The sequence below is a fragment of the Myxosarcina sp. GI1(2024) genome, from assembly GCF_053543375.1.
The window spans coordinates 355,943-413,613 of the sequence record NZ_JBKGTY010000001.1; the positions used below are offsets into that span (position 1 = coordinate 355,943).

Here is a 57,671-nt window from a genome sequence, read left to right on the forward strand (position 1 = left end):
TTTGAAGATGCTGAAGATATTGACTACTTACTCACAAATGTTGAGGGAGAAATAGTAACCGAGCAATGGATAGTTCAAACTTATGCTCAGAGAAACTGGATAGAAGTTTTCTATCGAGAAGCCAAGGGATGGTTAGGATTAAAAGAGTATCAAGTTAGAGATAAGAAGAGTTTGGAAAGACATTTTATTCTAGTTTTTTGTGCCTATACTTTTATCCTTTGGCATAAGCTTACTGGAGGTTTAAGAAGACGTTGGGCGAACAAACCTTTGGAGACATTTCCTGAAGCATTAGAAGCTTTTCGTACAGGTATATCTTATCGTTTTGTCCAATGGTTGAACCAAAATCGCGACGTATTCGTAGCTTATAAAGCTAGTTTGGGCTTTGTTTGGGCTTGATTTTTGTTTAAGTACCGTTAAATGAATGATTGAAAAACCCAAATTGATAACTTATCTACAGCAGGTTTTATCTTTAATCTTAATCATTTGTAGTCTAGTTCTAACCTTTAGCGATGCAGCGACGGCAGCAACTCCAACGGATAAAAATTACTTAACCTTAGAAATCTTGCAAGAAAAACTGAACAATCCGATTCAGCAAGATGGCAGAGATGTTATCGAGTTAAATAATTATATTATCGATTTAACTCAACAAGATAGCGAGTTCGAAGAACAATTTTATCGAGAAATTTATCGTAAAATTAGTCGTAGTAATAATCATATTTCTCTGGATTTAAGCAATAGTATCATTCAAGGAGATTTCGATTTTAGTCGCCTGGGTATTGCCACCCCTCTAGTAGAAGGTGCCTTATCTTCTCTGCTATCTCCCGCAGAACGAGAACAGATTAAGAGCTATCTTTTACCGCTCGAGCGACCGAGAGAACAGAATCCCAAGATTAAAGTATTTCGTGGTAATTTAAAGCTCGATCGCGCTGTATTTACCGCCAAAGCAAATTTTTCCGACCTAGTATTTTTGCAAGAACTAGCGGCTGTAGAAACTAATTTTCAGCAGGAAGTTAACTTTACTAGCAGTATATTCGGTAGAGCAGTAAATTTTAGTAATGTAACTTTTGATAGCGATCTTCAATTTGACAGCACCCATTTTTTCGCTCGCGCTAACTTTAAAAGCATAAAATTCCAAGGTATGACTAATTTTAGCGGTAGTTATTTCGAACGAGAAGTAAACTTTAGCAATGCGGCTTTTTTGGAAATAGCTGACTTTACCAAAAGCATTTTTTCCCTTCCTGCTGACTTTAGTAAAACCATTTGGCGCGATCGCGCAATCTTTTCTAAAAGTAAATTTTTAGACTCTTTAAATTTAACTAATGCCACATTTGAAGAAAATCTGGCTTTTCGAGACGTATATATTAGTTCTGAGATTAAATTACAAGATGTCAGTTTGTTAGACAGAATAGATTTTAGCAACGCTTTTTTTACCTACCAGGCTAAAATATCGATGACGGGTTTGGCTTTTGATTCTGAAGCAGCCAAAATTATAGGTGAAAGTGACACCATAGGTAAGGTGATTACCATCGATGGTTATGAAGGTAATGAGACAGTTTTTCGTAATTTAATTTACAATTTTCGCAATTTAGAGCAATTTAATGATGCTAATCAAATTGAATATCAACGAGAACGTCTGAGACTAAAACAATTAGGCGAGGGCATAATTAAAACTTCTTGGCGAAAAATACTTAGCTTTGATTGGATAAGTAAAATCTTACAGTGGTTGGGATTGAGTTTATTATTGCTTTTGGGCAATTATGGCACTAACTTTAACCTAATACTTAGTGTGGGTATTATCGCGATCGCTTTTTTCAGTCTTCTGTTTTGGTTTATCGATCGCTTTCGACCCCAGGTTTTTCCACCTATAACTCCCACTCGTTACGAAACTATCTGTATGTTGGGAAGTTATCTGGTTTTGACTGGCTTGGGGATAGTTAATACCTTTGTGGCTACCGACAAACCCTGGTTGACCTTGGCTTGTGTGGCGATAATTTTATTACCCATTCCCACCGCATTTTTAATTAGATTTTATTGTCTCAACCAAACCGATAAACTTTTTGACCTTACTTATTTCGTCGAGAATGGAGAAATGCGACAATTTCGGCTCATGTTAGGGCGGCTGCCAATTATACCTCGGTTTGGCTTCTTTCGCGATCGCTATCTACCAATTTTATGGAACAAACGTTGGAATTGGCTAAATTATTACGACCTTAGTTTGAATAATGTTTTTAAACTGGGCTTTAATGATATTCGTTTACGGGACGAACATTTACCGAGTGTTATTGCAATTTTAGTTTGGTATCAATGGTGTTTGGGAGTAATATATACTATTGTATTGCTCTGGACTTTTTCCCGTACCATACCAGGCTTGAATCTCTTACTTTATTTTTAAAACCAAGTTCTCTATCATATTGTTATCTATTGTTTTTGGCTATTCAAGATGAAAAAATCGGCAGCTAGATTGGGAATAGGAGGACCCGTCGGCAGTGGTAAAACCGCTTTACTAGAGGGATTAATTCCCAGATTAATCGCTAAAAACCTAGAAATTGCCGTAGTAACCAACGATTTGTTGACTACCGAAGATGCCGATCGCCTCAAGAAAAAAGGGATTTTGGCAAGCGATCATATCGTAGGAGTAGAAACCGGTAGCTGTCCCCATACTGCCATTAGAGAAGACCCGACGATGAATCTGCTGGCGGTTCAAGATTTAGAATTACTCTATCCCCAACTAGACTTAATTTTTATTGAAAGCGGCGGCGATAATTTGGCTTCTACCTTTAGCTACGATTTGGTCGATGCCTATATTTTTGCGATTGATGTTGCGGCGGGAGATGATATTCCGCGCAAACATGGACCTGGTTTCGTACAGGCAGATTTAGTAGTGGTCAATAAAATCGATCTCGCTCCTTATGTCGGTGCCAACCTGGATTTAATTCGTCAAGAAGCACCACTCCATCGTCAGGGAAAGCCTTTAATTTATACTAACTGTCGAACTGGAGAAGGTTTAGATGAAGTGGTTAATTTTATTTTAAAAACAGTCTTGTTCGATGAATTATCAAAAATTGGACATAAATTTTAGAGTTTCCTTAAGCCAAACTTTTACTAATCCTTACCGCTGATTTTCTAAACTAAAACTAGAGTTTAAATTATCGACAGTACAGTATTGGAAATTATGACCGAGATCGCCCGTAAATATTTGGGTAACATTAATGAAAATAGTAGCTTAAAATCTGAGGTTGATACAGCCCTCAAGCTGCATCAGTGTTGGGAAATCGAACTTGCCTCAAACGATCGCGCCAAAGGGAGAATCTTTACTCATTCTACTTCGGGGGTAGCAATTGGAATTATTAAAACTCGTGATTCTCGATTAAATACGGGAGATGTTTTTGAAACTGAATCGGGAAGATTGATTTTAATTCGCTTACAAACCCAAAAGTTGATGGTGTTGAGTTTTACTCAACCTCTAAAGGACAGAACGATCGATTTAGTTCATCTCGGACATATTTTGGGCAATCATCATTATCCCATCTTCATCGAGTCGGGTAAAATTTATATTCGGCTAGTCACCGAACCCAAAGCGATCGAACAAATTATCGCAGAATTCGACTTGCCTGGGTTAAAAATCGAGTATGAAGGGCGAGCACTAGAGGAACTTATTTTTTCTCATCACGGTCATTAAACCTCAGCTATATAGCAATTCTCATATTGGTGAGGTACAAAGTTTTTTAGTTTTGAGGCAGGAGGCAGAAGAGAAATGTCGATCGGTTATGTTCTATTCAGTCGATCGGTTATGTTCTATTCAACTGAAAAGTGCAGTAAATTTGATAGTTGAAATCGGCTAGTAGGAGCGGAGGAAACAGCTGTCTTTTGCGATAAAAGAGCTCGTTTGCGGTAGATTCGGCTGGCTCGAGCGATAATTACCAACAGCAGAATTAATCGGTCGTCTAGATGTTTTTCAAGCGTTTTAATCTTTCTCGTCTGGCAATTTATCATTCTCGTCTGACCATTGGTATCTGGTTAGCTGTAGCGGTAGCAGGAATATTTGCCCTAAGTTCTCTAAAGTATGCTTTATTTCCCGAAGTTAATTTTCCCGTAGTCATAGTTCGCGCTCAGGCTAATTTAGAGAATGTTTTAGAGACAGAAGCTAGATTGACAGTACCATTAGAAACCGCTTTACAGCCTCTATCGGGACTGCAACAATTAACTTCATACACATATTCGGGACAAACCGCAGTTAATTTATTGCTCGATACCACCATAGAGATCGAAGACGCGACTGCAGCGGTGGAAGGGGCGATCGCGGGAGTATCTCTTCCTGCCACTACAGATATCGAGGTAATTCCCTTTAGTCTCAATGAGTCTACTGCGGTCAGCTACGTACTGGTTAGCGAGCGATATAACTTGAGAGAACTAGAGGAAATCGCTCGCACCAATATCGTTCCGATTGTTAACAATATACCGGGAGTAGGGCGAGTAAATCTTCTCGGTAACTCCAATCCCATTGATAGAAAATCTCTACTTACTAACAATAATACTAATACTAGCCTGGTTCATTTCAACGGCAAAAAGGCGATCGCGCTTCAGGTAATCAAACAAGCAGATGCCAACACATTAGAGGTAGTCGAGGGAGCAGCAACTGCGATCGAGCGCTCGAACGGTCAATTAGCAGATATCGACATAGTTCTAGCAGAAACCCAAGCCGACTTTATTCGCCAAGCAACCCAAGCTACGCTCGAAGCTTTATTAGGTGCGGTTGTGTTGGCAATAGTAGTAATTTATCCTTTTTTGCGCAATCTACGGGCGACTTTAATTGCAGCGATCGCCATTCCCGTCTCGTTGTTGGGCACATTTATCGTGATGGCGTTGGCTGGTTTTAACTTAGAAACTCTAACCTTACTAGCTTTGGCGTTGATAATTGGCATTATTATCGATGATGCGATCGTCGAAATTGAAAACATCATGCGCCATCTAGAAAATGGTAATAGTCTTAGAGAGGCAGCACTCTTAGCGACTGAAGAAATTGGCTTGACGGTATCGGTTTCTACTTTAACCATCGTGGCAGTATTTCTGCCGATCGCCTTGATGGTGGGAACTTTAGGGCAATTTTTTCGCCCTTTCGGTTTGACGATTTCAGCGGCAGTGTTAACTTCCCTGTTAGTCGCTCGTACACTTTCGCCAGTTTTGGCGATTTATTGGCTTAAAGCAACTCCTCTGACTCAAAGCAAACCAGCCAATAATCGGATAGTTTTAGCTTATCGCCATTTATTGGGCTGGTCGTTAAACCATCGGCGGCAGGTAATTGCAATGGCGATCGCCGTTTCGATAGCGGGAATTGCGTTAATTCCTCTCATCCCCCAGGGATTTTTACCAGAATTAGACCGCGGAGAATTTAATATTTTTTATACTACTCCCTTACCTAAATTAGTCAATCGGATCGATACCGACATACCCCAATCTCAGCCAGAACCTCAATCCTCTCAGTTTAGTTGGCTGACCAGCGTAGCGCGATCGCCCGAAAGGATTTTGCTTAGAAAGACGATGGCGGTGGGAGAACGATTGGAAACCGTAGCCTTAAATCATCCCGAGGTCGAATCCGTTTATACTATTGCGGGAATAAGAGGAGAACCCAATCGAGGAAAACTCTACATCAAGCTCAAAGACGAGCGCAGTTTAACTACCGCCGGAGTACAGGAAACTCTTCGCACTGCTTTACCGCAAATTGCCAATGTCACCATTAGCATCGAAGATCTCGAATTCGTGGAAACGGGAGAAGATAGCGCGGTCAAAATTGCCTTAGTAGGAGAGGATCTAGAGCAGCTTAGAGCCAGCGCGATCGCCCTTAAAAATCGAGTCCAGCAGCTTTCGGGATTTGTAGACGTGCGCGTCACCAATGAAAACTCACAGCTAACCACAATTATCCATCAAGACGGCAAACGAGTTGTCTATCTCAATGCCAATTTAAGTAGTGACAAGGCAATTGGGGATGCCACTCAAGAAGTAAGCGCGATCGCCAAAACTATTTTGCCTCCCGGCATCAGTCTCGATTTAGAAGGAGAATCAGCTAGAACCAGAAAGATACTGGGAGAATTTGCCGTTACGCTAGTTTTATCAATAATTTGTATGCTGCTGGTTCTTTATTTTCCTTTTCGTCGCTGGTTGGAGCCGATGGTAATTGGTTTATCTCTTCCTTTGGCAATTGTAGGTGCGATGTTAGCTCTGTTGGTTACTCAGAGTGATTTTGGGATGATTTCTCTAATTGGCTTGATTTTTTTGCTCGGTTTGTTAGACAAAAATGCGATTTTACTTTTGGATTACATCAATCGCCTGCGTAAAACTGGTAAAAAGCGCACCTCAGCTATCTTAGAAACAGGAGTAGTACGTCTGCGCCCCATCTTTATGACCACCATCTCGACAATTTTAGGAATGTTACCCATCGCTCTCGGATGGGGAGCAGGTTCGCAATTAAGACAGCCAATGGCAGTAGCAATTATTGGCGGATTGATAACTTCTTCCGTACTCAGTTTAATTGTGGTTCCCGTACTTTACACTCTTCTAGAAGATTGGCAAGCAGATAAGAGAGAGAAGAAGAATTAGTAGAATTTGTTGATTCGGCGATCGCCATATTACAGCAGTGTGTAAACTAATAAAGTCAAAGAGCTAAAATAAATCCCGACGATACCACATCTTCTCGCATCGAACTGTTAAGGCGAATCAATATTGGCAAGTGTACTAGGATTTACCTTAACATTAAGTAATCTTGCTTAAGATATTAAATTAAACTAATATTTCCTAATTAATCGTGCAGCCGAATAACTTTTTCTTATTGGAGCAGATAATCGATCGCCAACCATTGACTGTAGCTCCTGAAATCCCCTTAGCCCAAGTTATTAACTTAATGCAAGAGTGGGGCAATAGCTGTAATCTGACTGTTAACGCCGCAGCTTTAACAGCAGACGCAAGTATCTATTCCAATAATAGTTGTGTCTTAGTCGAACAAAATTCACGGCTTTTAGGGATCTTTACCGAGCGGGATTTGGTCAAGCTGATTGCTAGAGGAGTGAATCCAAAAGGTCTAACTGTCGCAGAAGTAATGAGTCGGAATGTGGTGACATTAACCGTAACCGGTCGTGAAGATCTATTTAGTGCTTTGAGTGTGTTGCGCCAGCATCACATTCGCCATCTGCCCGTGTTAGACGAACGCCGTAATTTACTAGGATTAGTTACGGCTAAAAATTTGCGTCAAAAGCTGCAACCAATTAACTTAATGCAGTGGCGCAAAGTCTCAGAAGTCATGAACACTGAGGTAATTCATGCAGCTCTCAATGATTCAGTAAGGCATGTAGCTAGATTGATGGCAGATAGTGAAATTAGTTGCGTGGCGATCGCTGAAACTATGTCACTTCCCAAGAGCGCCGCAACGAAATTAAAGCACAAAACCAACAGTTGTTTAGTTCGTCCCGTGGGAATTATTACCGAGCGAGACATCGTTCAGTTTCAAAACCTCAACTTAGATTTGGAACAGCCAGCTCGCAACTTAATGAGTGCGCCCCTGTTTTTAGTCAGTCCTGAAGATACTCTGTGGTCGGTGCATCAGCAAATGCAGCAGCGTCGAGTAAGACGTTTGTTAGTAGAAGGTGCCCGAGGCGAACTTAGAGGTATTATCACCCAAACTAGTTTGCTGGAGATCTTCGACCCCACCGAAATGTATGGGGTAATTGAAGTATTACAGCGAGAGGTTTGTCATTTGGAGCTAGAAAGAACTCAATTACTAGAAAATCGTCAAGCAGAATTAGAAACCCAGGTAAGAGAACAGACGAATAGTTTAGAAATCGCCAATCAACGGTTGCAACTCGAGGTGAACCTGCGCCAACAAAGCGAACACAGATTTGATAGTATTCTCAGTTACCTAGAAGATGTAGTTTATTCTGTCGATCCCAATACTTCTGAGAGATTTTACATAAATTTGGCAGCAGAAAAAATTTATGCTTATCAGGTGGCGGAATTTTATCACAATCCCGATCTATGGCTGGAAGTAGTGCATCCAGAAGATCGCCAGCGCGCGAGTGATTTTGCTCTAAATGTCATTAAAACAGGAGCTGGCGAAATTGAATATCGTATTATTCGTGCCGATGGCGAGGTGCGCTGGCTTTATGACCGCGCTCGATTAATTCGTGATGCTGACGAGCGATCGATTCGTTTGGATGGAATTGCCACAGATATCAGCGATCGCAAACGGCGAGAAAACATTCTCAGAGATATTGCCTCTGGGTTGTCAGTTGAAGTAGGAGAAAATTTTCTTCAATCTTTAGTAGAGTATCTCAGCAAGACGCTGAAAGTAGATCGTGCTTTTATTGGCAAACTAGTTCAGCCCAATGGAGATAGTATAGAAACCCTCGCAGTTTATGCTAAAGGGAAAATTATCGACAATTTTGCATATTTGATGGCTGGCACTCCCTGTGAAAAGATTATCGAACGAAAATTATGTATTTATCCAGAAGCAATCCAGCAATTATTTCCTCACGACCGCATGTTGCCAGCAATGGAGGCCGAAAGTTATGCAGGAATACCTATATTTGACTCTAGGGGAGCGGCTTTAGGTTTAATTGCAATCCTAGATAGCAAACCTTTGGTGGATCTTTCCTTAATTGAAGAAGTATTGAAGATTTTTGCCTCTCGGGTCATAGCTGAATTAGAACGCAAACAGGCTGAAAAAAAAATTAGAGAACAAGCTGCCCTACTAGATATTGCCACAGATGCAATTATGGTTCGTGGATTAGATAACAAAATTTTATTCTGGAATCGGGGAGCGGAAAAAATCTACGGTTGGACAAAAGCAGAGGCAGTCAAGAGAAATGCTAATGAGCTTTTATATCGGGGATCTCTAGCAGAATTAAACCAAATTCAACAAACGGTAATCAAACGAGGTGAATGGCAAGGAGAACTCAATCAAATAACCCAAGAAGGTAGAGAAATTGTGGTCAAAAGTCGCTGGACTCTAATCGAGGATGAAGCCGGACATCGAGAGTCGATTTTAGTCGTCAATACCGATATTACCGAGCAAAAACAACTAGAAGCTGAATTTCTGCGCACTCAACGCCTAGAAAGCTTGGGAACCCTGGCAAGTGGAATCGCTCACGATCTCAATAACATTCTTTCTCCCATTTTAGGTTTTTCTCGACTAATTCCTCTCAAGCTACCCAATCTAGATGACCAAACCAAAGAATTTTTCAAAATTATCGAAACCAACGCTCAGCGGGGTTCTGCTTTAGTCAAACAAATTTTAACCTTTGCGCGGGGTTTAGAAGGCGATCGCGGCATAGTCCAAATTCGCCATTTAATTTCGGAGATCGACCAAATAGTTAGAGAAACTTTTTCTAAAACTATCGATTTCGAAATAAATATGCCGAAAAATCTCTGGACGGTGAATGGCGATGTCAATCAACTGCATCAAGTTTTAATGAACCTGGCGGTTAATGCTAGAGATGCGATGCCTGAAGGCGGCAAGTTAACTATAACCGCTGAAAATTTTATAGTAGATGGTAATTTTGCGCGACTGCATTTAGATGCCGTTGAAGGTAGTTATGTTCTAATTACCGTTGCCGATACTGGCGTGGGTATTCCTCCCGAAATCCTCGATCGCATTTTCGAACCGTTTTTTACTACTAAAGAAATTGGTCGCGGTACGGGTTTGGGTTTATCGACTGTGATTGGCATCGTTAAAAGTCATGGTGGTTTTGTCGATGTTACCAGCCACACTACAAAACAGGAAACTAGGGGAACTCAGCTCAAAGTGTTTTTACCAGCTTCCGAGACAGCAGCAATGGTAACTCAAGAGAGGGAAGAAATACCACGGGGTAATGGCGAACTAATTTTAGTTGTCGATGACGAAAATTCCATGCTCGAAGTTACCAAAGCTACATTAGAAACCTTTAATTACCAAGTCTTAACTGCCAATAACGGTATCGACGCGATCGCCATTTATACTCAAAATATGCAGGCGATCGAGCTAGCACTGGTGGATATTATGATGCCCTCGATGAACGGTAAAATCGTCATTCGTACGCTCAAGAAAATTAATCCCGAACTACAAATCATTGCTTTTAGTGGCTTGATTTTCAGTCAAGAAATTATCGCTGAAATCAACGATCAGATCTCAACTTATATCGCCAAACCCTATAGCAATGAAGAATTATTAAAAAGTATTAGCAAAATTTTAACTCGCTAGGTTCTGTTGACGTAAAGAGGCAAAGATGAGAAAGTACCTGAAGTTGCTGATTTTAGTCAAAAAATTCTTCATGAAATCTCGTGTTAAGTTGGACGATTCTGCTTGGCAGCAAATTTTCGTTGTTCTGAGCCACCAACAAGACATCCGTATCAAAGACCCCAAAGCTTGTCGTCGTTTTCTGAATGCGGTTCTCTGGATTACTCGCACAGGTGCTCAATGGCGTGAATTACCCAAACGTTTTGGCAACTGGAACAGCCTCTACAAACGATATCGGCGTTGGTGTCAGAAGGGAGTTTGGCATCGTCTCTTGCAAGAAATGTCCCACTCTGCTGACTTAGAAAGTTTAATTCCCGATAGCACCATGATTCGTGCTCATCCCTGTGCAGCAGGAGCAAAAGGGGGTCAGAAAAACACTCTTTAGGAGGTTCTTGTGGCGGATTTAGTACCAAGTTACATGCTGTGGTAGATGCGTTGGGCAATCCGCTGCGGTTGCTTCTGACTCCAGGGCAAACCGCCGATATCAGTCAAGGAGAGGCATTGGTGGCTGGTTATCGAGCTCAACAGGTAATTGCCGATAAAGGCTATGATTGTGATGCTTTTGTGGTCTTGATTGAGGAAACTGGTGCTCAAGGCGTGATTCCGCCTCGTTCTGGTCGCCTCAACCCTAGAGATTACGATTCACATCTGTACAAGGAGCGACATCTAGTTGAGTGCTTTTTTAACAAACTTAAATACTATCGTCGCGTTTTCAGCCGTTTTGACAAAACTGACGAATGTTATTTGGGATTTGCCGAATTTGCTTCGGCTTTAATTTGGTTGCGTTAATTGTGTCAACAGAACCTAGTAGTTTACCACTAGTTTTTATTCTGGATCTCTATATCCAATTCATAGAAGTTATCTGGTTGAGGCTGGCCAATAGGCTTATTTTCCCGAATCTGTTCCTGTAGTTCTGGATCGATTTGCAAAATATCCCTAATTAAATACCGTTTTGGAGCAGCTAAAAAATCGGCTTCTCTTTCAAAATCTTTTCTTCCCGTTTCATAAAATCTTTGGGCTGCCGTCGGTGTAAACAAACCATTAAAACTAGAGTCTCGCACCCTAGAAAGATTGTCTTGTGCCTTAACAGTGGCGATCGCACCGACCAAAATTATGGCAGTTGCAATTCCTAAAGTTTCAAATAAATTCGTAACAAAATGTAGAGTATTACTTCTCACCTTGCCCTCCTCCAAAATAGGATGGCTTTTCTACTTCTATTATAGAAAATCTCTAGTGCTTCTAAACTAGCAGTTTGAAATCAACCACTAACTACTACCAAAAAAGAGCGATCTCGTAGCTAAATACCGACTAGATCGTAGTTCTTCACAATATTCTCAAACAATTGCTTTAATTTAAAACTAAATTATCCAGGAGAAAAGATGGTAGATTTATCAACGACCTATCTAGGATTAAAACTGCGATCGCCATTGGTAGTCGGTGCTGCTGCACCACTAACTGAAGATATCGATAATATCAAACGCATGGAAGATGCTGGTGCTGCTGCAGTAGTTTTACATTCCCTGTTTGAAGAACAGCTAGTCGAAGAACGCTACGCTCTATACCATCATCTCACTCACGGTACGGAAAGTTACCCCGAAGCTATTTCCTATTTTCCCGAACAGGAAATCTTTCATGTCGGTTCCGAAACATATCTCAATCAGATCCGTCGCGCTAAAGAGATGGTAGATATTCCCATTATTGCTAGTCTTAATAGTTCTAGCGTTGGTAGCTGGAGTGATTATGCCCGAAAAGTAGCACGAGCAGGTGCAGATGCTTTGGAACTAAATATCTATTACGTTCCCACCGATATAACCATGTCTGGCGAGCAAGTAGAACAAACCTATATCGATATCGTTCGCAACGTCACCACAGCCGTAAACCTTCCCGTAGCAGTAAAACTAAGTCCATTCTTTAGCAACATGGCAAACATGGCAAAACGCTTGAGCGATGCAGGAGCAAATGGCTTAGTATTATTCAATCGTTTTTATCAACCAGATATCGATTTAGAAACTCTAGAAATAGAACCTAACTTACTGCTAAGCAGTTCTCGGGAAATGCGTTTGCCAATGCGCTGGATTGCTATTTTGTATCGAACTATTCCCGTAGATTTTGCTGCTACTAGTGGGATTGGTAGCGCCCATGATGTTATCAAAATGATGATGGTAGGTGCTAACGTTACCATGTTAGTCAGCGTACTTCTAACTCATGGCATCGAACAGCTTCAGAAAATCGAACGGGATCTAGTCGAGTGGCTAGAAGTTAAAGAATACAATTCGATCGCTCAACTACAAGGCAGCATGAGCCAAATCAACTGTCCCGATCCTAGCGTTTTCGAACGAGTACAATATCTTAAAGCCATACAAACCTATCAACCTCATGGGCAATTGGCTGAAAGATTGGCTACCTAACAAAATTTATCTAGATGGTATGAGTAAAAAAAAAATCGGAATTCTAACTAGTGGTGGTGATTGTCCTGGCTTAAACGCCATCATTCGTGCTGTAGTTAAATGTGCCAGTCAGAAAGGATGGGAAGTATATGGCATTCCTTATGGTACCGATGGTTTTTTGAGACTAGAAAGAGGGAAATGGCGCTCGCACGATCTCAAGCTGAAAGAACACGGTTACGATCTACCAGGATTGTTACATGGAATCGATATTTTACAATTTCTCAGTGGCAGTATTTTAGGCTCGTTTAGTAAAGGCAATCCCAGCAGCGATACAGAAATCGCCCAAACGATTATTCAGGGTTATCGAGATTTAGACCTCGATGCCCTAATTGCAGTGGGAGGCGACGGCAGTTTAGAAATTATTTACGATCTAGCGCGGCAAGGTCAATGGAACCTGGTGGCGATCCCTAAAACGATCGATAATGACGTCCCCTTTACCGAGAGATCGGTGGGATTCGATACGGCAGTCGATAAGGTAACTTCTGCTCTCTACGATCTTACCTTCACTGCTGCCAGTCACGATCGCGTTATGGTAGTTCAAGTCATGGGACGCAATGCCGGTCATTTAGCTCTGCGTTCTGGTATTGCTGGTGGTGCCGATTTTATTTTGATTCCCGAACTCACACCTCAAATAAACGCCGACTTAATTAATAATATTTGTCTGCGGATTGCCCAGTTACGTCGCTCGGGACGTAAATTTGCTCTGATTGTGGTGGCAGAAGGAGTTAAAAATCAACTGGGAGCCAAAGAAAAATATATTGGGGACTATCTCGCTCAACAAATTGATGAGATCGCTCACCAACTGTGTTTGAGTGATCGCACTAAATTTTGCGAGCTAGAAGCGATGGAAACGCGAGCGACAGTTTTGGGTCATATTCAGCGTAGTGGCACTCCTTCTTCTTACGATCGCCTGCTAGCTGCTACTTTTGCCAAAAAAGCCATAGATTCGATCGCGGAAGAAAATTATAACCAGCTCGTAGTCAGGCAAAATGGAGAAATCCACACTCAGCCATTAGATAAAGTCGTAGCGCATATCAAACAAGCCCATCAGCTTGGGGGCTGTCCTAGTCCCGTCAATCCCAATGGTTTTTTAGTCCAGACGGCGCGATCGCTAGGGATTTATTTGGGATAAGTGGCATAGTCTATATTTTGAGTAAGACAATTATGAGAAGTGCTAATTATTAATGCTTAATTGTTGGATATTTTGGAGAGTTTTTTCTGCTTCTTGGCGGTCGAGGATGCTCAAGGCAAAGCCGACATGAACGATCGCATAATCGCCAATTTTAGCTTCGGGAACATAGGCAAGGCTGACTTGCTTAATTATTCCACCAAAGCTAACTCTGGCCATTCTCAGTGTAGTATCACTATTATCGATTGAGACAATTTTGCCAGGTACGGCTAAACACATAAACACTTCTCCATAACGACATAATATAAATAATGTCAGTTAAGCTCAATTAGTCAACTCAATCTTCCTGCCACTCTTCTTTGCACAACAAGTCGCAGATGCGATCGCGTAACAAATAGTCATTTCTTTCTAGTTCGCATTCGGCACAGATCCAATCTCTCGGTGGAATGAATTCACAAAGAATACAAATTGGCTGATAGCGATCGATAACTCCTCGTTCGACTAAATTACGAGCTTGTTGTCTGATTTCATCCATAGAATAATCAACTGTAGCTACCATGGCAAACCTCATTTGCTCTATTGCTCTCAGTTTTAAGATAAACAATTAGCTTGAGGAACTTGTGAGGAATGTCGAGCTGACGTTTCACAACTTAACTACTATCGGCAAAGTTTTTTAAACTCTCACAGTTTCTTCAAATTTTGCTTTTAACATTCGTGCTAGGTCAACTGAAAAGGAATCTACGAATCTAATTAAGGTCGATCTATAAAATTCGAGCTTGTCCGATCTCAGCCTTGTTTGTCTTGACAACCAGATAACTAATTTTCAGTAGTATCCCATAAATCAAGATTGGAAAACCTGAATAAGCAATTAGAGAGGTAAATAATATGCTTCAACAATCACCACCCGCTGAATTAAATCGCAGCATCAGAGGTAAGCTTATTTTACCAGATAGCGATGAATACGATGAGGCTCGACGGGTTTACAACGCAACGATCGATAAACATCCACAAGCGATCGTGCGTTGTGCCAATGTGACAGATGTGATAGCTACCGTGAAATTCGCTAGAGATAACGCTTCGTTGCTGGCGGTGCGAGGAGGCGGGCACAACGGAGCGGGTTTAGCAATGTGCGATGGCGGTATAGTTGCAGATCTTTCCGAGATGAGGAGGATTCACGTCGATCCAGTCTCCAAAACGGTTAGGGTTGAAGCAGGCTGTACTTGGGGGGATGTAGACCATGCTACTCATGCCTTTGGATTGGCGACAGTCAGCGGCATCATCTCGACTACTGGTGTTAGCGGACTTACTTTGGGCGGAGGACATGGTTATTTAACCCGTAAATATGGTCTTACTATTGACAACCTGCTAGCTGCCGAGCTGGTACTAGCGGATGGACGATTTATTACCGTCAGTGAGAATGAAAACGAGGATCTGTTCTGGGCAATTCGAGGCGGTGGCGGCAACTTTGGCATTGTCACTTCATTCCTGTTCCGCCTGCATCCTGTTAGCACTGTTTATGGCGGACCGATGTTTTGGCATCTGGAACGAGCTAAAGAGGTGATGCAGTGGTATCGTGAGTTTCTGCCAGCCGCATCTGAAGATCTTTATGGATTTTTTGCCTTCCTTACCGTGCCGCCTACGCCTCAGTTTCCAGAACATTTGCATCATCAACAAATGTGCGGTGTGGTCTGGTGTTATCTCGGAGCTCTAGAGCGGACAGATGCGGTATTCGAACCCATTCGTCAGGTTGCTGGTTCACCGGTTTTCGAACATCTAGGCTCCATGCCCTATCCCGCTCTCCAGAGCGCTTTCGATGATTTGTATCCACCTGGTTATCAATGGTATTGGAAGGGAGATTTTGTTAAAGAGCTAACCGATGAAGCGATCGCCAAACACGTCAAATGGGGATCGCAACTTCCGACACCGCTATCAACTATGCACCTCTATCCAATTGATGGCGCAGCCAGTCGAGTAGGCAGAAACGATACGGCTTTTAGCTTTCGCGAGGCTAAGTGGTCGATGGTCATGGCGGGTGTCGATCCCGAGCCAGCAAACGCTGACAAGATTACCTCCTGGGCAAAGCAATATTGGCAGGCACTGCATCCTTACTCCTGTGGCGCAGCATACGTGAACTTCATGATGGAGGAGGGTCAGAAGCGCGTTCGGGCAACTTACCGCGACAACTACGATCGCCTGGTTGCCATTAAGACTAAATACGACCCGACCAATCTCTTTCGGGTAAACCAAAACATCAAACCGATGGATGTACAAAATTAGACCATAAGTAGTTAGTACTCAGTATATACTTTTCTGTTCTCTGTGACCTTCTGCCTATTCCCTTTTGACTCCTGACTCCGATCCTAACCTTAATTAAGTAAACTTAACTTAAAGATTATGCCCTATGCTAACAACCAAGGAATTTTTATCCACTACCAAGTAAAGGGAGACGGTTGCCCGCTAGTCCTCCATCACGGGTTTACCCAAAGTTGGGAGGATTGGCAAGATTTTGGCTACAGCCAAGTTCTCAGTCGCGACTATCAGCTTATCATGCTCGACGCTCGCGGACATGGTGCTAGCGATCGACCCCATGACCCCGCCGCTTATGCCTTACCCCATAGAGTAGGCGATGTGACTGCGATTTTAAACGATCTCAATATTTCTCAAACTCATTTTTTCGGTTATTCAATGGGGGGTTGGGTAGGGTTCGGCATGGCTAGATATGCTCCCGAACGGCTGCACAAGCTAATTATCGGAGGTTCTCATCCCTACGCAGAAAGTATGCGGTTTCTTCGAGAACCACTTAGTAAAGGCATGGAAGGTTTAGTTGATTTTGCCGAAGCTAACTTCGGGCAATGGTTGACTCCTACTAGTAAGCAGCGATTGATATCTAACGATGTAGAAGCACTGCTAGCACTTTGCCAAGATCGCTCTTCCCTCGAAGCTGTTTTACCCATCATGACTATGCCCTGTTTGCTAATTGCGGGGGAAGACGATTTTAGGTATGCCAAAATTCGCGAGTGTGCCAAACGAATCCTCAACGCCACCTTTGTTAGCCTGCCCGAATGCGACCATTTTGCAGCGATGGCAAAAAGCCAGTTGGTGCTGCCTCACATCATGAAATTCTTATAAGTTAAACCGATGTAAAGGAGGTTCGAATTATGTCAGATGAGAGTTGCGATCGCAACTCTCATGCGAGAAGAAATTGTACTTGCAGAAGCAGCAGTAGAAGTAGAAACATTTTTTCAGTATGTCTCGGTGGACTACTCCGTCGAACAGGCTCACTCCTTGTTGTCCGCCTGATGCTTGCATGTATTATAAGGAAAATCGATTGAATTTAGCCAAGCGATAAGAGAATTTCTTCAAAAGTAATTACTATTCGCTTTCTTGTTTATTTAAATCTCAATAGGACAAAAAGATGAAAATACTAGAAAAATTACAAATACCTCCAGGTTTTCACAATATGCAGGCATTCACTCTGCTTGAGGCCTTAATGGGTCGTCGTTCCCGACGTTTCTTTAAAGGAGCGCATATACCCGATGGGGTATTTGCCTACAAGTCCCGTCACGAAGTCGAACCTCTATCCGAATTAGAAAAACTGCTGGTAGTAACCGCCTGTGGGGGCAACACTAGCTGGCATAACTTAATTTATCGCGCCGAGCGTTATGCACCCTACCTCTCTAATTATGCAGGGGCTGCGGGGGGTCGCACCTTTCCTTCGGCGGCAGGATTTCATACTAGCATGACCTTTGTTACCGATGACGAAGGAGTCTACGTCCTAGACAATCGCGATGCACCTGCCTCGACCGAACGAGAAGCAGACGGTTCTCTGAAGCTTGAGGACGTTCTCAATGCTCTCAAACAGCAAGTTAAAAACATTTATGATGGTCGGCTCAAGTTACCATCAGAAGTACCTTTTGTTGAGGCTCACAACACCTGGGTTGTCAATCATCCAGGAACGCTGCTGGTGATTCCTGTCGGCGATCTGGCACAGCATATGCTACTGAACCTTTGCTATATGCTGCAAAATGGGCTGGTTCTTACCGACGACATTAATAAACGTTCTCTACCGGGAATTGACCAATTTAAAGACATTGTCGACCCAAACAATACTTGGCCCCTCACCTTTGTCGAGCAATGGTCGATGGCGGAACTGTCTGCAGAATTGTCTACCAGTTGCTATGCTGGAGCGCTGATGCTTCAGGCAATGGGGTTGGGAGGTTGGATGTTTAACGGCATCGATCCATTCGTGATGCTGGGCGCGAGTGGCGAACCAGACGTACCTGGGTTGGGCTTCCGCTACGACACTGACGATCGCTGGCCCTATCCCAACCCGACCGGCTTAGCTGGAATAATGGAAGGCTTTTGTCCGCCTCACTACCGGGATATGCGGGCTGCGGTTGAGGCACTGTGCGAGCGCAAATTTGGGGCTGGCGGTCCGTTTCATCCCGAAACACCGGGTCCTTGGAAAGACTCGGCAAAAGTACGTTCTGCAGCTCAGGTTCATAGCGAGGAATTTAAGGACTGTATAGCTCTCCAGGCTCAATACATATTTGACACCTTTGGCAAGTTTCCAGGTACCGTTCCTTCGATTTTCTTAATTACTTACCTACAGGCACATCATTTAGACTTAGAGTTTTACGACAAATTCTACAGCCCGGGAGCTTATTTAAAAACCCATGCCGAGCATCTGGCTCTTTGGCACCATGGCTCAATCTAAATTTCTAAGTGCCGCTAAAATTTGCCCTACGGCAATTCCTCCGTCATTGCTAGGAATACGTCGATGCCAGTAGGGAATACAATCTGCTTGTCTCAATCTAGCGATCGCTTTTTCGGTCAAATATTTATTTTGCCAGCAACCACCTGTAAGCACGATTTGTTTTAAAGCTGCTTGTCGGGTAACACTGACGATTATTTCGGCTAGGGTATTGTGGAACTTAGCGGATATTTCGGCTGACGAGACATGATTAGTAAGATCCTTAAGAATTTGAATAACTAATTTTTCCCAATCGATAACGATTGGTAAGTTAATTGTTTGGTCTTGAGGTTGGATTAATTCAAAATCATAAGTAGAATCGGTTCGATCGCCTGCAATGGCAAATTCTAACTCCATTGCCGCTTGCCCTTCGTAACTAATTTGCTGGCGAATTCCTAAAAGGGAAGCAATTCCATCGAATAAGCGTCCCATGCTAGAAGTTATGGGGGTGTTAATCTTTTGATTCAACATCCTGCGTAGAATATTTAGTTCGCTACTACTAGATGCTCGAAAACAGGGTAAGTAGTCAAAATTATCGCTCTCCGTAAATAGTCTGTCGCCAAAAATTTCATAGAGTAGAGCGATCGCAATTCTTTTGGGTTCTCGGATGGCTCTTTCGCCTCCAGGTAGCTGAAATCTTCGCAAATGGGCGATTCGCCTAAAACCCGTAACGATAAGACTGAGAAATTCTCCACCCCAAATCGTGCCATCTAGTCCATAGCCAGTTCCATCCCAAACAATACCTAAAGTTGGCTGATTGAGATCTAGTTCGTTGTCTGCCATACAGGAAAGAAGATGAGCATAGTGATGCTGCACGGAAGTCAAAGCGATGTTGGACTGTTGGGCATATTGAGTAGAAAGATAATCGGGATGGAGATCGCAGGCGACTTTTGTTGGTTGGAGTTCGTATAGTTGTTGAAAATCGCTAATGGTTTGTTGAAATCTGTCGAATGTCGCTACTGTTTCTAAATCTCCAATATATTGACTGATGAAGATGCCATCGTCTCTTCCAAAAGCGATCGCATTTTTTAACTGTGCTCCTACGGCGAGGATAGGAGATGGTAAGGTTCGTTCTGGGGGGAGCGCGATCTTTATTGGCAAAGGTGCATAACCGCGAGCGCGTCTTATAATTTGTCCTCTTCCCCCCATTAGCCGCGCGATTGAATCGTCTACAGGACGAACAATGGGACGATTATGAACTAAAAACAGATCGGCTATTCGATCGAGTCTTGTTAGTGCTTCTCGATTGCCGATACAAATTGGCTCATCGCTCAAATTACCACTGGTAGCCACAACGGGAAAGCCCAACTCTTTCATTAAGAGGTGATGTAAAGGAGTATAGGGCAGCATGATACCTAGATAGGGATTTTGAGGAGCGACTTGTTCAAAAAAATTAACTTGCGTCTTTAAAAGCACTATTGGTGCTTCGGGAGAGAGGAGTAATTTCTCTTCTAAGATAGATACCTGGCAGTCTGCTTTAACTAGTTCCAAGTTGGGATACATTAAGGCAAAAGATTTATCCGGTCGCCGTTTGCGATCGCGCAATCTCCCTACTGCTGCTTCATTCCCTGCATCGATGATTAAATGAAACCCTCCCAACCCTTTAACGGCAACAATTTTTCCTTGGCGAACGGCTTCGGCAGTTGCCAAGAGAGCATCGTGATGGGAGTTTAAAACCCTTCCTTCCCAGTTCCAGAGTTCCAAATGAGGACCGCACTGAGGACAGGCATTAGGTTGAGCGTGAAAACGGCGATCGCGGGGATCTCGGTATTCTGCCAGGCAACGATCGCACATTTCAAACTGCTTCATCGTCGTGTTCGGGCGATCGTAAGGTAAGGTTTCGATAATACTAAAACGAGGACCGCAGTGAGTACAGTTAGTAAAGGGGTAGAGATAGCGACGATTAGTCGGAGCGAAAATTTCTTGCAGGCACCGATCGCAAGTAGCGAGATCGGGTAAGATTAAGGCGGTTTTTTCTCCGCCACTACTGGCGGCGATGGTAAATTCTCGGTCGCCAACGGGAGCCAGCCAGGAACTGACTGAGCTGTGGATCTCAGATCGAGGAGGTAATTCGGTTTTGAGTCGGTACGAAAAGTTTTCTAAGCGCGATCGCTCGCCTTCGACTTCGATTGATACTCCCTTTGCGGAGTTATTGACCCATCCTGTCAATCCTAGCTCTGTTGCCAATTGATAGACAAAAGGACGAAACCCCACCCCTTGAACTACACCTCGAATCTGAAGATGTAAACGTTCTTTCATAAAAAGCCAATTGCGGTCTACTTATATTTTAAGAAAGGGAATCAGATTTTTGAGCAACGACGGAGGTCTTTAATTGCTGAGGAAGCAAGAGGCTTACAAGGGGGCGAGGCGACCGAGTCGTACCGACTTGCTTCGCAACCGCCCCACAGCCCCTCCTCAGTAACCGCCTCCTTCTCAATCGCAGCGCTGGATTTTACATCATCCAGCGACCGATTGAGTCTGAATGGCAGTAATGGCTACTGTATTGATGATATCCTCAATAGTACAACCGCGACTCAAGTCGTTGACTGGTTTGTTGAGACCTTGAAGAATCGGACCGATGGCGATCGCGTCAGTTTCTCTTTGGACGGCTTTATAGGTATTGTTTCCGGTATTTAAATCGGGAAAAATTAGCACCGAAGCTCGACCTGCAACTTGAGATTCGGGCATTTTCTGCGAACCAACGTTTAGATCTACAGCCGCATCATACTGAATTGGTCCTTCAATTTTTAAATCTGGTCGTCGCTGACGAGCGATCGCCGTAGCGGTTCTGACTTTTTCTACTTGTTCTCCTTGACCGGAAGTGCCAGAAGAGTAGGATAAGAGAGCGACTTTGGGTTCGATTCCGAAGGATGTAGCCGTATCTGCCGAGGAAATGGCGATTTCTGCTAACTGTTCGGCATTGGGATTGGGATTAACCGCACAATCACCATAAACTAGAACTCGGTCTTCAAGACACATAAAAAAGACAGAAGAAACTAGAGAACAACCCGGTTTGGTTTTAATTAACTGCAAAGCTGGTCTGAGAGTATGGGGAGTAGCATGGACTGCACCGGATATCATGCCATCAGCATCCCCAGCATAGACCATCATCGTTCCAAAATAAGAGACATCCAGTAGATATTCACGAACCACTTCTGGAGTCGCCCCTTTGTGCTTTCTCAGTTGATAAAATTGTTCCACATAAGTCTCAAATTTATCTGCCGTAGCCGGCTCGATAATTTTTAGCTGGTTAAGGTCTAAGGAAATACCATTTCGATTGACAATTTGCTCGATTTTTCCTGGCTTACCTAGAAGAATCAAGTCTACAATCCCTCGATTTAACAGAAATGCCGCCGCTCGCAGAATTCTAATTTCTTCGCCTTCTGGAAGCACGATGCGCCGCTTTTGAGACTTAGCTTGCTGCAATAAATTGTAAGTAAACATTTTGGGAGTAATTCCCGTGACTTGAATCGTATTAATTTCTTCTTCCAATCTGCTCAAATCGACGTAATCATCAAAGAGATTGATACTCAAAGTAATTTTCTCGCGATCGACTTTGACGCTACCCTCTGGCGAATCGCTAGCTATTAGGGAAGTATGAATCTGCTTGACTAACTCAGAAGTTTCATAAGTATTAGTGGGGACAGAGAGAATCGGGAAAGGATCGTAAAGACCGTCAATCAGTTTTCTAATCGATCGATCTGGTTGTAAGTCACCGGAAAGTAAAATGCCCGATAAATGAGGATAGTTAACAGATTGATGCGCCTGTAGCAACCCGACGATAATATCGCTACGATCGCCCGGAGTAATTACCAAACTACTTTCTTTCAGCCTGGTAATGGCGTTTTCTAATCGCATCGCAGCAATTACATAATCGAGCACCAAGTTATCTAATCGATCGTGTCCGTACAAAACTTCAGCTTGAAGTTGTTGGGCGATTTCTCTTACTCTGGGACTACTGAGTTTGGGTTCGTAAGGGATCGCTGCCAGTAAATAATTTTTCTTGCCAAATTGTTTTTCTAGGGCAATTGACAGTTGTGACAGCACTTCGGCATCGGCTTTATTGAAAACTATGCCAACAACTTGACATTCCCTGGCTAAATAAGATTCGAGAGATAGCTTCACAGGTGCGATCGCTTCTGAAACGCTGCGGCGATTGGCGTTGCCTAAAATAAGAATCGGACAACCTAAATTTTTGACAATTTCTGTATTGAGATCGAATTCAAAAGCCGATACTTGCCCGAGATAATCGGAACCTTCGCACAAAATAAAATCGTAGTTTGGCTCCAAATCCTTATACTTAAAAATAATTTTGTCCAAGATTTTGTCATATTTACCGCGATCGATTAATTCCTGAACTTCCTCGACATACAAGCCAAAGGCTCGCTCGTATTCTTGGTTTAAGCCAAAATAACTCAAAATTAAATTAATGTCTTCATCTGGCTTACCTAAAGGCTGTTTTCTAATTACGGGTCGAAAGAAAGCCACCCGGTTGGTTTTTCTAAGAATTAGTTCGAGAATGCCCAAAGAAATGAGAGCTTTGCCACTTCCCGATTCAGTGGTACTAATGTAAAGAGAACTAGACATAAGGAATTAGGGTAATCTGGTTAGTCGTTAGGCGCTATGGGTTCTCCTCAGCGATAACTTAAGGAGCTAATCTGTGAATTTCCCAAGCAGATTCAACATCTGAGTAGGTATATAAAAAGCGGTCGTGTAGTCGATTGGGTCTGCCTTGCCAAAATTCAAAACTATGAGGCACGACTCGATAACCACCCCAAGCAGAAGGCAAAGGAATTTCGCGATCACCAAACTTGCGTTTCATCTCGTCAAATTTCATCTCTAGCATCTGGCGAGAAGAGATTACCTTACTTTGTTGCGAACACCAGGCTCCGATTTGACTACCTCTGGGACGAGTGGCAAAATATTTCAGAGATTCGGCAGTAGAAATTTGAATGGCTTTTCCAGAGATTTGTACTTGACGTTCTAAGGCTGCCCAGAAAAACAACAGCGAAACCTGGGGATTGTCTGCGATTTGGCGTGCTTTGCGGCTTTCGTAGTTAGTAAAAAAAACCAATCCCTGGCGATCGAAATATTTCAACAGTACCATCCGTTGTAAAGGCTCACCAGTAGCTGAAACTGTTGCCAAACACATGGCATTGGGTTCTGGTAACTCCGCAGTACATGCTTGTTGAAACCACAGTTCGAATTGCCGAACGGGATCGGCATTGAGCCGTTCTCTGGTTAAACCTTCTAAAGTATATTCTCTTCTTAAATCGCCAATATTCATTTGTTTGTAGATGGTTGGTGATTTGCTAGCCTGGACTACTAAACTGTCACGAGTTCCTCAAGTTATTTATCTATTCTAAAATTGAGAATATACCCCGATGGGATCGAGAGCGTAATCTAAAGTGTAACGGGCGAGTATCTCGATCTAGTTTTAATTAATATATTCTTTGCGATCTAATTATGAAGCTTACCGGCTTGATAAATAAAATTCAGTAATGGGTCTGGTTAGTGTTTAATCTTTAATAGTGAAGGTTATTTAATCGATCCGAGGTAAATAAAATGACAGAAGAATTTGACAGCAGCAAAGAAAGTTTTTTATATTCTATTGGCAACTATTATGGCGATTTGACTCCTGAAAGACTAGTTTTTAATGCCAACTTACAACAGTTCGCTCAGCAGGTGTCTTATCTTTGCGGTTTAGAAGCCAATGGTAAAATGTCTGCTGAAGATACCTACGAAGAAATTAAAAAATTTTGGAAACAGCTCAAAAGATCCAAAAAAGAACTTTTAGACAAAACTAAATTTACCGCCGAAGAGTAAGCACATATTGCAGATGATTGACAAAGATAACGCCGTCACTTTAAAAGAATGGGCACATATTGCGATCGCCAAACACACTAATAAAATTCTCAAATCCGAAGCTGGAGTCATCCAAGATAAAGATCCCGAAGACTTACATCAAATGCGAGTAGGAATGCGGCGTTTGCGTAGTGCGATCGCTGGTTTTAAAATTGCTTTAGACCTACCCAAAGCAGTAAGTGAAAAAAAGATCGCTAAGGTAGGACGTTTTCTAGGAAACCTCAGAGATTTAGATGTTTTACTCGCTGGGTTGAAAGATAACTATCGACCGCTATTACCAGCAGCAGAGCAAAAAAGCTTAGATAAAGTTTTAAAATCTCTCCATAAACAACGTCAACAGGAACTACTCCAGGTTGGCGAAACTCTCAACAGCAAACTTTATCTCAATCTCAAGCAAGGGCTAGAAAATTGGTTAGAACAGCCCGCATATCAAACCATAGGTGACTTTTCAATTTATCCCGTATTGCCAGATTTGCTTTTACCCCAAATCGCTCAATTTTTACTTCATCCTGGTTGGTTAGTAGGAGTAAAACTCAAAGAGGGAGAGGTGCAATTTCCCGAGATACCAAACGCCAAGGCAGTAGAGCAACTCTTAGAACGAGAAGAACCCATTCTCCACGATTTGCGCAAATTAGCCAAAAAAACTCGCTACAATCTCGAACTATTCGAGGGATTTTACGATGCTAGCTATCGAGATTACCTAGAGAAAATAGTACACATCCAAGAAGTTCTCGGTCAAATTCAAGATTGTTACGTCTTGAGAGAAGTGTTAGAAAAAGTCTCAAAATCATCCCTTGCCCATAAAATGCCCCAACTAGCAACTCTACTAACCCAAACTCGCGATCGCAAATGGCAAGAATGGTCGATTTTACAACGACAATTTCTCGAAGATAAAACCAGAATAGAACTCAGACAGATCGTACAACAACCGAGGGTCGAAAAAAACAAGGAACTAGCAACTAGCAACTAGCGATCTACTCTTTACGGTAGAACGAAATGAATATTTTATGGTTTATCATTGCCGGCGCGATCGCAATTTTATTAACTTTCTTATTGATTCGGGTAAGATACGATCGCTCAATCGATAACATCTGGCATTCGTTCAAATCTCAGCCAACCGATACTGTTTTTACTGAAGATACGATCGCTGAGTTAGACGAACCAGTACGAAGATATTTTTTACACGCTATTAAACCCGGAACCCAATTAGCTACTCATGTCGAACTGGAAATGAGCGGTAGTTTTCGACTCAAACCCGATGCAGACTGGCTACCGATGAAAGCATGGCAAATCATTTCTAGATTGCCTGGTTTTGTCTGGAAAGCAAACATTGGCAAAGGCTTACTCAACTTCAGCGGTGCAGATTACTACAGTCAGGGCAAAGGTAGAATAAGATTTTCTTTATGGGGCTTAATTCCCATAGCAAATGCTCGGAGTAAAGAGATCGATCGCTCCAGTGCTGGTAGATTGGGGGGCGAATACTCTCTTTGGTTACCTTCGGCTCTATTACCTCAAAACGGTGTAGCTTGGCAAGCTATTTCTGATAATACGATCCGGACTAATTTTAACGTAGACAACGAACCAATCACCCTAACTTTAACTATCGATTCTGAGGGTAAACTTTTAACTATTTCTTTGCCCCGTTGGGTAAACAAAACAGAAAATGGTCAATGGCAATATATTCCTTTTGGTGGAGAAGTAAAAGCAGAAAAAACTTTTGACGGATACACTGTTCCTGCGAAAATCATTGCTGGTTATTGGTTTGGCACGGAAAAGTATTGGGCGTTCTTTCAACCGACTATTCAACGAGCGCGATTTTTCTAAACTACTGTAATGGGAGATAGCAATCGCTCTTGACTAACTCTCACAAGTTTCTCAAATTATTAGTTTATAAATAGTCTCAGAGATAATAAATAAACTAAAGACAGTGGCAGTTAAAACCTTAACCATTAACGATCGCTTAGTTAGTGCCAGAGAATCAGAAACTATCTTAGATGCGGCGCGGGATGCAGGTATTCACATTCCTACTCTGTGTTACCTAGAAGGGGTTTCGGAAGTAGGAGCTTGTCGCTTGTGCTTAGTTGAAATTGCTGGTAGCAACAAACTCCAACCTGCCTGTGTCACTCAGGCAGCTGAAGGAATGGAGATTCAAACCAACAGCGAAAGGTTGCAAAAATATCGTCGTACGATTATCGAGTTGCTGTTTGCCGAAGGCAATCATATTTGTGCGGTGTGTGTGGCTAATGGCAATTGTGAGTTACAAGATTTGGCGGTAGAAATGGGGATGGAGCACGTTAGTTTAGCTTATCAGTTTCCCCAACGTACCGTGGATTTATCTCACGATCGCTTTGGTATCGACCATAATCGCTGTGTTCTTTGTACTCGCTGTATTAGAGTTTGCGATGAAATCGAAGGAGCGCACACCTGGGATATGGCGGGAAGAGGACATAATTCTCACGTAATTACCGATCTCAATCGTCCTTGGGGTAATGCTGATAGCTGTACCTCTTGCGGTAAATGCCTCATGGCTTGTCCGACGGGAGCTATCTTTTCTCAAGGTTCGACAGTAGGGGAAATGACTAAGGAAAGAGCGAAGCTGGAATTTATCACCACGGCAAGAAAGAAAAGAGAATGGTTGCCATGAAGTTAATAGTTGGTGGTTAGTTGGCGATTTCGATTTAGGAGGTAGGTAAAATGCTGCGTCATCTTTTACACGATTTAGAATGGATAATTACTTTGGCGATCGTTACTCTAATTTTGTTTTTGATTATTGCCAATCTAACCATTAGACCTGCCATTGCCACTATGACCGAAACAGAAATTGCTCCAGGACAAATACATTGTCGTTCGGAGCGAGTGTTAACCGATGAAGCAGGACATAAATGGCAGGTAATGTTGTTTACTCTCGTTGATTCTCCTCAACTCACCTCTATAAATCTCCGATTATCGGGACTGTCTAGTTCTCTGAAAATCCAGTCTCAAAAACCTCTAGTAATCAAGACCTCAAGCAAACGCTATCAAGCGAACGATATATTTCTGGAAAAATCTCCTCTACCCAGCATTGGACAATACAACTTAAAAAATATCGTCTCAGAATTACCCACTGAAGAACTATTACTAGAATTACCTGTAGAAAATGGCAAATTCGCTCGTCTGCACGTACCCAAATCTCTAGTCAAAGAATGGCAAGAAGTAGCGGCTAAAAATCCTGCTACATTCAAACAACTTCCTTCTGGCTTACAACTTACTTGTTAACAATTTTAACCCAAGAAAATGAATCGAATAAAACTAGCAACAGTATGGCTCGGTGGTTGTTCTGGTTGCCATATGTCTTTTTTAGATTTAGATGAATGGCTGTTCGATCTAGCCGCACGAGTAGATTTAGTTTACAGTCCTTTTGTCGATATTAAAGAATATCCTGAAGGGGTAGATGTGGTCCTAGTAGAAGGTGCGGTAGCTAACGAAGATAATTTGAAACTAATTAAACAAGTACGCGATCGCACTAAACTTCTAATTTCCTTTGGGGACTGTGCGGTTACCGGTAATGTTACGGCATTACGCAATCCTTTAGGCAATCCCGAATTAGTGCTTCAACGTTGCTATCTTGAAGCTACCGATATTCAGCACCAAATACCCAATCAACCGGGTATAGTGCCAAAATTATTAGAGCGAGTACGACCAGTTCATGCTGTAGTTCCAGTCGATCTCTATCTTCCTGGTTGTCCCCCCGATGCTAAGCGAATTCGTGCCGCTTTAGAACCTCTCCTAGAAGGAGAAACCCCAAATTTAACGGGAGAACAAATTAGGTTTGGTTAGGGGCGATCGCAATACTTAGTTTTAAATTACGCAGTTTTTAGCTTGAAGAGTTTACTCTAAAAACAGAGTTGGGTAGACTGATGTCTGCCCAGCTTTCTTATTGACGATATGATACCTTCTCTTAGTTAAAGCAGTGGCGATCGCGCCGTTGGCATCAGTCAAGAGCATATTAACGTCAGTTCGACCAAAGATTTTCCAGAGACAATTGGAAGAAATCGAGCAATTGTTAGAAAGAAAAATATACCTTTTTCCCTTCCCCTTGTGTTTTGCCAATGCAGAAAATTTCTTTACCCTACCCTACATACGGCGATCACAGCTTTTGCAGATCGCTAAATAGCCAAAAATGGCTGACTATAATAAAAATAATCGAGAACGGTCTCACGGGTTCTTCAATTTCTTTTTCTATCCTAAAAGTGAGGCAGAATAAGCCTCTAGTGCTTTGTGGAGGCGACCTTATGTTATTTCGTCAACTGTTTGACAGCGAGTCGAGTACTTACACATATTTATTAGCGGATTTAGAATTAAAAGAAGCAATTTTAGTCGATCCGGTTTTGGAACGAGTCGAACGGGATCTAAAATTAATCCAAGAATTAGGGGTGAGTCTGCGTTACTGTCTCGAAACCCATATTCACGCCGACCATATTACAGGGACGGGTAAACTACGAGAGTTAACTGGCTGTTTGGGTATCGTTCCCGAAAACGCCCGGGCTGATTGTGCCAACCGCCATATTCAGGATGAGGAGACTTTGGAACTAGGAGCAATTATCATCGAAGCGATCGCCACTCCAGGACATACCGATAGCCATATGGCTTATTTGGTCAATGGCGAAAGAGTTTTAACTGGAGATGCTCTGTTTATTCGCGGTTGTGGACGCACTGACTTTCAAAGTGGCGATGCCGGAACGCTTTACGACTCGGTAACCCAAAGACTATTTACTCTGCCCGATGAAACTTTAGTTTATCCCGCCCACGACTACAGAGGACATACCGTTTCCACCATCGGTGAAGAAAAACGCTGCAATCCACGCTTTGCTGGTAGAGAGCGAGCCGACTTTATTAGGTTGATGAACCATCTCGATCTTCCCAATCCTAAAAAAATGATGGAAGCAGTGCCAGCTAATGAATTGTGTGGCAATGTCATTGCCGTAGATAGCTAAGACGATTCAGTTGTACCGGTCGAATTATTTTAAAGGAAGGATAAGCCAATGAACGGGCTGAGATTGACTTTTCAAAGTCTAGGAATTAGTTTTGCATTAGTATTAGGAACGAGTCTATGGGGAATTGGCATTCCCACTACTCGAGCAGTTCAGCTAGCTGATGGAACGGTTGCTTTTGGAGCAGCCCCCCAATTGCTCGATGCTATAACTACTTTTAGAGCCGTCAGCGCGACAGGAGCTAGGTACTATTTCACCTTATTGTTGCCAGAAACAGCAGACGAACCCTTACAAAAGATAGCGATTAATTTGCGTCAAGGCGCAGATGAAATCGACTATCGACTCGAGCGAACGATTGCGGCAATTGGAACGGCGAGAAACCAAAGCGAAAAAATTGCGATCGCCGAAACCACTTTCGACCCAGAAACCGAAACGGTAAACGTAACTTTTGCCGAGCCTATATCTCCTGGTACTACTTTTAGCGTTGGACTCAAGCCGAAACGCAATCCCGATTTCGGCGGTACTTATTTATTCGGCGTTACCGCTTTTCCTGCTGGAGAAAAATCTCAAGGAATGTATTTAGGATCTGCTCGTTTACAGTTCGAACGGGGTGATGATAGCGATCTTGGTTTCCATTAACTTCTGATGAGAAATTGGCTTTGTGAAGTAGTATTGATTTTGAATGCGATTATAACCAGAGAATGATATCTTTCAGGGTCGTCATTGATAGATTAAAAATTAAGTAATGAATTTATTGTCAGCTAATGAACGACTCTTCTTCCAAAGAAACAGAAAATCAACGGTCGACCCCCACTGCATCTGGTGGCAAACAAACCCCTATCGATCCCAGTCAGCGGCGAACCGGACAAGGAACGAATATTAACGTTAGAGGAGAGGCAGAACCGGAAGCTCCCGGTACGGATAATCCTCAAGCAGAAGGCGATCCCAATCAAGGTACAGAAGCTCGTTGATAAATTTCACAGTTAACAGTAAAACTTTTAACAACCGAACTATTACGCCAAAAAAACCAGTCGCATTGAGTTGTGACTGGGTTCAATTTTGGGGGACAGTAGAAGAAAGACGCTGTGTTGCGATCTTTCGAGTGCTAATCTCTCTGCTCATTATTCTTTTTTAGATTTCATATAACTTTCATATAACAATAATACTCCCGTCATTAAAATAGTCAGAGACATAATAAACACCTGGCGACCGGCGATCGCGCTATAAATTGAACTTTGAAGATAGGCGATATAGGAAAAAGCCAGCAACATCAAATCGAAACAGTCACCGCCGGCCGCATACTCGAGACCTTCTCACCCCAATCACGGAGATCGTCACTGCCGCGACTAAAAATAAACCAACACTAATCGGTAAAGATTCAATCACTTTATTATTTGTTTCAATTTTGATTTTTAGTTAAATTTATTACTTTCAAATAAATTGACCTCAAACTAAGCATTAGCTCGATTAACCATACAGAATATTTGCTCGAGCAAGTTTTGCACATCTAGCGCGAGAGAGTCATCGAACTATAAATCAATTGCAGAAATGTTCGCTATTTGTTTTACAATTTTCATCAAATGATTAATATTAGTGATTTTGAGCTTGAGCTTAATACCTTGAGTTAAGGAGAAATTATGAGTGAAAAACCGGTCATTCTCGGCATCGTTGGTGATAGTGCTGCTGGTAAAACTACGTTGACTAAAGGTATTGCTCAGGTATTGGGAACAGAAAATGTAACTATTATCTGTACCGACGATTATCATCGCTACGACCGCCGCCAAAGAGCCGAGAAAGGTATCTCTGCACTTCATCCCGACTGTAACTATCTTGACATTATCGAGCAGCATTTAGCTTTATTGCGATCGGGACAAGCAATTCTCAAGCCAATTTACAATCACTCCACAGGAGCATTCGATCCCCCAGAATACATCCAACCTAGAAAATACGTTATCGTCGAGGGTCTTTTAGGCTATTCAACCCGTGGGATGCGAGAAAATTATGATGTTAAAGTCTATCTAGCACCACCGGAATCTTTACGGGCTTCTTGGAAAGTTAGGCGCGACACTCGCAAACGGGGTTATACCGAAGAACAAGTTCTAGAACAGTTAAGCCGTCGCGAACCAGACTCAGAAGCATTTATCCGTCCCCAACGTCGCTGGGCAGATGCTATAGTTATTTTCTATCCTCCCGACGCCGAATCAAACGAGAATAATTTATTACTCAACGCTAACTTGATCTTGCGCCCCACCATACCTCACCCCAATTTGACGACAATCTTAAATTCGGATGGCAATCATCTGGGTTCGGCAATTCGTTTGGGTTTGGATCGCGATATGGGTAAACCAGTCGATGTCCTCGAAATAGATGGACACGCCACTTTAGAACAGGTTAGAGAATTGGAAAAACTTTTATGTAGAGACGTTCCCTATTTGGGTCAGTTTTGTAGTTTAGAAGGAAATCAAGAGCTAGGCAAAGTTACGGGAACCACGGGCGAAACTCTACAAAGTTATCCTTTAGCTTTGACCCAGTTGTTAATTACCTATCATATGCTCAAAGCCGCTTATAGTTAGGAACCAGTAAAAGAGTGGACTAAAAATGCTCGAGTTCTAGCCTTCCATTCTTTTCCAGCCCATGATTTTGCTACCGACTCGAAAAATAATTGAATTAGCCAGTCCCAATTGAGCATTCGCCTCGCTTAAAAGTTCCGTTTGTTGGCGAGCGAGAGGAAAAAATTGCGGGCAGGTTTCAAGATCGATACACAATACAGTCGAGCGTCCCCAAGGTTCGCGAAAAATTTTACTGTCTTGAGGAAGACATTTAGCTAAAGAGCGAAATTTAGCCAAAGCAATTTTCTCGAAATTGGTACTGGTATACTTAGAAAGCGAATCCATCGGGCAAGCTCCTCAATTCAGTAGCGGCAAAAGCGCCAAATAGCCTTGTTTTTTCTAGATTAACATTTACTATTTAGCCTGGGTTATCCTTAGTATTTATTTAAGAAAACTGATTGTAGCTACTATAGGGTAAAAAAAATAAGTTTTACGCCAGAAGAAAACCAAAAGTATGTTACGAACAAAGAAGTCGGGGAAAACACTAACACAGTGGTGGCGGAAATGGGAACGGTATCCGCTAATCTGTTGGGCGATCGCAATTTTATGGTTAGTGACCATTAGCTGGATTGCCTTTGTCTCGAATTTAGGCAGCACTGGTTTAGTAGATGAAACCGAACCGTTATTTGCTGAGGCGGCTCGTCAAATGACGGTGACGGGTAACTGGATCGTTCCCTATTTCAACGAAGCAACTCGCTTTGATAAACCGCCGTTAATTTATTGGTTCATAGCGATCGCTTACCAACTCAGTGGAGTTAATGAATGGGCGGTGCGACTTCCTTCAGCAATTGCTGCGATCGCGCTAATGTGTCTGGGTTTTCTTACTTTGAAACGTTTTGGTATTTCACCCTGGTCTCTCGGGCAAGCAGAGCGACCAAAAATTCAACGACAATTATGGTTTTCGGCGGCGATTGGTGCGGCTTTAATGAGTCTAAACGTACAAACTATCGTCTGGGGCAGAACGGGTGTTTCCGATATGCTACTGAGTGGCTGTATGGGTTGCGGTTTGCTCTGTTTTTTTTGGGGGTATGTTGCGGAAGCCAAACCCAAAAGTTCGGCTAATGAGGGATGGCAATTTCCCAATAAATGGTATTTGATGTTTTATGTCTTGACAGCCCTCGCCGTACTGACCAAAGGACCGGTGGGAATTGTTTTACCAGGATTGATTATTTTGAGTTTTTTAATTTATGTCAGACGATTGGGGACGGTTTGGCAAGAACTCAAGCTGCTTTGGGGAATCGTAGTTTTTTCGATGATTACTTTACCTTGGTACGTATTAATCTATCTTGAAAATGGCAAGTCCTATCTCAACTCTTTTTTTGGCTATCACAACTTTCAACGCTTTACTGATGTAGTTAACGGACACGATGCACCTTGGTATTTTTACTTCATTATCGTCTTGGCTTTATTTGCCCCTTGGTCGGTATATTTACCTCTAGCTTTAGCTCGGGTTCGCTTTTGGCGACGCAACTTTTGGCACAAACAACCCCGACAAACTCAATTGAGCTTGTTTGCTGCTTGCTGGTTTGTCTGTATCTTTGGCTTTTTTAGTATTTCAGTAACCAAATTACCCAGCTATGTTTTACCTTTAATTCCTGCTGCTGCTATTCTCGTAGCTTTAGTTTGGAGTGAGGCTCTATCTAACTACAAAGTCGAACTAGACTGGGGTTTACTCGTCAGTATCGCACTGAATTTATTACTAACAATTGCCCTTGCGATTGCTTTCTGGTTCAGTCCCGAATTTATTGGCAAAGACCCCGTTATTCCCAATTTAGGAGAAAAAGTTGCTAGAGCCAATCTCCATTGGCGGGGTGTATTGGTTTGGGGGACGATTTCTCTAGCTAGTATCGGCTGTTTGCTGTTAAGGAAATGGCGTTGGCTAATGTTGGTTAATTTAGTTGGTTTTTTAGCTTTTATTAGCTTGGTCTTACAGCCTAGCTATACTTTCGTCGATCGCCTGCGTCAAATGCCACTCCGACAATTAGCGCAAACGATAACTGAAGTTCGACAACCCACAGAAGAATTATGGATGCTGGGCTTTAAAAAACCCAGCTTGGTTTTTTATACTCGAAATTCGGTACGTTTCCTGAAAAATCGCCAAGAGATAGAAAGCTATTTCGCTCAGCCTAATCTTACTAAGCAACAGACTTCTGACATTTTGATTGTCTCTCGCGATCGCGAACTCAGAAAGCTCGAACTCCAACCTCAAGATTATCAAGTATTAGAGTGTCAAGGTGTATATAAACTAATCCGAATTTCTAGCACAAGAATCTTTGACCTTTTATAACTCGAGCGCAATGACGGTGACAATTGGCTTAAGGTTAGGGAGCATTAACTGATAATATCCCAATATCATCTAACTCGCCCAGCGATCGCGCCATTTAACCGTACCCGACTCGGCAATTACCCAGCGACGAGCTACGAGGTTTTCTCTCAGCGGCGACTGTCCTTCGCGCCACATAGCATATTTATAGCTAATTAGTTTACCCGCACTCTCATTGAAAGGAATTTCTCCAAACCAAGTATTTTCATTAACATATTCCAAGGGATAAGCATTGGCAATATTCCAGTTACCCAATTCGGGACAGTTGCCAATAACTACAATGGTTTCTCCTAGCTGAGTATTAACGCCATTAAGCTGCACTCTGATGATAGTTTGACCTCTAACCCGTTCTCCTACATGACTGATGACAATTGCTTCTTTACTACCCAACTCCAAGTAGTGTAATTTACCCTCTGTTACCTGTAATTTACAATGAGTCAAAATGCAGGTATGTTCGCCATCCGGAAGATCGGTTTCCACTGTATCGAGCGTGGTTGCTTCGCCACGATTGAGCATCACAAAAAGACGAGAATCGCGATAGCGACGACTGTAGCAGTAAACATCAGGGGTGAGATATTTTTGCCATTGACTGCCCAAAGATACCGCAGGATTGAGACGGCGCAAGCCAGAAAGCAAACGAATCTCGCGGTATAAAGGAGTATTAGTATCCCAATTGACCATCATCGGACGATTGTAAGGATCGTTATTTCCGTAAGGGTTGCTATCGCCGTTGGTATCGTTGTGAAGATATTGTTCCGTACCGTAAAATAAACAGGGAATACCACGAGAAGTCATTAATAGCACTACCGCCAACCGCAAACATTCGGGATCGGGGTTGAGAGTTTGAAAGCGATGCATATCGTGGTTGTCAATAAAGGTAACGAGTTCTGTTGCCCCATCGTAACGATAATCTAAATCTAGAACTTCTTGGACTAAATGAAATCCTCCTACGTCCCAGGTTCCTAGTGCCTGACGAATTGCCATACACAGTCCAAAATCGAGAATGGTCATGCCAGAATTATTGGCAAATTCTACCGAACGGTCGTCGTGAGGACTACTATAGATCCACTCGCCGAAGATAAAAATATCGGGTTTGTGATTTTGGATATCGGCATTAAATTCCTGCCAAAACCAAATCGGCATATGCTTGACCGTATCGACGCGCAGTACGTCTACACCCCGATCTAGCCACTGTTTAATAGCAGATTTAATATAGTTGCGATATTCGGTATTGTTTTCGTTAAAGGTAGCCAGTCCCGATAATTCCCGGTTCTGTACTTGCCATTCGTCTTCCCAATCGGTTACGGCACCGTAATGATGATACCAGTGGTTTTTATCGTTATTAAAGTCGGCAATTTTAACGCCATCGTCATAGAGTTCGCCTTTTTTGCCGTTGACTTCTGGATTGCTATGATTGCAAACTATATCCAAAATCATTTTCATCTGCCGCTTGTGTAGTTCGGCAATCAGGCGATCGAACACGGTGTTTTTTTCCGCTTGAGTAGCGTTGAGGGAAGGATTGTCGTCTTTGGCAATAAAGCGGGGATTGATGCGTTTGAAATCTTTCGTCCAGTAACCGTGAATGGCAGCACTTTCTACAAATAAACCTTCAACCTGCTCGAAAAGAGGATTGAGCCAAATAGCCGTAACTCCGAGGTTTTTGAGATAATCTAACTTGTCGATGACTCCTTGTAAATCTCCTCCCCAATATTTGCCCCATTCCTGACAATCTGGATCGTATAGTTCGGGATTTGGTCCCGGATTATTATCGGGATCGCCGTCATGAAAGCGATCGACCACGATAAAGTAAATAGTTTCTTGACGAAATTCAATATCTCTGGTGTATAAAAATTCTAAATCGATATCGTCTGTTTGCCGTTCTTCAGTCAAATGTTGAATTTGGCTCTCAGCTTCACTAGTATCTACAGAAGATTGAGGAGTAGCGGGCTTACCAGAAGAAGTAGAAACCATGACAGTTACCTGGGTAATTTTTATTATTTAATTAAAAAATTAAATTTAATTATCATACAATTTGGAGAAAAGGGATAAATTTGCTATAAATAGATGTTTCTGACGAAATTCAAGCCAGTGCGATCGCACCTCTCGATAGATAACTGATGAATAATTATTTTGCTACTGTAGCTCGCGGACTTGAAGCGATCGCAGCTAGGGAACTAAGGAGTTTAGGAGCTAAAAATGTCCGTCCCGATTTTACTGGGGTTCATTTTCAGGGAGACAAAGCCCTACTTTACCGTGCCAATCTCTGGGCGCGAACTATTTTTCGCTTTCTCGTACCTATTGCCAAAGTTAAAACTTGCAATGTTCCACAACTCTATCGTCAGGTACATAACTTAAATTGGGCAGAATATTTACAGCCTAACATGACTATAGCAGTAAACTGCACGGGAAAAAATAAACATCTCAATCATACCCACTTTACTGCCCTGAAAATTAAAGATGCGATCGTCGATCGCCAGCAACAAGATCGAGGAAAACGTTCTAGTGTAGATCTAGAAAATCCCGATGTTTTAATTAATGCACATATAAATGGCGATCGCTGTATTCTCAGTCTCGATAGCTCTGGTATGAGTTTGCATCGTCGCGGCTATCATCCTGCAATGGGTGCCGCTCCTTTAAAAGAAACTCTGGCCACCGCACTGTTGGACATGGCTGAATGGACTCCCGACTTACCATTTTTAGATCCGATGTGTGGTTCGGGAACTCTGCCTATAGAAGCAACCTTAAAAGCCTTAAACATTGCCCCTGGTTTAAATCGAAAATTTGGTTTTCAAACTTGGTTGGATTTCGATAAAAACTTATGGCAGACAATTATTAATGAAGCTAAGGATAGACAAAAAGCTACTCTTGACGTTCCGATTGTGGGTAGCGATAAAAATAACAACACGATCGAACAGGCATTAGTAAACGCCAAAGAATGCGGCATAGAACGACAAATAATTTTAAAACAGGAAGAATTAGCAAATGTCGAACCGCCAGCCGCTAAGGGAATAATTATTTGCAATCCTCCCTATGGCAAACGCATCGGTAAAGAGACAGAATTAGCAGAACTCTATCAACTCTTAGGGGATATTTTCAAACAGCGATTTACAGGTTGGACGGCATATATATTAACGGGAAGCAAACAGTTAGCTAAAAAAGTCGGACTGCGAACCTCTAGTCGCACCGAAGTTTACAATGGTTCTATTCCCTGCACGTTATTAAAATACGAACTGTATTAAAAATCTTGGCATAACTCATAGCTCGCAAGCTGTCTCAAACAAGATCGGTTTTTCGTGCCATTTATCAAATTTCTTCAGTCCACTGCTCTACAATAAATCCTCTTTCGGGTAATAAGCGAACGTAGTAGAGTTCGTCAAAGCCTTCTGCATACTTAGGTAGTATCAATCGCGCATATGTTCCTCTAATTCCTTTCTCTGGAATTTGCTGCTTGAGTGGGCGATTGCGATCGCGTTGGAGAGAATCAGTTACCTTTGACTCAAAATAATATCCAATAATCTGAAAATTGCGCTCTTTTGCTGGCTCGATATAGCGTTTTCGCTCTTCGGGGGTTGGATTGGTGTTGTCCACGACAAACGGTTGAGTAATCTCGAGACAGGTTTCTAAAAGCCGTTTTTCTCGGTGTTTAGTTTTAAGCATATCCAGATTGATGCGAAGATGGGTATGAAAAAAACGTTGAGTGTAGAAGGTTGATTTACCGCTTGCTTGAATACCTACAAAAATGATTGCTTGCACCGCTGAGTTTACACCTACTTATTAAGCGAAATTCCTGGTTTAAATTCTTCTTTCCCTCCTTTTACTCCTACTCCAACCCTCGAAACCGAACCGCTTGAAACTCCATCCCCAACCAGCAGCAATCCAGCAGAAAAAGCGATCGCCGAAGCCGAATCAGTTCCAACTAGTTCAGAAGATACCAAACAAGTCACTGAAGCCGAACCAGTTCTAACTCCTTGGGAACAAAAAGCAATTCGAGGAATTTATCTCAGTCGCTATCAAATTACAAATAACGCCGACGAACAGACTATTCGCCAAAGAGTGCGTTATTATCGCGATCGCGGTTTTAATACTATTATTCACGGGGTTTGGGGAAATGGCTGTACCATGTACGAAAGCGAGGTGATGCAGCAAAAACTAGGCTTTAATAGTTGTCCCAATCAGTTTCGCGATCGCTGGTTGGAGTGGTTAATTGATGAGGCGCACCGACAGGGAATGGAAGTTCATGCTTATTTTGAAAAAGGTATCAAAATCGATAAAAATAGCCCGATTTTCGCTCTGGCGATCGCCGATAACTGGTTAGTTCCGGGTGTAGATCGCACCTATGCTGGCATCGAGCATTACGTACTCGATGTGCAAATTCCCGAAGTGGCTAATTTTTTCCAAGATATTTTAGTTGAATTCGTCCAAAAGTATCCCGACATCGATGCCGTACAGTGGGATGACTATTTAGGCTATCATGCAGAACTACCTGGTAAAGTAGATCGCACCGCTAGCTTGACCGATTTTACCCAACAGACGATCGAGGCAATGAAACAAGCCAATCCCTCGGTTAGTTTCGATCTCTGTCACCATAATCCTTATTGGGCAAAACGCTATTTCGCCGCAGACTGGAAACAGTGGGATGTCGATCGCGTTTTTATTCAGGCATATAACGATCGCGAGGCTAATTTTCAAGCAGAATTAGATTATGCCAAACAATATGCGGGAATTGCCATTACCGACAAGCAATTTCATCGGCTCGATAAATTAATTGACGAGGGCGCGATCGACAGCATTCTGATTTTTCCCTTTACTGGTAAACCTCAAGAAACTGCCGATACTCTCAAAAAATCGCTCCAAAAACAATAATAAAAGGAAAGTGTTGCTGGCAGTCAATCAGTCTTGAGACTTACCCTCAACCTTTCCTCCTAAAAATAATTTTTACCTGCCCCCAAATCTCAAGCCGCAGGAGTTAACAATCTTGCCTCCACAACTTTGCGATAATAGCTTTGAAGATGACGAGTAGCCGCCGCCCATCCCCAACGTTTGGCTTCTGTGCGAGCATTTTGTCTTAGTTGTTCTTTAATTGCTTTAGCTTCTAACAAAGATTTGGTTGCCTTAATCGCTCCTTCGGGATCCTCTGGTTCGAATAGATAACCGTTTACACCATCGGTAACGATATCGGGAATACCTCCAGAACGCGCCGCCACTACAGGACAACCCGCAGCCATTGCTTCTAATAGAACCAAGCCTAAAGTTTCGGTACGGGAGGGAAAGATAAAAGCATCAGCAGAAGCATAGGCGGAGGCTAGTTCTAAACCCTGTAGATAGCCGACAAAATGGGTGTTAGTACCTGCAAAATACTCCTGTAAGATTTCGCGATGGGGACCATCACCTACTATCGCCAAACGAGCTTCGGGAATGGCTTCTAAGACTGGTTTAATTCCCTCAATTTGTTTTTCTGCTGAGACTCTACCCACATATAATAGTAAGGGACTATCGGGATTATCTTGAGAGAGACGTGATCGCATCTGTGCCGATGCCAAATGGGGTTGAAACATCTCCGTATCTACGCCTCGTTGCCATAGGTCTACCCGTTCGATGCCATGTTCGATTAGTTCTTCCACCATTGCCGTTGAAGTACACAAGTTTAAATGTGCCTGATTGTGGGCAGCTTTGAGCAATTCCCAGAGTACTCCTTCTAATGCTCCCAAGCCGTAATGCTGCAAATATTGCGGCAGATGAGTGTGATAGGAAGCAATCAAGGGAACATTCATCACTTTGGCGTAGTAAATACCTCCTAGCCCCAAAACCGCAGGATTGACTACATGAATCAAATCTGGTTGGAAAGCTTCGATCGCCTCTTTCGTACCAATGGGAGGTAATGCCAATTTTAGTTCGGGGTACAGCGGTAGGGGAATACCAGGCACTCCATACACTTTCGCTCCTTTGTATTCGCTGATGCCCCCTTCAGGAGCTACTACCAAAACGCGATCGCCGTTGCGTTCGAGATGTTCGATCGTATGGCGCAAGCGGGTAACAATACCATCTACCTTTGGTAAGAAAGTTTCTGTAAATAAGGCAATACGCATAAGAAGTTTAGTAAACTGATGATTTTAAGTTTTATTCTTGGGTATTGGCAAAAACTAATTGTTATTGTGCCAGAAAATGGTAACTTGCTAGATAAATTTTTTTCCTCTAGTACTAAACCAAATTATATTATTTCTGCTCTTAATGGACTATTTACACCAACTGAAGCTCAAGAGTTTTTTGAAGCGGAACGGGGCAAATTAAAAAGAGAAATTGGATTTTATCGTCCTCAAAAGATTTTAGAGATTGATGGCGCAACAATCGATAAAAATTACCAAATCGAGCCAATGAAAGTAGTTCCCCCACGAAAAAACCGATTGAGAACAATTACTAAAAGAGCGAACGTTTTTAGCTAAAATTATTTAAATTCCCAAGCCGCAACTAACAAACAAATCCAACCAATAATCAAAGCAACGCCACCAATAGGAGTAATTGCCCCGAGGATTTTAATCCCACTTAATGCTAATGCATATAAGCTACCAGAAAAAAGCATTATACCCACGATAAAAGCCCAAGCCGACACTACTAAGGGAGTGGGTAATGTAGCAGCGCGACTCAATAACAACACTACTGCTAGCAAAGCTAAAGAGTGGTACATTTGATATTTAGTACCAGTTTCCCATATTTCTAGAGCGCGATCGCTCAATTTATCTCTCAAGCCATGACTGGCAAACGCTCCGAAAACTACTGCCAAACCACCAAAAGCTGCGGCGATCGCTAAAAAAATTCTCGTCATTGTTAATTAATAAATAATTTATCCGAGCGATTGATTGTATTATACCGAAATCGTTCATAAGGCGATCGCGACTGGTATTATGCTTTATTTACGATCTTTTAAGAGGATTCGATCTTATATTGGATGACACGGACTTGATATAAGTGATTCAGCGTTTATTTTTTGTCTTAAAGTTAATTAATTGGAGGAGATATTTTACTAGATGCTAGTTTATCTGCCCATCTGGTAGTTTCGGGCAGACGGTATTTAGTGAGACACTTCATTACATAACTAATTGCCGTAGCCAGGCTAATCTTGTGTCCGGGGGAGATATAGATTGGTTTGACGTTGGTGCGCGATCGCAGTACTGCTCCGATAGTTTCTCCTCGATTGGTTAATGGTTTCCAGTTGCCTTTTTCTGTCGGTACTGCTTCGTGTTTGCCAATCAACAGTGATTTAGCTACGCCAATAGTCGGCAGTTCCAGTAATACTCCTAAGTGAGAAGCGATCCCCAGGCGGCGCGGATGAGCTATTCCCTGTCCGTCACATAAAATCAGATCGGGAGTTATTTGAAGCTGGGGTAGGGCTTCTAAAATAGCAGGAATTTCCCGAAAAGAGAGAAAGCCGGGAACATAGGAAAAAACAGTCGGAATCCGAGCGATCGCTGTTTCGACTAATTCTAGTTCGGGAAAACTCAGTACGGCGATGGCGGCTTTGGTAATTGCATATTTATCTTCGAAACCAATATCCACTCCTGCTACATACTTAACTACTCCAAGTTGGTCTTCCGTAATAACTTTACTACTCAAATCTAATTGAATCGCTTTGGCTTCGTCTATAGTTTTCACCCACGGATGAATAACATCAATCTTCATTTTCGTCATTAGTTTTGTCGGTATTAAGGATTATTTATGGATTACATCGATAGTCGAAAAACTATAAATTTTCGCTGTTTTACCTGTTGATTTTCCCAGCTATTTTTTAGTTAGTTACACTTATCTATTCGTTGGGTCAACATATCGCTAAATTTAGGCGACCGAATTATAGTTATGAATTCATATTATTACCGCTTATTGAGAACGAGCGATCTTAAAAATTTATCGCCATCTAAGTCCAGATTACTCGAGCTTTATTCTAAATAAAGGTTTTATTTCATAGTTTCTTTGAATATTTAGTCGAAAACACCTAGAGATAATAGATATCTCAACAAACGAGTATATGATATTAAATCGATTCTAGAATTAGCTTTACTTAAGCTGCAAAACTCTTCCCAAAATATACTTAGATTGTGTTGAAGAGGTTAAAATATTAAAAGGCGTATTCCTTGCGATCGCGCTTGTCTGAGAGCATTGGCAAAAATTAAATTTGTTTGAAATTACAATTGTTTTGTAATATGAGTATCTCGGCAGCTGCTTAATTTTATGTTAAACTAAGGAAGAATGAACTATTGATTTTTGATTAGTAATAATACGATTATATTTTAACAAATTAAAAGTAGCTATTTTCTACAATTTTGAGTAATTCCGATCTAACCTCAATTATTAATCTTTGTCGACAAATTCAACTGGATGAGTTACTGATAACTTCAATTGAAGCAGTAATGAAAAATGCTAATTCAGAAAAGGGATGTTTGCTTCTATTTGATTTTTTAACAGAAGTTTTATTGGTAAAGTCAAATATAGTCGATCGTGTTGCTCGAACTGAAATCGATCGTTGTACTTTAGAAACATTAGACCGTCATTTGCCATCAAGCATTATCGAGCATGTCAGCTCGACTGGAGAAACAATTGCAATAGATTCGGCTTCAGAAAATAATTACACTAATGATGCTTATTTCCTAAATTTTCAGCCGCGATCGATTTTGTGTCTACCAATTCTCCATCGAGAAGAAGTGGTAGGGATATTTTATCTGGAAAATTATTCAGTCGGACTAGCACTAACTCAAGAAGGTCTAGAGATAATAAATATTTTTGGTTCTCAGACAGCTATCTCTGTCGAGAATGCTAAACTTTATTTCCAGCTGCAGCAAGCGCAACTTCAAGAACGAGAAAAAGCCGCTCGATTAGAAAAAAACTTACTGCAGCTAGAGAATGCTCAACAAGAACTTTTAGAAACCAAAAACAAATTAGAGTACGATGCTTTTCACGATCCCCTAACCGGTTTGCCTAACCGAGCTTGGTTGCTAAAGTTATTGGAAAGATCTATTGAATTAGCAGCACGACATTCCGATTATCTCTACGCGCTATTATTTTTGGATTTAGACGACTTTAAAGCAATCAACGATAATCTCGGGCACTTAATAGGGGACGAATTGCTCAAACAGGTAGCTCAAAGACTGCAAACCTGCTTGCGAACTACTGATACTATTTCTCGTTTGGGGGGCGATGAGTTTGCGATTTTATTAGAAATTGACAACTCAGAGGAAGCTACGGCGATCGCCGAGCGGATTTTAGCTCAGTTATCCCGTCCTTTTGTCATAGACGAGCGAGAGATATTTACTAGCACTAGCATTGGAATTGCTTTTGGCAGTCGTAATTATCGCAAACCCAAGGATATCTTGCGAGATGCGGATGTAGCTATGTATCGAGCCAAAACTCAAGGTAAAGGACGCTATTTGGTGTTCGATCGCACTATGGAAGCACAAATCAGAGCAGGCGTGCAAATCGAAACTGCTCTGCAAGAAGCTCTCACCCGTCAAGAATTATCTCTCTACTATCAGCCAATTGTCTTGACGGCTACGGGTATACTAGTTGGATTTGAAGTTTTATTGCGCTGGAATCATTCCTCTCAAGGCTGGATTTCTCCTAGCGAGTTTATTCCTATTGCCGAAGAAACAGGAGCGATCTCTGAAATTTGTTGGTGGGTAATTACCTCAGCTTGTCGTCAGTTGAGTCTCTGGCGCGATCTCTTTCCAGAAAAACAGATAACCATTAATATCAATCTTTCTGCTCTACAGCTCAAACAGGAAAATCTTCTGCAACGACTTCAGACTATATGGCAAGAGAACCAGCTTCCCGAGGGATCTCTCAAACTGGAAATTACCGAAAATTGTATTTTGGAAACTTTTACGGTCGAAGCTCAAACCTTGATGAAACTAAAAGATTCTGGGATTAGCTTGTGCGTTGATGACTTTGGAATAGGCTATTCTTCTCTCAGTCATCTTCACGAATTCCCCATCGATACTCTCAAGATCGATCGTTCTTTTGTCAGACGCATGGGGCAAGATAGCCAACATGCAGAAGTAGTTCAGACAATCGTCACTTTGGCTCATAGCTTAAATATGGATGTGATAGCTGAAGGTGTAGAAACCGTGCAACAATTACAGCAATTGCAGGAGTTAAACTGTGAATACATCCAAGGTTACCTCGTTTCTCAACCGATAGACGAATTAGCTGCTACTCAACTTTTAGAACGAGATAATTTATTAGATCTGGCTAGATAACTGTAGCAATCTCGTTTGAGGTAGCTTGAAAATTGGGTGTCACCGAACGGGTAACGATTGAGATAGATAATTAGTAGGTTTAGTAGTTAGTGATTAGTCGTCAATTTTTAACTGACGAGCGTCTATGTTGCTATTAGCCATTGATATTGAAACGAAGTGACTTGCATAGTCTTAAAGATATAGATAACAAAATGCTTTTCGACTCAAATTGCAGTCAGCGCAGACACCGCCTTTTTATGGTGGTAGTGCCTGCGCTGACTTTGAGGTAGAAGTTAGGGAGATCGAGAGAGATATTGTCAAGCGAGACGCATACTTCAATAGGGATCGTTTGCTAACTTCGTTTAGATAAATTTAATTTAGCTGAGATGATTGATTACCGCTGGATTTCTAGCGGGGTCTGGCTTTGTTAACTTTGATTTCTCTTCCCATCCATTCTGCACCGTCTAAAGTCTCAATCGCTTTTTGTTCGTTGACTTCAGTTTCTAATTCTACAAAGCCAAAACCGCGTCTGTGACCTGTTTGACGGTCGGTGGGAATATAAACCCGTTTGACATTTCCATAGTCAGCAAATACTTCTTCTAAGTCTTGCTGGTTAATTTCGTAATTAAGGTTACCTACATAAATGGACATAAAATTTCTGTCTCCTTGTTGTAATGTTGTGATTAGAGAGACAAGATTACTCGGAAAGAAGCCTATCAATACTTTACGGAAAAACTGACTCCGATACTGAAAACAAACTTATATCGTTAATCTTTTGATTCTCATTCCGTAATACCCTAACACACGATCGAGACAAAAGTAAAATTAGATCGATAAATGTAAATAAATAAAACAGAAGAAGCGTTTGAGAATCTGACTTTCTACCTTTTGCTCTCGCTACAATATAAAATATTTAGATCGGATTGAACAAACATTCATTATACCCTCTAGAGCCTATCGATACTATATACGGTAACTGCAAAGGACTAAAAACTAAACAGCTCGAGCAGCTTAAGCGACTCTATCATCAGAAGTTGCCAGGAGATTGCCCCGTTACTCCAGAATTTGCGCAAAGATTGGCGGCGATCGGCACGGAGATCGCTCAATCTGTTTGTGCGTACGTCAATCGGCGTGGACAGATAATTCGCGTGGGAGTAGGAACTCCCCGTCAAACTCAGATTCCTCCTTTAGAATTGCCTCGCTACGGTGCTAAGCGTTTGTCTGGGATTCGCTGTATCGCCACTCAACTTAAAACAGAGCCGCCAAAAGAATCGAGTTTGACTGCAATGGTGCGCCAGAGACTGGATGCTTTAGTGGTATTAACGCTGACAGGAAGTGGTAAATTCAGACGCGGTGGCGGTGCTACTGGCTATGTCAAAGAAGCATATCTGGCTCACTTATTACCCCAACCCAATCTTGACTTGGAAACTGATGGTTACTGGACGGTTTCTCCTGCAATGAGTTTGGACGTTATGTCCCAACAAGATTTATTCAATCTAATTGATGGCTTAGAAGCCGAATTCGAACGAGAATACGTAGCACAGCAGGTGGCTAGCGATCGCGATCGCGTCATTTTAGTTGGTTTGAAAAGCGATCGCACCAGCGAGCGTGAGTTTGAAGAAAGAATTAACGAACTAATCGGTCTGGTGGATACGGCAGGCGGTAAAGTTTTACACACCATTTCTCAGAAGCGATCGCATCCTCATCCTCAAACTTTAGTTGGGGCGGGTAAAGTGCGGGAAATTGCCCTCAAAGTTCAGACAGTAGGAGCTAACTTAGTAGCCTTCGATCGCGAACTAACTCCGGCTCAGGTACGCAACCTAGAAACCCAGTTTGGCGTAAGAGTCGTCGATCGCACCGAAATTATTTTAGATATTTTCGCCCAACGCGCCCAATCACGGGCGGGGAAACTCCAGGTAGAATTAGCGCAGCTAGAGTATATGTTGCCCCGTCTGGTAGGTAGGGGACAAGCTATGTCTCGTTTGGGTGGCGGGATCGGTACTAGAGGTCCTGGCGAAACCAAATTAGAGACTGAACGCCGTAGCATTCAAAAACGAATTGCCCGTTTACAAAGAGAAGTAAATCAATTGCAGGCTCACCGTTCGCGGATGCGCCAGCAAAGGCAAAAACAGGAAGTGCCCAGCGTGGCAATCGTCGGTTACACTAATGCTGGTAAGTCTACTCTAATTAATGCTTTAACTAACGCGAAAGTATACACAGCCGACCAGTTATTTGCTACTCTCGATCCCACAACCCGTCGTCTATCAGTCACCGATCCATCTACAGGAAAACCGCAAAATATTCTGCTTACCGATACGGTGGGTTTTATTCAACAGTTACCCCCACCCCTAGTGGATGCCTTTCGAGCTACTTTAGAGGAGGTTACTGAAGCCGATGCCTTAGTACACGTCGTCGATCTATCTCATCCTGCCTGGGAAAACCAGATTCGTTCGGTAATGCAAATTTTAGGTGAAATGCCTTTGGCTCCAGGTCCTATTTTATTGGCGTTTAATAAACTAGACCGAGTAGATAGCGAAACTCTAGTTAAAGCTAGAGAAGAATTTCCCCTGGCGTTATTTATTTCTGCCAGCGATCGCCTGGGTTTGGAAACTCTCAGACAGAAATTGGCTCAGTTAGTTGACTATGCAGGAGTCGGGTAAGTAATCCGTAGGGACGTTCTATGGAACTTGCCTGCTTTATTTGCGCTACATTAAAATCGGGACTTTTCAGTTTTCTGGTTTATGAGCTTATTTAATCTGCAAGCACCATTTCAACCGATGGGCGATCAGCCTCAGGCGATCGCCAAATTAACCGAAGCACTTCAAGCGGGTAATCGTTTTCAAACTCTTTTGGGTGCTACGGGAACGGGTAAAACCTTCACTATGGCTCATACTATTGCCAATGTGGAAAAACCTACTTTAGTTTTGGCTCATAATAAAACTTTAGCGGCGCAGCTATGTAACGAGTTGCGGCAGTTTTTCCCAGACAATGCCGTAGAATACTTTATTAGTTATTACGACTACTATCAACCAGAAGCTTACATTCCCGTCAGCGATACCTATATTGAAAAAACTGCTTCAATTAATGACGAGATTGATATGTTACGTCACTCGGCGACGCGATCGCTTTTCGAACGCAGAGACGTAATTGTCGTGGCTTCGATTAGCTGTATCTATGGTTTGGGTATTCCTTCAGAGTATCTTAAAGCGGCAGTTCCCTTACGCTTAGGCATGGAAGTAAACCAGCGGGAGTTACTGAGAGATTTAGTGGGAGTGCAGTATTCGCGGAACGATATCGAACTAGAACGGGGTAGGTTTCGAGTTAAGGGGGATGTCTTAGAAATCGTTCCTGCCTACGAAGATCGCATTATCAGAATTGAATTTTTTGGGGATGAAATCGAGGCATTACGCTACGTCGATCCCGTGACGGGGGATATTTTACAAAGTCTCAATGGAATTAATATTTATCCGGCTCGGCACTTTGTAACTCCAGAAGCAAGATTAGAGCAAGCGTGCCTGGATATTCAAGCCGAACTAGACGCTCGTTTGATTGAACTTGAAAGCGAGAATAAACTATTAGAAGCTCAGAGGCTTGCTCAACGCGCTCGTTACGATTTGGAATTACTAAGAGAGGTCGGATATTGTAACGGCGTGGAAAATTATTCTCGTCATTTAGCAGGTAGGCAACCAGGAGAGCCTCCCGAATGTTTGATCGACTATTTTCCCGATGATTGGTTATTGATTGTCGATGAATCTCACGTTACCGTACCCCAAATACGGGGTATGTATAATGGCGATCGCGCTCGTAAATTGACCTTAATCGAACATGGTTTTCGTCTGCCTTCGGCGGCTGATAATCGTCCGCTAAAATCAGAAGAATTTTGGCAGAAAGTAAATCAATGCGTTTTAGTTTCTGCTACTCCTGGAAAATGGGAATTCGAGCAGTCAGAAGGTAGAGTAATCGAGCAAATTATTCGCCCTACCGGCGTAGTCGATCCCGAAATTATGGTGCGTCCTACTGATGGTCAAGTTGACGATCTCTTGGCTGAAATCAAACAGCGGGTTGACCAACGAGAGCGAGTTTTAATAACTACTCTAACCAAAAGAATGGCGGAAGATTTAAGCGAATATTTTGACGAACGAGATATTAAGGTACAGTATCTCCATTCGGAGATTAAATCCATCGAACGGATCGAAATTTTGCAGGCTTTGAGAAATGGTGACTTTGACGTATTAATCGGGGTTAACTTATTACGAGAAGGTCTGGATTTACCAGAAGTATCTCTCGTAGCAATTTTAGATGCGGATAAAGAAGGTTTTTTACGTTCTGAAAGTTCGATAATTCAAACTATCGGTAGAGCTGCCCGTCACGTTCGAGGGCAGGCAATTTTATATGCCGATAATTTAACCGACAGTATGGCACGAGCGATTGAAGAAACAGAAAGAAGGCGTGAAATTCAGATTGCCTACAACCAAAAACACAATATTACACCCAAACCGATTGTTAAAAAAGGCGACAATGCGATTTTGGCTTTTTTAGACATTTCTCGTCGATTAAATAGCGAGCAACTAGAAGAAATTTATGAAAATTCTAACGAATTATCTCTAGAACAAATCCCCGAGCTAATCGAGCAGCTTGAAACAAAAATGAAAGATGCCGCGAAAAATTTGGAGTTTGAAGAAGCTGCAAAATATCGCGATCACATTCAAAATTTGCGAGATAAATTATTAGGCAAAAAACGGATTTAAAATTTGGATGTTAGTAAACAAATATTCAGCTTTTTATGATAACAGTTACCCTACCGAGATAGATAGTACAATTAAATTAAATGCCCGATCGCTTACCTACCAATGCTAGACAGTTGGCATTTCTAGCACTAAAAAATGTTTACCAGCAACAGGCATATACCGATGTTGCTTTAGATCGAGTATTGCGATCGCACTCCGTCGAGCGAATAGATCGGGGTTTGGTTTGCGAACTAGTATATGGAGTGGTGCGTCGTCAGCGAACCCTAGATACTCTAATCGATCGCCTGGGTAAAAAAACAGCGCGACAGCAACCTCTAGATTTGCGAATTATTTTGCACCTCGGTTTGTATCAGTTGCGCTATAGCGATCGCATTCCTGTATCGGCAGCGGTAAATACCAGCGTCGAACTGGCTAAAACTAATGGTCTGAAAAAGCTATCGGGAGTTGTAAACGGTGTATTGCGAGAATATCTTCGCCAAGCAGAACGAAGCGATCCCCTACAGCTACCAGACGATCCCGTAGGAAAATTGGGTATTTTACATAGCTTTCCCGACTGGATCGTTAAAATTTGGCTAGAACAATTGTCATTAGCAGAAACCGATCGATTAGCTGCTTGGTTCAACCAGTCACCTCAAATTGACCTGCGGGTTAATATGCTTAAAACTACCGTGACCGAAGTTGCAGCAGCTTTAGAGGCTCAGGGAGTATCCGTAGCTCCCGTACCTCATTTACCCCAGGCTTTACGCATTACTGGTAATGCAGGAGAAATTACCTCTTTACCGGGATATCGCCAAGGGTGGTGGGTAGTCCAAGACGCTAGCGCACAGCTAGTCAGCCATCTACTCGCTCCCCAGCCAGAAGAAACTATTATCGATGCCTGTGCTGCCCCTGGAGGTAAAACTACTCACATTGCCGAATTGATGGGCGATCGCGGTAAAATCATCGCCTGCGATCGCGCTACTAAACGCCTGCAAAAAGTTAAAGCTAATGCCGCTCGCTTACAGTTAAAATCGATTACAATACAATCGGGCGACAGCCGTATCTTAAATGAATTTAAAGCAACGGGCGATCGCGTTTTATTAGACGCACCTTGTTCTGGTTTGGGTACTCTGGGCAAACGCCCCGATATTCGTTGGCGACAAACTCCAGCAGCGATCGAGAAACTTTTTACTCTCCAAAGGGAACTATTAGAGGAGGTGGCGACCTGGGTAAAACCAAATGGTGTTTTGGTATATGCAACTTGTACTCTTAACTATTTAGAAAATGAAAAAGTAATACAATCTTTTTTGAAACATCATTCCAATTGGAGAGTACAATTACCTAGAGCTTCGTCTCCTGCCAGTCATTTTGTTACTTCCGAGGGCTCGATTAAAGTCTATCCTCACCGAAATGATATGGACGGGTTTTTCATGGTGAAGCTAAAAAACAGTTTGCAGACTGCAAATGGATAAAAACCGAAAGATGAAAACAATACTTAAAATTCTTATTGGTGCTGCTTGGATAGATGGCATTATTCAACCAGAAGAAAGAAAATATTTACGCCGGGTAGCGCAAGACTTTCGACTGGCAAACGACCCAGAGATCGAACCGCTGCTATCGGAACTGCGACCCGTACAGCCAGTAGAATGCTATCAGTGGCTAGAGGAATATCTTGGAGAATATCATTCTCACGAAGACTATTTAGAGCTGCTAGAAAAAATTAGCGGTTTGATTTATAGCGATGGTTATGTCGATGTCCGCGAAGCTAAATTAATGGAAAAAATTAAATACTTAGATTCTGCAAATGAATCTAACAAAACTATATTTAATAAGCTATTGAAAAAGATTCAAAAGCTATATCGCGCAGCAATGGAACAGAGTGTTTAGTACTTAAGTTCTAGTGATTTCAAACTGATTTTCTAAGTCGTACTGGCTAGATCGCTAGCTTGCTGTAAAACTCGAATTAAATGCGATCGCCCCAGTTGGCCATTATATTACTTTTATATTTATTTAACTATAATGTGGATATTTGTTTGGCTATAGCAATACAGGTATAAATATCGGCAGTGGTTTTAATTGCCAAGTCGCTGATATGAGTGGTACTGGCTCGATAACCAGCTTGCTGTAAAGCTTTAATTAAATGCGATCGCTTGGGAATATCTAGTTTTCCTCTCTTGCCAATTTCTCCTAAAGTGTAAAAGTAAGGTGGAAACTCGATTTCTGCTGCTAGCTTGGACAATAATTTGGTTGCTTCTCGCCATTGCCACTGTCGCGCCATTATGGTTAAACGCTCGATGTATTGTTTCTGATGTAGTTCTCCTAACCACATAGCACCACTGAGAATTACAGTAGGATTGGAGCAGTTGCAGCTAACTTTACCTAACTTACGCCAGCTAACTGTTTGGTAATTGCCGCAATTATGACAGTAAGCAATAAAACCGTAGTTTTCTGAATTTAATTGAGACTTATGAGTCAATCTCAGCATCAGACGGTAGGTTTTACCCGTAAATAGGGAAAATAGTGGTTCGACACCCAAACCTTTAGTGGCCGCTTGCTGTTGTACGCTACCAATTAACAATCTCAAAGCCTGTTCGTGAGCGGCTGGATGAGCGCGAGCGATCGCACCATAAGCTTGGATGCTGTTATCTGGTAAATGTCCCGTTAGGGTACGTCCATCGGTGCTAGTCAAGTAAATCAGACCGCCGATTTTTGTCGCCCAGAGCATAGTACTGAGGTATGGTACTGCAGTACCAAAGCAATCTACATCGACTAGATCGTAATAATCGCGATCGCCATAGCACTTAAAAAAGACTCGATGAGCATCTAGGTGAGTCAATTGATAAGAAGCGATCGCCCAAGTCAAATTTTGTTGCAGCAGAGAATGTAATTGGGGATTTCCTTCATTTACCCACAAATAGTCGGCATGGCTTTCTAAAAAATAGCGCAAACTGCGGACTCCACAACCAGCCAAAGCATCTAACACTCTCAAGCTACCCATATCCTGACGATAAGCGGTGGCAGCTAAAACTCCGAGATCTCTGACTATTTTAGTTTGCCGATTGTAAAAGGCTTTACCTACTCTAAATTTTGCTTGACCTTCTGTCTGCCAAAGAAGTTGATTCACGGGATTTGTCAGGATATAGCACGATCGCGCCGACTTAAAATTTTGTTTGACTTAGATCGCTGTTGACGAGTTGTTACTAGCAGAGTAGTTTTAATTTAGACTTAGAGTGGCATCAAGACGTTTGCTATTGGCAAGCGTCTTTTTTTAATCGTCGAATTTACTAGCTATTTCTCTTTCTCGATAGTGAGAACATCCTTTACATGGTCCGTAAGGCGCGATCGCGCAACGAACATAGCGAGAAAGAGCATTATACTGACAACTAGCATCGCCAATATGGCGTTTGCTCACTCTTTGACGACTATTTTCATAGTAAATCTCACGCCGTGAGTTTATCGTTCGAACGCGTCTCAGTCGCGATCTCCACCTGCGATTGAATTTCTGGACGATTATTAAATAAGTCAGAGAAGGCAACACACTAAGAATAAACAAGGTAGCCAGCTTAATTGTCAGCTCTTGATGAAAATCACTAATCACGATCGAGAGAGAGGTAATGTTCAACAGGATATTTTCATTTTCCTACAAAAAAGCAGGTGGTTCTAGTTTGGGGTTAATTTTGCTAGTAGGAAAACCTCGTTCGAGCTGCTGCATTTTTACTCTTTTGGCTTGAAGTGCTGTATGTAAAACTTTCATCGCTATCTCTGGCTTTCCCCGACCACAAAAAAATAAATCGGCAGCAAAATAACCGTGTTCTGGCCAAGTATGGAGAGCAATGTGAGACTCGGCAAGAGTAACCGTAGCCGTTATGCCTTGAGGACTAAACTGATGTAGACAAATATCGATTAGAGTAGCTTCTCCTGCCGCGCTCGCTTTAATTAAAGCCTGACGTATCTTTTGAGGATCGTTTAAAATCGCTGGCGGTGCCTGCCAAGCATCTAACACCAAATGAGTTCCTATTTTGTTCATTGGCTGGCTTACCCTCCAACTGTTTTCAAGCGAGCTATTGAGCTAGCGTAGGTATAGCATAGACAGATGCCGTTCTCTGTTTGTAGAGTTGGAATATGCGCTTTTGGGATTAAAATAACTACTATTGTAGCCATGTAATTATTCTGTTATTGTCTCGGACTCGTCGCGATCGCCTATCAACTCTTACTCGAACAAAATTTAAATCAAAATGTCTCAACTGCAAGCTTTAATTTTTGATGTTGATGGAACTTTAGCCGATACCGAACGAGACGGACATCGAGTAGCTTTTAATCGTGCTTTTGCTGAAGCTGGTTTAGATTGGCACTGGTCGATAGATTTGTATGGAAAACTCTTGGCAATTTCAGGAGGCAAAGAAAGAATTAAATTTTATCTCCAGCAAGAGCATCCTAATTTTAAACCCGATGAAAATTTAGCTGATTTTATTGCCAAACTTCACCAAATTAAAAGTAAATACTATCAACAACTGCTCGCATCGGGAAAAATCTCCTTTCGCACCGGAATAACGAGATTAATTACGGCAGCTAGAGCCAAATTGATTAGATTAGCTATAGCTACCACTAGTAGTTTGAAAAATACGATGGCTTTACTGCAACATCTCAATTCCGATTGGTTTGAATTAATTGCCGCAGGAGATATCGTTCCCCATAAAAAACCTGCACCAGATATTTATAATTATGTTTTAGAGCAAATGAATTTATCGCCTCAAAACTGCTTAGTTTTTGAAGATTCTCAACACGGTCTACAAGCTGCGAGCGCCGCAGAAATTAAAACAATTGTTACTGTCAATGACTACACCAAAGACCAAGATTTTAGTCAAGCGGCACTAGTTCTAAATCATTTAGGAGAACCAGAAAAACCTTTCGAAATTCTACAAGGAAATTGTCATAATCATAATTATTTAGATCTTGATAGTTTGAAAAAGCTATTATAGTAGTAATCTCTGTCTTTAACCGAGTACTATCTAGCTAATTGCTCGAGTATGTAAGAATAAAATTTTTCGCGATCGACTTGTGTCATCACCCTAACTTTTTTACCGCCGGCTTTAATAAATGTTCTGCCTTGACTTACACCCTGAGTAAAAATATCGGTTTCTTTTTCTTCAATATGATAAAACTCAGGGCGAGCTAAATAAGCCGTAGCTAAAATATCCCAACAGTAATAATTTTGGGGAATTGCCAGAGCATAACACATTCCAGCTAAATCTGAAAGTGGATGTTGTCTTTGTTTAGTTAGTTGGCAAATTAATTGAGGGGTAACCGGAACGGTATTAGTTAAATCTAGAGGACAAAGAGTGATGGGGATCGGAGTATTCCAGACTTGCTTGGCGGCTATAGGATCCCAGTAGACATTCCATTCTGCCGAGCCGTCATGTTCTAAAGCAAATACTTTTTCCACATTACCATCAACGCTCAACGCGCCTCCCATCCAGATAATTTCGGCAATTCGGTCAATTAGCTTGGGTTGTGTGGCGATCGCCTCTGCTACAGTAGTTAAAGGTCCCGTGACCATTAGAGTTACTGGTTCGGGTGCGTTTTGTAATTGACTGATGATAAATTTCTGTCCCGACTCAGAAGCTAAAGGAGTTTCTATGGTTTCTCGTTCGTTAAGTAAGGGAAAATTATCGATAATTAAACAGTCACGGCGAAATTCGGGAGGAAACGGGTTTAAACCCCGAACGGTACTTTCGGCAACGGGAACATCAGTACCTCCCATAAGCTGAATAATTTTGCGGCTAACGCTCACTGCGGCTTTACCATAGCAGTCGGCAGGAGTAACTACAATTCCCAGGGGTATAATTTCTTCTGTCATGGTCAATAGCAGCATCATCGCCAGAAAGTCGTCGATCGCCCCATCGTGATCCATTAATACCAATTTTTTAGTCATGTCGCTTTCCAAAGATACCAAATTTTAACCGATCGAAACGCCGGAAGAGCGATCGAGCCATCTATCGGCACATCATTATTAATTTGGTCTAATTTTAATAGGCGACGACTAAAATTTTGAGAGTCTCTGGCGGTTGCGATATGATATTCACGGCGATCAACATCTGACAACAGCAATAATGAAAATTACTCGCTGTCTTCATACGGCTATTTTGGTATCCGATCTCGATAAAGCAGAACAGTTTTACGGGAATGTTTTAGGTTTATCAAAATCGTCCCAGCGTACCTCGAAATTTCTCGGTGCTTGGTATCAAATTGGAGAGTATCAGCTTCATCTAATCGTTCGTCCTAATTTTAAGGCAGAAATACACAACTTAGAAAAATGGGGGAGAAATGCTCATTTAGCTCTGAGGGTGAATAATTTAACTATCGCCAAACAAAAGCTGGAAAATGGAGGGTACCCCATTCAAATGAGTTCTTCTGGACGAGCTGCTTTGTTTACTCTAGACCCAGATAATAACATCATCGAACTGAGTCAAAGTTAAGTAACAAGTAAATTTGTTCTAGCAATATCGTCCTAATAATGAGCTTACCAATTTGGCATCAGCCAGAAATTATTACTCGCTCTCAAATTTTAGTTAATAGCTTTGAAAAGGCGATCGGTCGAAAACTAATCTCGTCAGTGGATAGTCCAGAAACCCTCTCTAAAACCTTATTTTTTGCTCCTTTTGCACTGGTTTCTCATGACGACAGCAGCGATCCCATTCTTACTTACGGTAATCAAGTAGCTCTAGAATTATGGGAAATGTCTTGGGAAAAGTTTATTCAAACCCCTTCGAGGCTGACAGCAGAAATGGAAAATAGAGAAACTAGAAAAATGATGCTGGATCGGGTAGTAAGGCAGGGATATATTGATAACTACAGAGGAGTGAGAATTTCTAGCAGTGGTAACAGGTTTTTAATCGAACGAGCGATTGTTTGGAATCTCAACAATGAAAGAGGAGATTATTGTGGTCAAGCTGCAACTTTTTCCAATTGGAGCTTTTTAAAAACTTAGAGCACGCTAGTCAGTACAACAGGCGATCGCGTCTGACAAGACTCAAAGTTCAGTCGAAGCAAGCTTCAGATGCTGCTTTGTGCAAGCTCAACATTTTGTTAATTCAAAACAACCCTTGGGAATTATGCCACAATTATAGAAGGTGAAAACCCAGCCTTTGAAAGCGTGGGATGAACAACCAAGCTGTTTGTCAATGCGATTTACAGCAAAGTGCAGTTCGTGGTAAAATCATACCATGCAACAGCTTCGAGGATTTAAATATCGATTTTACCCCAACTCGGCTCAACGATTAGAGCTAGCGCAAACATTTGGCTGTACGAGGTTTGTGTACAATTGGGCATTGGCTCTGAGAACCAATAGCTATTACGAAGAACAAAAGTCGCTATCATACACCGATACCTCTAACGCCCTAACCAAGTTAAAGAAAGACCCAGAAAAAGCTTGGCTTAAGCAAGTTTCCTCCGTACCGTTACAGCAAGGATTGAGAAACTTAAACAAAGCATTTGAAGCATTTTTCAAGGGTCGGACCAAATATCCAAGATTTAAGAAAAAGAGCGGTAAACAATCGGCTACCTATGCTGCTAACGCCTTTACTTGGAAGAACGGTAAGCTGACTCTAGCTAAGATGAAGCAACCGTTAAAGATTAAGTGGAGCAGAAGTTTTCAAGGTGAGCCAAAACAGGTAACAGTTAGCAAGGAGCCTGCTGGCAGGTATTTTGTTTCGTTTTTGGTAGAGGAAAAATTAGAGCAGTTTGAGCCAGCTACAGAAAGCGTCGGAATTGACTTAGGCGTTAAAGACGTGATGGTTACGAGCAAGGGTTTTGCTTCGGGTAATCCTAAGTATTTCTCTAAGTATCAAGCTAGACTAAAGACTTTACAAAGAAGATTAGCTAAAAAACAGAAAGGCTCAAATAATAGATATAAAGCTCGGCTCAAGGTGGCAAAGCTACACGCCAAGATAGCCGACTGTCGAAAAGATTTTTTACACAAGCTGACGACTCGATTAGTGACTGAAAACCAAAGCATATATGTCGAAACGTTAGCCGTAAAAAACATGATGGCTAACCATAAATTAGCCAAAGCAATAGCCGACTGTGGTTGGGGGGAAGCTCTAAGACAGTTGGCGTATAAGTGCAAGTGGCACGAAAGAACGTTAACGGCAATAGATAGGTGGTTTCCGTCGAGTAAACGATGTAGCTCATGCGGCTATATCTTAGACAAACTGGCTCTTTCAGTTCGCAAGTGGACTTGTCCAAATGATAGCTGCCGTACAACTCACTTGAGAGACGTTAACGCAGCTAAGAATATTTTAGCTGTCGGGCAGACGGTGATAGCTTCTGGACTGAGCAATAGCGGGGAGATAGAGCTTCTATCTCTAG

54 protein-coding genes and 2 pseudogenes (1 of these 56 cut by a window edge) are annotated in these 57,671 nt (G+C 42.2%); 36 read left to right on the forward strand and 20 right to left on the reverse strand.

What is annotated here, in order from left to right; all coding sequences use genetic code 11:
* The 7 genes and pseudogenes from ACLFKQ_RS01825 to ACLFKQ_RS01855 all read left to right on the forward strand — a co-directional run.
* A pseudogene (locus tag ACLFKQ_RS01825) lies at positions 1 to 396 on the forward strand (IS701 family transposase); the annotation flags it as partial.
* A 25-nt stretch (positions 397 to 421) separates the two neighbouring features.
* A complete protein-coding gene (locus ACLFKQ_RS01830) occupies positions 422 to 2,392 on the forward strand; it encodes a pentapeptide repeat-containing protein (protein ID WP_448998212.1) in 1,971 nt (656 codons plus the stop codon).
* A gap of 48 nt (positions 2,393 to 2,440) precedes the next feature.
* On the forward strand, positions 2,441 to 3,079 hold the full coding sequence (gene ureG / locus ACLFKQ_RS01835; protein ID WP_448998213.1) for an urease accessory protein UreG: 639 nt from the start codon (positions 2,441 to 2,443) through the stop codon (positions 3,077 to 3,079).
* A gap of 93 nt (positions 3,080 to 3,172) precedes the next feature.
* Positions 3,173 to 3,679, forward strand: a complete 507-nt coding sequence (locus ACLFKQ_RS01840; RefSeq protein ID WP_448998214.1) for an urease accessory protein UreE — start codon at positions 3,173 to 3,175, stop codon at positions 3,677 to 3,679.
* 269 nt (positions 3,680 to 3,948) lie between these two features.
* Positions 3,949 to 6,594 carry an efflux RND transporter permease subunit gene (locus ACLFKQ_RS01845; RefSeq protein ID WP_448998215.1) on the forward strand — a complete coding sequence of 882 codons (2,646 nt, stop codon included), beginning with the start codon at positions 3,949 to 3,951 and terminating at the stop codon, positions 6,592 to 6,594.
* Positions 6,595 to 6,799: 205 nt separating this feature from the next.
* Positions 6,800 to 10,225: a CBS domain-containing protein gene (locus ACLFKQ_RS01850; RefSeq protein WP_448998216.1), complete on the forward strand. Its 3,426-nt coding sequence runs from the start codon at positions 6,800 to 6,802 to the stop codon at positions 10,223 to 10,225.
* Between the two features lie 70 nt (positions 10,226 to 10,295).
* Positions 10,296 to 11,050 (forward strand): IS5 family transposase gene (locus ACLFKQ_RS01855; protein WP_448998612.1). Its coding sequence is split into 2 segments (ribosomal slippage): positions 10,296 to 10,616 and positions 10,619 to 11,050, totalling 753 coding nucleotides; the frame shifts between segments, so codons are not numbered across the junction.
* A gap of 29 nt (positions 11,051 to 11,079) precedes the next feature.
* On the opposite strand, the gene ACLFKQ_RS01860 is transcribed toward ACLFKQ_RS01855, so the two are convergent.
* A complete protein-coding gene (locus ACLFKQ_RS01860; protein WP_448998217.1) occupies positions 11,080 to 11,439 on the reverse strand; it encodes a hypothetical protein in 360 nt (119 codons plus the stop codon).
* 201 nt (positions 11,440 to 11,640) lie between these two features.
* Here ACLFKQ_RS01860 and ACLFKQ_RS01865 point away from each other — a divergent pair, with 201 nt between their 5' ends.
* Positions 11,641 to 12,669 carry a dihydroorotate dehydrogenase-like protein gene (locus ACLFKQ_RS01865; protein WP_448998218.1) on the forward strand — a complete coding sequence of 343 codons (1,029 nt, stop codon included), beginning with the start codon at positions 11,641 to 11,643 and terminating at the stop codon, positions 12,667 to 12,669.
* 19 nt (positions 12,670 to 12,688) lie between these two features.
* Complete coding sequence (locus ACLFKQ_RS01870) at positions 12,689 to 13,840, forward strand: ATP-dependent 6-phosphofructokinase (protein ID WP_448998219.1); 1,152 nt, start codon at positions 12,689 to 12,691, stop codon at positions 13,838 to 13,840.
* Between the two features lie 42 nt (positions 13,841 to 13,882).
* Here the strand turns inward: ACLFKQ_RS01870 and ACLFKQ_RS01875 are convergent, their stop codons facing one another.
* Both ACLFKQ_RS01875 and ACLFKQ_RS01880 read right to left on the reverse strand, forming a co-directional pair.
* Complete coding sequence (locus ACLFKQ_RS01875) at positions 13,883 to 14,116, reverse strand: HypC/HybG/HupF family hydrogenase formation chaperone (protein ID WP_448999433.1); 234 nt, start codon at positions 14,114 to 14,116, stop codon at positions 13,883 to 13,885.
* A 58-nt stretch (positions 14,117 to 14,174) separates the two neighbouring features.
* Entirely contained in the window at positions 14,175 to 14,396 is a 222-nt protein-coding gene (locus tag ACLFKQ_RS01880; RefSeq protein WP_448998220.1) for a DUF4327 family protein, read from the reverse strand.
* A 326-nt stretch (positions 14,397 to 14,722) separates the two neighbouring features.
* Here ACLFKQ_RS01880 and ACLFKQ_RS01885 point away from each other — a divergent pair, with 326 nt between their 5' ends.
* From ACLFKQ_RS01885 to ACLFKQ_RS01900, 4 genes are all read left to right on the forward strand, one after another.
* Positions 14,723 to 16,114, forward strand: coding sequence for an FAD-binding oxidoreductase (locus tag ACLFKQ_RS01885; protein WP_448998221.1), 1,392 nt, complete (start codon positions 14,723 to 14,725; stop codon positions 16,112 to 16,114).
* 117 nt (positions 16,115 to 16,231) lie between these two features.
* On the forward strand, positions 16,232 to 16,966 hold the full coding sequence (locus ACLFKQ_RS01890) for an alpha/beta fold hydrolase (RefSeq protein ID WP_448998222.1): 735 nt from the start codon (positions 16,232 to 16,234) through the stop codon (positions 16,964 to 16,966).
* A gap of 36 nt (positions 16,967 to 17,002) precedes the next feature.
* Entirely contained in the window at positions 17,003 to 17,137 is a 135-nt protein-coding gene (locus tag ACLFKQ_RS01895; protein WP_448998223.1) for a hypothetical protein, read from the forward strand.
* A 115-nt stretch (positions 17,138 to 17,252) separates the two neighbouring features.
* The gene (locus tag ACLFKQ_RS01900; RefSeq protein ID WP_448998224.1) at positions 17,253 to 18,554 is read left to right on the forward strand and encodes a hypothetical protein; all 1,302 of its coding nucleotides are present in this window, start codon (positions 17,253 to 17,255) and stop codon (positions 18,552 to 18,554) included.
* On the opposite strand, the gene hypF is transcribed toward ACLFKQ_RS01900, so the two are convergent.
* From hypF to pdxH, 3 genes are all read right to left on the reverse strand, one after another.
* Positions 18,546 to 20,849, reverse strand: a complete 2,304-nt coding sequence (gene hypF / locus ACLFKQ_RS01905) for a carbamoyltransferase HypF (protein ID WP_448998225.1) — start codon at positions 20,847 to 20,849, stop codon at positions 18,546 to 18,548. The two genes, ACLFKQ_RS01900 and hypF, sit on opposite strands and share 9 nt — an antisense overlap.
* Positions 20,850 to 21,047: 198 nt before the next feature.
* Positions 21,048 to 23,177, reverse strand: a complete 2,130-nt coding sequence (pta, locus tag ACLFKQ_RS01910; RefSeq protein WP_448998226.1) for a phosphate acetyltransferase — start codon at positions 23,175 to 23,177, stop codon at positions 21,048 to 21,050.
* Between the two features lie 58 nt (positions 23,178 to 23,235).
* Positions 23,236 to 23,877, reverse strand: a complete 642-nt coding sequence (gene pdxH, locus ACLFKQ_RS01915) for a pyridoxamine 5'-phosphate oxidase (protein WP_448998227.1) — start codon at positions 23,875 to 23,877, stop codon at positions 23,236 to 23,238.
* 278 nt (positions 23,878 to 24,155) lie between these two features.
* Here pdxH and ACLFKQ_RS01920 point away from each other — a divergent pair, with 278 nt between their 5' ends.
* The 9 genes from ACLFKQ_RS01920 to ACLFKQ_RS01960 all read left to right on the forward strand — a co-directional run bounded on the left by ACLFKQ_RS01920 (position 24,156) and on the right by ACLFKQ_RS01960 (position 30,396).
* Complete coding sequence (locus ACLFKQ_RS01920) at positions 24,156 to 24,416, forward strand: DUF7219 family protein (protein ID WP_448998228.1); 261 nt, start codon at positions 24,156 to 24,158, stop codon at positions 24,414 to 24,416.
* A gap of 13 nt (positions 24,417 to 24,429) precedes the next feature.
* A complete protein-coding gene (locus ACLFKQ_RS01925; RefSeq protein WP_448998229.1) occupies positions 24,430 to 25,425 on the forward strand; it encodes a CHAD domain-containing protein in 996 nt (331 codons plus the stop codon).
* A 26-nt stretch (positions 25,426 to 25,451) separates the two neighbouring features.
* Entirely contained in the window at positions 25,452 to 26,279 is an 828-nt protein-coding gene (locus tag ACLFKQ_RS01930; RefSeq protein ID WP_448998230.1) for a DUF6544 family protein, read from the forward strand.
* Positions 26,280 to 26,382: 103 nt separating this feature from the next.
* On the forward strand, positions 26,383 to 27,099 hold the full coding sequence (gene hoxU / locus ACLFKQ_RS01935; protein WP_448998231.1) for a bidirectional hydrogenase complex protein HoxU: 717 nt from the start codon (positions 26,383 to 26,385) through the stop codon (positions 27,097 to 27,099).
* A 50-nt stretch (positions 27,100 to 27,149) separates the two neighbouring features.
* Complete coding sequence (locus ACLFKQ_RS01940) at positions 27,150 to 27,710, forward strand: DUF3122 domain-containing protein (RefSeq protein ID WP_448998232.1); 561 nt, start codon at positions 27,150 to 27,152, stop codon at positions 27,708 to 27,710.
* 18 nt (positions 27,711 to 27,728) lie between these two features.
* On the forward strand, positions 27,729 to 28,271 hold the full coding sequence (locus ACLFKQ_RS01945; protein ID WP_448998233.1) for an NADH-quinone oxidoreductase subunit B family protein: 543 nt from the start codon (positions 27,729 to 27,731) through the stop codon (positions 28,269 to 28,271).
* 455 nt (positions 28,272 to 28,726) lie between these two features.
* Positions 28,727 to 29,428 (forward strand): MBL fold metallo-hydrolase, encoded by a 702-nt coding sequence (locus tag ACLFKQ_RS01950; protein WP_448998234.1) that lies wholly within the window; start codon positions 28,727 to 28,729, stop codon positions 29,426 to 29,428.
* A gap of 48 nt (positions 29,429 to 29,476) precedes the next feature.
* Complete coding sequence (locus ACLFKQ_RS01955; protein WP_448998235.1) at positions 29,477 to 30,064, forward strand: DUF2808 domain-containing protein; 588 nt, start codon at positions 29,477 to 29,479, stop codon at positions 30,062 to 30,064.
* A gap of 125 nt (positions 30,065 to 30,189) precedes the next feature.
* Positions 30,190 to 30,396, forward strand: a complete 207-nt coding sequence (locus ACLFKQ_RS01960) for a hypothetical protein (RefSeq protein ID WP_448998236.1) — start codon at positions 30,190 to 30,192, stop codon at positions 30,394 to 30,396.
* A gap of 150 nt (positions 30,397 to 30,546) precedes the next feature.
* On the opposite strand, the gene ACLFKQ_RS01965 is transcribed toward ACLFKQ_RS01960, so the two are convergent.
* On the reverse strand, positions 30,547 to 30,696 hold the full coding sequence (locus ACLFKQ_RS01965; RefSeq protein ID WP_448998237.1) for a hypothetical protein: 150 nt from the start codon (positions 30,694 to 30,696) through the stop codon (positions 30,547 to 30,549).
* 366 nt (positions 30,697 to 31,062) lie between these two features.
* On the opposite strand from ACLFKQ_RS01965, the gene ACLFKQ_RS01970 reads away from it, so the two are divergent.
* Positions 31,063 to 31,998 carry a phosphoribulokinase gene (locus ACLFKQ_RS01970; protein ID WP_448998238.1) on the forward strand — a complete coding sequence of 312 codons (936 nt, stop codon included), beginning with the start codon at positions 31,063 to 31,065 and terminating at the stop codon, positions 31,996 to 31,998.
* 36 nt (positions 31,999 to 32,034) lie between these two features.
* Here ACLFKQ_RS01970 and ACLFKQ_RS01975 read toward each other — a convergent pair whose 3' ends face one another.
* Positions 32,035 to 32,319, reverse strand: coding sequence for a hypothetical protein (locus ACLFKQ_RS01975; RefSeq protein WP_448998239.1), 285 nt, complete (start codon positions 32,317 to 32,319; stop codon positions 32,035 to 32,037).
* A 169-nt stretch (positions 32,320 to 32,488) separates the two neighbouring features.
* On the opposite strand from ACLFKQ_RS01975, the gene ACLFKQ_RS01980 reads away from it, so the two are divergent.
* Positions 32,489 to 34,321 (forward strand): ArnT family glycosyltransferase, encoded by a 1,833-nt coding sequence (locus tag ACLFKQ_RS01980; protein WP_448998240.1) that lies wholly within the window; start codon positions 32,489 to 32,491, stop codon positions 34,319 to 34,321.
* A 69-nt stretch (positions 34,322 to 34,390) separates the two neighbouring features.
* Here ACLFKQ_RS01980 and ACLFKQ_RS01985 read toward each other — a convergent pair whose 3' ends face one another.
* Positions 34,391 to 36,328 (reverse strand): alpha-amylase family glycosyl hydrolase, encoded by a 1,938-nt coding sequence (locus ACLFKQ_RS01985; RefSeq protein ID WP_448998241.1) that lies wholly within the window; start codon positions 36,326 to 36,328, stop codon positions 34,391 to 34,393.
* A gap of 146 nt (positions 36,329 to 36,474) precedes the next feature.
* Here ACLFKQ_RS01985 and ACLFKQ_RS01990 point away from each other — a divergent pair, with 146 nt between their 5' ends.
* On the forward strand, positions 36,475 to 37,596 hold the full coding sequence (locus ACLFKQ_RS01990) for a THUMP domain-containing class I SAM-dependent RNA methyltransferase (RefSeq protein ID WP_448998242.1): 1,122 nt from the start codon (positions 36,475 to 36,477) through the stop codon (positions 37,594 to 37,596).
* 64 nt (positions 37,597 to 37,660) lie between these two features.
* On the opposite strand, the gene ACLFKQ_RS01995 is transcribed toward ACLFKQ_RS01990, so the two are convergent.
* Entirely contained in the window at positions 37,661 to 38,110 is a 450-nt protein-coding gene (locus ACLFKQ_RS01995; RefSeq protein WP_448998243.1) for an AAA family ATPase, read from the reverse strand.
* Between the two features lie 14 nt (positions 38,111 to 38,124).
* Entirely contained in the window at positions 38,125 to 38,292 is a 168-nt protein-coding gene (locus tag ACLFKQ_RS02000) for a hypothetical protein (RefSeq protein ID WP_448998244.1), read from the reverse strand.
* Between the two features lie 28 nt (positions 38,293 to 38,320).
* Here ACLFKQ_RS02000 and ACLFKQ_RS02005 point away from each other — a divergent pair.
* Positions 38,321 to 39,220, forward strand: a pseudogene (locus tag ACLFKQ_RS02005) (family 10 glycosylhydrolase); the annotation flags it as partial.
* An 89-nt stretch (positions 39,221 to 39,309) separates the two neighbouring features.
* On the opposite strand, the gene ACLFKQ_RS02010 reads toward ACLFKQ_RS02005, so the two are convergent.
* Positions 39,310 to 40,443 (reverse strand): glycosyltransferase family 4 protein, encoded by a 1,134-nt coding sequence (locus ACLFKQ_RS02010; RefSeq protein ID WP_448998245.1) that lies wholly within the window; start codon positions 40,441 to 40,443, stop codon positions 39,310 to 39,312.
* Positions 40,444 to 40,461: 18 nt separating this feature from the next.
* Here ACLFKQ_RS02010 and ACLFKQ_RS02015 point away from each other — a divergent pair, with 18 nt between their 5' ends.
* On the forward strand, positions 40,462 to 40,797 hold the full coding sequence (locus ACLFKQ_RS02015) for a hypothetical protein (protein ID WP_448998246.1): 336 nt from the start codon (positions 40,462 to 40,464) through the stop codon (positions 40,795 to 40,797).
* A 2-nt stretch (positions 40,798 to 40,799) separates the two neighbouring features.
* Here ACLFKQ_RS02015 and ACLFKQ_RS02020 read toward each other — a convergent pair whose 3' ends face one another.
* Complete coding sequence (locus tag ACLFKQ_RS02020; protein WP_448998247.1) at positions 40,800 to 41,177, reverse strand: DUF423 domain-containing protein; 378 nt, start codon at positions 41,175 to 41,177, stop codon at positions 40,800 to 40,802.
* Between the two features lie 173 nt (positions 41,178 to 41,350).
* The gene (nfi, locus tag ACLFKQ_RS02025) at positions 41,351 to 42,031 is read right to left on the reverse strand and encodes a deoxyribonuclease V (RefSeq protein WP_448998248.1); all 681 of its coding nucleotides are present in this window, start codon (positions 42,029 to 42,031) and stop codon (positions 41,351 to 41,353) included.
* Positions 42,032 to 42,669: 638 nt separating this feature from the next.
* On the opposite strand from nfi, the gene ACLFKQ_RS02030 reads away from it, so the two are divergent.
* Positions 42,670 to 44,598, forward strand: coding sequence for a putative bifunctional diguanylate cyclase/phosphodiesterase (locus ACLFKQ_RS02030; RefSeq protein ID WP_448998249.1), 1,929 nt, complete (start codon positions 42,670 to 42,672; stop codon positions 44,596 to 44,598).
* Positions 44,599 to 44,985: 387 nt separating this feature from the next.
* On the opposite strand, the gene ACLFKQ_RS02035 is transcribed toward ACLFKQ_RS02030, so the two are convergent.
* Positions 44,986 to 45,228 (reverse strand): RNA recognition motif domain-containing protein, encoded by a 243-nt coding sequence (locus tag ACLFKQ_RS02035; protein WP_448998250.1) that lies wholly within the window; start codon positions 45,226 to 45,228, stop codon positions 44,986 to 44,988.
* Between the two features lie 305 nt (positions 45,229 to 45,533).
* Here ACLFKQ_RS02035 and hflX point away from each other — a divergent pair, with 305 nt between their 5' ends.
* The 4 genes from hflX to ACLFKQ_RS02055 all read left to right on the forward strand — a co-directional run bounded on the left by hflX (position 45,534) and on the right by ACLFKQ_RS02055 (position 51,191).
* On the forward strand, positions 45,534 to 47,237 hold the full coding sequence (gene hflX, locus ACLFKQ_RS02040) for a GTPase HflX (RefSeq protein WP_448999434.1): 1,704 nt from the start codon (positions 45,534 to 45,536) through the stop codon (positions 47,235 to 47,237).
* An 81-nt stretch (positions 47,238 to 47,318) separates the two neighbouring features.
* Positions 47,319 to 49,325 (forward strand): excinuclease ABC subunit UvrB, encoded by a 2,007-nt coding sequence (gene uvrB, locus ACLFKQ_RS02045; protein ID WP_448998251.1) that lies wholly within the window; start codon positions 47,319 to 47,321, stop codon positions 49,323 to 49,325.
* An 80-nt stretch (positions 49,326 to 49,405) separates the two neighbouring features.
* On the forward strand, positions 49,406 to 50,776 hold the full coding sequence (locus ACLFKQ_RS02050; RefSeq protein WP_448998252.1) for a 16S rRNA (cytosine(967)-C(5))-methyltransferase: 1,371 nt from the start codon (positions 49,406 to 49,408) through the stop codon (positions 50,774 to 50,776).
* A gap of 10 nt (positions 50,777 to 50,786) precedes the next feature.
* Positions 50,787 to 51,191, forward strand: a complete 405-nt coding sequence (locus tag ACLFKQ_RS02055; protein ID WP_448998253.1) for a tellurite resistance TerB family protein — start codon at positions 50,787 to 50,789, stop codon at positions 51,189 to 51,191.
* 127 nt (positions 51,192 to 51,318) lie between these two features.
* Here the strand turns inward: ACLFKQ_RS02055 and ACLFKQ_RS02060 are convergent, their stop codons facing one another.
* From ACLFKQ_RS02060 to speD, 3 genes are all read right to left on the reverse strand, one after another.
* Positions 51,319 to 52,428, reverse strand: coding sequence for a tRNA (guanine-N1)-methyltransferase (locus tag ACLFKQ_RS02060; RefSeq protein ID WP_448998254.1), 1,110 nt, complete (start codon positions 52,426 to 52,428; stop codon positions 51,319 to 51,321).
* Positions 52,429 to 52,572: 144 nt separating this feature from the next.
* Positions 52,573 to 52,926, reverse strand: a complete 354-nt coding sequence (locus tag ACLFKQ_RS02065; protein WP_448998255.1) for a DUF6464 family protein — start codon at positions 52,924 to 52,926, stop codon at positions 52,573 to 52,575.
* Between the two features lie 18 nt (positions 52,927 to 52,944).
* Positions 52,945 to 53,331 carry an adenosylmethionine decarboxylase gene (speD, locus tag ACLFKQ_RS02070; protein ID WP_448998256.1) on the reverse strand — a complete coding sequence of 129 codons (387 nt, stop codon included), beginning with the start codon at positions 53,329 to 53,331 and terminating at the stop codon, positions 52,945 to 52,947.
* A 208-nt stretch (positions 53,332 to 53,539) separates the two neighbouring features.
* On the opposite strand from speD, the gene ACLFKQ_RS02075 reads away from it, so the two are divergent.
* A complete protein-coding gene (locus ACLFKQ_RS02075; protein ID WP_448998257.1) occupies positions 53,540 to 54,283 on the forward strand; it encodes an HAD family hydrolase in 744 nt (247 codons plus the stop codon).
* A 26-nt stretch (positions 54,284 to 54,309) separates the two neighbouring features.
* Here ACLFKQ_RS02075 and ACLFKQ_RS02080 read toward each other — a convergent pair whose 3' ends face one another.
* Complete coding sequence (locus ACLFKQ_RS02080; RefSeq protein WP_448998258.1) at positions 54,310 to 55,236, reverse strand: nucleoside hydrolase; 927 nt, start codon at positions 55,234 to 55,236, stop codon at positions 54,310 to 54,312.
* Entirely contained in the window at positions 55,233 to 55,406 is a 174-nt protein-coding gene (locus ACLFKQ_RS02085) for a hypothetical protein (RefSeq protein ID WP_448998259.1), read from the reverse strand. Before ACLFKQ_RS02085 ends, ACLFKQ_RS02080 begins: the two co-directional genes overlap by 4 nt.
* Before the next feature lie 8 nt (positions 55,407 to 55,414).
* Here ACLFKQ_RS02085 and ACLFKQ_RS02090 point away from each other — a divergent pair, with 8 nt between their 5' ends.
* The 3 genes from ACLFKQ_RS02090 to ACLFKQ_RS02100 form a co-directional block, all read left to right on the forward strand.
* Positions 55,415 to 55,780: a VOC family protein gene (locus ACLFKQ_RS02090; RefSeq protein ID WP_448998260.1), complete on the forward strand. Its 366-nt coding sequence runs from the start codon at positions 55,415 to 55,417 to the stop codon at positions 55,778 to 55,780.
* Between the two features lie 38 nt (positions 55,781 to 55,818).
* Entirely contained in the window at positions 55,819 to 56,292 is a 474-nt protein-coding gene (locus tag ACLFKQ_RS02095; protein ID WP_448998261.1) for an MEKHLA domain-containing protein, read from the forward strand.
* A 235-nt stretch (positions 56,293 to 56,527) separates the two neighbouring features.
* Positions 56,528 to 57,671, forward strand: the 5' portion of a protein-coding gene (locus ACLFKQ_RS02100) for an RNA-guided endonuclease InsQ/TnpB family protein (RefSeq protein WP_448998262.1). The gene runs 14 nt beyond the window's last position; 1,144 of the gene's 1,158 nt are visible here — the first part of the coding sequence; its start codon is at positions 56,528 to 56,530; its stop codon lies beyond the right edge, outside the window.

Bases quoted from the DNA above. Each gene is read 5' to 3' on its own strand.
- ACLFKQ_RS01900 (WP_448998224.1), top strand. From the start codon at position 17,253: ATGAAAATACTAGAAAAATTACAAATACCTCCAGGTTTTCACAATATG.
- ACLFKQ_RS01930 (WP_448998230.1), top strand. From the start codon at position 25,452: ATGAATATTTTATGGTTTATCATTGCCGGCGCGATCGCAATTTTATTA.
- ACLFKQ_RS02020 (WP_448998247.1), bottom strand. From the start codon at position 41,177: ATGACGAGAATTTTTTTAGCGATCGCCGCAGCTTTTGGTGGTTTGGCA.
- ACLFKQ_RS01945 (WP_448998233.1), top strand. From the start codon at position 27,729: ATGAATCGAATAAAACTAGCAACAGTATGGCTCGGTGGTTGTTCTGGT.
- ACLFKQ_RS02090 (WP_448998260.1), top strand. From the start codon at position 55,415: ATGAAAATTACTCGCTGTCTTCATACGGCTATTTTGGTATCCGATCTC.
- ACLFKQ_RS01920 (WP_448998228.1), top strand. From the start codon at position 24,156: ATGACAGAAGAATTTGACAGCAGCAAAGAAAGTTTTTTATATTCTATT.
- ACLFKQ_RS01830 (WP_448998212.1), top strand. From the start codon at position 422: ATGATTGAAAAACCCAAATTGATAACTTATCTACAGCAGGTTTTATCT.
- ACLFKQ_RS01965 (WP_448998237.1), bottom strand. From the start codon at position 30,696: ATGTTGCTGGCTTTTTCCTATATCGCCTATCTTCAAAGTTCAATTTAT.
- ACLFKQ_RS01980 (WP_448998240.1), top strand. From the start codon at position 32,489: ATGTTACGAACAAAGAAGTCGGGGAAAACACTAACACAGTGGTGGCGG.
- ACLFKQ_RS01895 (WP_448998223.1), top strand. From the start codon at position 17,003: ATGAGAGTTGCGATCGCAACTCTCATGCGAGAAGAAATTGTACTTGCA.
- ACLFKQ_RS01940 (WP_448998232.1), top strand. From the start codon at position 27,150: ATGCTGCGTCATCTTTTACACGATTTAGAATGGATAATTACTTTGGCG.
- ACLFKQ_RS01970 (WP_448998238.1), top strand. From the start codon at position 31,063: ATGAGTGAAAAACCGGTCATTCTCGGCATCGTTGGTGATAGTGCTGCT.
- ACLFKQ_RS02035 (WP_448998250.1), bottom strand. From the start codon at position 45,228: ATGTCCATTTATGTAGGTAACCTTAATTACGAAATTAACCAGCAAGAC.
- uvrB (WP_448998251.1), top strand. From the start codon at position 47,319: ATGAGCTTATTTAATCTGCAAGCACCATTTCAACCGATGGGCGATCAG.
- ACLFKQ_RS01880 (WP_448998220.1), bottom strand. From the start codon at position 14,396: ATGGTAGCTACAGTTGATTATTCTATGGATGAAATCAGACAACAAGCT.
- hypF (WP_448998225.1), bottom strand. From the start codon at position 20,849: ATGAAAGAACGTTTACATCTTCAGATTCGAGGTGTAGTTCAAGGGGTG.
- ACLFKQ_RS01885 (WP_448998221.1), top strand. From the start codon at position 14,723: ATGCTTCAACAATCACCACCCGCTGAATTAAATCGCAGCATCAGAGGT.
- ACLFKQ_RS01955 (WP_448998235.1), top strand. From the start codon at position 29,477: ATGAACGGGCTGAGATTGACTTTTCAAAGTCTAGGAATTAGTTTTGCA.
- ACLFKQ_RS01985 (WP_448998241.1), bottom strand. From the start codon at position 36,328: ATGGTTTCTACTTCTTCTGGTAAGCCCGCTACTCCTCAATCTTCTGTA.
- ACLFKQ_RS01890 (WP_448998222.1), top strand. From the start codon at position 16,232: ATGCCCTATGCTAACAACCAAGGAATTTTTATCCACTACCAAGTAAAG.
- ACLFKQ_RS02015 (WP_448998246.1), top strand. From the start codon at position 40,462: ATGATTTTAAGTTTTATTCTTGGGTATTGGCAAAAACTAATTGTTATT.
- ACLFKQ_RS01950 (WP_448998234.1), top strand. From the start codon at position 28,727: ATGTTATTTCGTCAACTGTTTGACAGCGAGTCGAGTACTTACACATAT.
- ACLFKQ_RS02080 (WP_448998258.1), bottom strand. From the start codon at position 55,236: ATGACTAAAAAATTGGTATTAATGGATCACGATGGGGCGATCGACGAC.
- ACLFKQ_RS02095 (WP_448998261.1), top strand. From the start codon at position 55,819: ATGAGCTTACCAATTTGGCATCAGCCAGAAATTATTACTCGCTCTCAA.
- ureG (WP_448998213.1), top strand. From the start codon at position 2,441: ATGAAAAAATCGGCAGCTAGATTGGGAATAGGAGGACCCGTCGGCAGT.
- ACLFKQ_RS02075 (WP_448998257.1), top strand. From the start codon at position 53,540: ATGTCTCAACTGCAAGCTTTAATTTTTGATGTTGATGGAACTTTAGCC.
- ACLFKQ_RS01990 (WP_448998242.1), top strand. From the start codon at position 36,475: ATGAATAATTATTTTGCTACTGTAGCTCGCGGACTTGAAGCGATCGCA.
- ACLFKQ_RS02050 (WP_448998252.1), top strand. From the start codon at position 49,406: ATGCCCGATCGCTTACCTACCAATGCTAGACAGTTGGCATTTCTAGCA.
- nfi (WP_448998248.1), bottom strand. From the start codon at position 42,031: ATGAAGATTGATGTTATTCATCCGTGGGTGAAAACTATAGACGAAGCC.
- ACLFKQ_RS01840 (WP_448998214.1), top strand. From the start codon at position 3,173: ATGACCGAGATCGCCCGTAAATATTTGGGTAACATTAATGAAAATAGT.
- ACLFKQ_RS02055 (WP_448998253.1), top strand. From the start codon at position 50,787: ATGAAAACAATACTTAAAATTCTTATTGGTGCTGCTTGGATAGATGGC.
- ACLFKQ_RS01875 (WP_448999433.1), bottom strand. From the start codon at position 14,116: ATGTGTTTAGCCGTACCTGGCAAAATTGTCTCAATCGATAATAGTGAT.
- ACLFKQ_RS01960 (WP_448998236.1), top strand. From the start codon at position 30,190: ATGAACGACTCTTCTTCCAAAGAAACAGAAAATCAACGGTCGACCCCC.
- ACLFKQ_RS02010 (WP_448998245.1), bottom strand. From the start codon at position 40,443: ATGCGTATTGCCTTATTTACAGAAACTTTCTTACCAAAGGTAGATGGT.
- pta (WP_448998226.1), bottom strand. From the start codon at position 23,177: ATGTCTAGTTCTCTTTACATTAGTACCACTGAATCGGGAAGTGGCAAA.
- ACLFKQ_RS01925 (WP_448998229.1), top strand. From the start codon at position 24,430: ATGATTGACAAAGATAACGCCGTCACTTTAAAAGAATGGGCACATATT.
- ACLFKQ_RS01975 (WP_448998239.1), bottom strand. From the start codon at position 32,319: ATGGATTCGCTTTCTAAGTATACCAGTACCAATTTCGAGAAAATTGCT.
- ACLFKQ_RS01870 (WP_448998219.1), top strand. From the start codon at position 12,689: ATGAGTAAAAAAAAAATCGGAATTCTAACTAGTGGTGGTGATTGTCCT.
- ACLFKQ_RS01845 (WP_448998215.1), top strand. From the start codon at position 3,949: ATGTTTTTCAAGCGTTTTAATCTTTCTCGTCTGGCAATTTATCATTCT.
- ACLFKQ_RS01865 (WP_448998218.1), top strand. From the start codon at position 11,641: ATGGTAGATTTATCAACGACCTATCTAGGATTAAAACTGCGATCGCCA.
- speD (WP_448998256.1), bottom strand. From the start codon at position 53,331: ATGAACAAAATAGGAACTCATTTGGTGTTAGATGCTTGGCAGGCACCG.
- pdxH (WP_448998227.1), bottom strand. From the start codon at position 23,877: ATGAATATTGGCGATTTAAGAAGAGAATATACTTTAGAAGGTTTAACC.